Annotated in this window: 43 protein-coding genes (1 of these 43 running past the window's edge); 31 read left to right on the top strand and 12 right to left on the bottom strand. The window is 61.8% G+C overall.

Annotated features, from left to right (window positions below; all coding sequences use genetic code 11):
* Positions 1 to 123: 123 nt before the first annotated feature.
* Entirely contained in the window at positions 124 to 4,077 is a 3,954-nt protein-coding gene (putA, locus tag M2397_RS24565; RefSeq protein WP_259244647.1) for a trifunctional transcriptional regulator/proline dehydrogenase/L-glutamate gamma-semialdehyde dehydrogenase, read from the bottom strand.
* Between the two features lie 460 nt (positions 4,078 to 4,537).
* On the opposite strand from putA, the gene putP reads away from it, so the two are divergent.
* The 3 genes from putP to M2397_RS24580 all read left to right on the top strand — a co-directional run bounded on the left by putP (position 4,538) and on the right by M2397_RS24580 (position 8,982).
* Positions 4,538 to 6,022, top strand: a complete 1,485-nt coding sequence (gene putP / locus M2397_RS24570) for a sodium/proline symporter PutP (RefSeq protein WP_259244648.1) — start codon at positions 4,538 to 4,540, stop codon at positions 6,020 to 6,022.
* 205 nt (positions 6,023 to 6,227) lie between these two features.
* Entirely contained in the window at positions 6,228 to 8,282 is a 2,055-nt protein-coding gene (locus M2397_RS24575; protein WP_259244649.1) for a type VI secretion system tip protein VgrG, read from the top strand.
* Complete coding sequence (locus M2397_RS24580; RefSeq protein ID WP_259244650.1) at positions 8,257 to 8,982, top strand: DUF4123 domain-containing protein; 726 nt, start codon at positions 8,257 to 8,259, stop codon at positions 8,980 to 8,982. The genes M2397_RS24575 and M2397_RS24580 overlap by 26 nt, the downstream gene beginning before the upstream one ends.
* On the opposite strand, the gene M2397_RS24585 is transcribed toward M2397_RS24580, so the two are convergent.
* Positions 8,968 to 10,245 carry an O-acetylhomoserine aminocarboxypropyltransferase/cysteine synthase family protein gene (locus M2397_RS24585; protein ID WP_259244651.1) on the bottom strand — a complete coding sequence of 426 codons (1,278 nt, stop codon included), beginning with the start codon at positions 10,243 to 10,245 and terminating at the stop codon, positions 8,968 to 8,970. The two genes, M2397_RS24580 and M2397_RS24585, sit on opposite strands and share 15 nt — an antisense overlap.
* Positions 10,246 to 10,420: 175 nt before the next feature.
* Between M2397_RS24585 and M2397_RS24590 the strand changes: the two genes are divergently transcribed.
* Positions 10,421 to 11,257, top strand: a complete 837-nt coding sequence (locus M2397_RS24590) for a 23S rRNA (adenine(2030)-N(6))-methyltransferase RlmJ (RefSeq protein ID WP_131696826.1) — start codon at positions 10,421 to 10,423, stop codon at positions 11,255 to 11,257.
* A gap of 68 nt (positions 11,258 to 11,325) precedes the next feature.
* On the opposite strand, the gene msrA is transcribed toward M2397_RS24590, so the two are convergent.
* The 4 genes from msrA to aceE all read right to left on the bottom strand — a co-directional run bounded on the left by msrA (position 11,326) and on the right by aceE (position 19,352).
* Entirely contained in the window at positions 11,326 to 11,973 is a 648-nt protein-coding gene (gene msrA, locus M2397_RS24595) for a peptide-methionine (S)-S-oxide reductase MsrA (RefSeq protein ID WP_131696825.1), read from the bottom strand.
* A 72-nt stretch (positions 11,974 to 12,045) separates the two neighbouring features.
* Positions 12,046 to 14,739 carry a bifunctional diguanylate cyclase/phosphodiesterase gene (locus M2397_RS24600; RefSeq protein WP_131696824.1) on the bottom strand — a complete coding sequence of 898 codons (2,694 nt, stop codon included), beginning with the start codon at positions 14,737 to 14,739 and terminating at the stop codon, positions 12,046 to 12,048.
* Between the two features lie 303 nt (positions 14,740 to 15,042).
* Entirely contained in the window at positions 15,043 to 16,695 is a 1,653-nt protein-coding gene (gene aceF / locus M2397_RS24605) for a dihydrolipoyllysine-residue acetyltransferase (RefSeq protein WP_167655572.1), read from the bottom strand.
* 11 nt (positions 16,696 to 16,706) lie between these two features.
* On the bottom strand, positions 16,707 to 19,352 hold the full coding sequence (gene aceE / locus M2397_RS24610; RefSeq protein ID WP_131696822.1) for a pyruvate dehydrogenase (acetyl-transferring), homodimeric type: 2,646 nt from the start codon (positions 19,350 to 19,352) through the stop codon (positions 16,707 to 16,709).
* Positions 19,353 to 19,735: 383 nt separating this feature from the next.
* Between aceE and glnE the strand changes: the two genes are divergently transcribed.
* From glnE to M2397_RS24670, 12 genes are all read left to right on the top strand, one after another.
* Positions 19,736 to 22,675 carry a bifunctional [glutamate--ammonia ligase]-adenylyl-L-tyrosine phosphorylase/[glutamate--ammonia-ligase] adenylyltransferase gene (glnE, locus tag M2397_RS24615; RefSeq protein ID WP_259244652.1) on the top strand — a complete coding sequence of 980 codons (2,940 nt, stop codon included), beginning with the start codon at positions 19,736 to 19,738 and terminating at the stop codon, positions 22,673 to 22,675.
* A gap of 54 nt (positions 22,676 to 22,729) precedes the next feature.
* Positions 22,730 to 23,764, top strand: coding sequence for a lipopolysaccharide heptosyltransferase II (gene waaF, locus M2397_RS24620; RefSeq protein ID WP_259244653.1), 1,035 nt, complete (start codon positions 22,730 to 22,732; stop codon positions 23,762 to 23,764).
* Between the two features lies 1 nt (position 23,765).
* Positions 23,766 to 24,827 (top strand): lipopolysaccharide heptosyltransferase I, encoded by a 1,062-nt coding sequence (gene waaC, locus M2397_RS24625; protein WP_131696819.1) that lies wholly within the window; start codon positions 23,766 to 23,768, stop codon positions 24,825 to 24,827.
* Positions 24,827 to 25,951 carry a glycosyltransferase family 4 protein gene (locus tag M2397_RS24630; protein WP_259244654.1) on the top strand — a complete coding sequence of 375 codons (1,125 nt, stop codon included), beginning with the start codon at positions 24,827 to 24,829 and terminating at the stop codon, positions 25,949 to 25,951. The genes waaC and M2397_RS24630 overlap by 1 nt, the downstream gene beginning before the upstream one ends.
* On the top strand, positions 25,948 to 26,754 hold the full coding sequence (rfaP, locus tag M2397_RS24635; RefSeq protein WP_259244655.1) for a lipopolysaccharide core heptose(I) kinase RfaP: 807 nt from the start codon (positions 25,948 to 25,950) through the stop codon (positions 26,752 to 26,754). Before M2397_RS24630 ends, rfaP begins: the two co-directional genes overlap by 4 nt.
* On the top strand, positions 26,754 to 27,488 hold the full coding sequence (locus M2397_RS24640) for a lipopolysaccharide kinase InaA family protein (RefSeq protein ID WP_167655567.1): 735 nt from the start codon (positions 26,754 to 26,756) through the stop codon (positions 27,486 to 27,488). Before rfaP ends, M2397_RS24640 begins: the two co-directional genes overlap by 1 nt.
* The gene (locus M2397_RS24645) at positions 27,485 to 28,237 is read left to right on the top strand and encodes a lipopolysaccharide kinase InaA family protein (protein ID WP_131696815.1); all 753 of its coding nucleotides are present in this window, start codon (positions 27,485 to 27,487) and stop codon (positions 28,235 to 28,237) included. Before M2397_RS24640 ends, M2397_RS24645 begins: the two co-directional genes overlap by 4 nt.
* Positions 28,237 to 29,679, top strand: coding sequence for a lipopolysaccharide kinase InaA family protein (locus tag M2397_RS24650; protein ID WP_259244656.1), 1,443 nt, complete (start codon positions 28,237 to 28,239; stop codon positions 29,677 to 29,679). The genes M2397_RS24645 and M2397_RS24650 overlap by 1 nt, the downstream gene beginning before the upstream one ends.
* Positions 29,680 to 29,869: 190 nt before the next feature.
* Positions 29,870 to 30,856: a sugar ABC transporter substrate-binding protein gene (locus M2397_RS24655; RefSeq protein ID WP_131696813.1), complete on the top strand. Its 987-nt coding sequence runs from the start codon at positions 29,870 to 29,872 to the stop codon at positions 30,854 to 30,856.
* Positions 30,856 to 32,379, top strand: coding sequence for a sugar ABC transporter ATP-binding protein (locus M2397_RS24660; RefSeq protein ID WP_259244657.1), 1,524 nt, complete (start codon positions 30,856 to 30,858; stop codon positions 32,377 to 32,379). The genes M2397_RS24655 and M2397_RS24660 overlap by 1 nt, the downstream gene beginning before the upstream one ends.
* A complete protein-coding gene (locus M2397_RS24665) occupies positions 32,372 to 33,358 on the top strand; it encodes an ABC transporter permease (RefSeq protein WP_145335974.1) in 987 nt (328 codons plus the stop codon). The genes M2397_RS24660 and M2397_RS24665 overlap by 8 nt, the downstream gene beginning before the upstream one ends.
* Positions 33,355 to 34,281, top strand: coding sequence for an ABC transporter permease (locus tag M2397_RS24670; RefSeq protein WP_259244658.1), 927 nt, complete (start codon positions 33,355 to 33,357; stop codon positions 34,279 to 34,281). Before M2397_RS24665 ends, M2397_RS24670 begins: the two co-directional genes overlap by 4 nt.
* Before the next feature lie 189 nt (positions 34,282 to 34,470).
* Here the strand turns inward: M2397_RS24670 and M2397_RS24675 are convergent, their stop codons facing one another.
* Positions 34,471 to 36,555 carry a TonB-dependent receptor gene (locus M2397_RS24675; RefSeq protein WP_259244659.1) on the bottom strand — a complete coding sequence of 695 codons (2,085 nt, stop codon included), beginning with the start codon at positions 36,553 to 36,555 and terminating at the stop codon, positions 34,471 to 34,473.
* A gap of 316 nt (positions 36,556 to 36,871) precedes the next feature.
* Here M2397_RS24675 and M2397_RS24680 point away from each other — a divergent pair, with 316 nt between their 5' ends.
* The 7 genes from M2397_RS24680 to M2397_RS24710 are packed head-to-tail and all read left to right on the top strand — an operon-like array spanning position 36,872 to position 44,952.
* The gene (locus M2397_RS24680) at positions 36,872 to 38,629 is read left to right on the top strand and encodes a carbamoyltransferase (protein WP_131696808.1); all 1,758 of its coding nucleotides are present in this window, start codon (positions 36,872 to 36,874) and stop codon (positions 38,627 to 38,629) included.
* Positions 38,613 to 39,743, top strand: coding sequence for a glycosyltransferase (locus tag M2397_RS24685; RefSeq protein WP_259244660.1), 1,131 nt, complete (start codon positions 38,613 to 38,615; stop codon positions 39,741 to 39,743). Before M2397_RS24680 ends, M2397_RS24685 begins: the two co-directional genes overlap by 17 nt.
* Positions 39,743 to 40,639, top strand: a complete 897-nt coding sequence (locus M2397_RS24690) for an antimicrobial resistance protein Mig-14 (protein WP_259244661.1) — start codon at positions 39,743 to 39,745, stop codon at positions 40,637 to 40,639. Before M2397_RS24685 ends, M2397_RS24690 begins: the two co-directional genes overlap by 1 nt.
* Positions 40,636 to 42,033, top strand: coding sequence for a PIG-L deacetylase family protein (locus tag M2397_RS24695; RefSeq protein ID WP_259244662.1), 1,398 nt, complete (start codon positions 40,636 to 40,638; stop codon positions 42,031 to 42,033). Before M2397_RS24690 ends, M2397_RS24695 begins: the two co-directional genes overlap by 4 nt.
* Before the next feature lie 11 nt (positions 42,034 to 42,044).
* Positions 42,045 to 43,001 (top strand): glycosyltransferase, encoded by a 957-nt coding sequence (locus M2397_RS24700; RefSeq protein WP_259244663.1) that lies wholly within the window; start codon positions 42,045 to 42,047, stop codon positions 42,999 to 43,001.
* A gap of 49 nt (positions 43,002 to 43,050) precedes the next feature.
* Positions 43,051 to 43,815, top strand: a complete 765-nt coding sequence (locus M2397_RS24705; protein ID WP_131696803.1) for a glycosyltransferase family 2 protein — start codon at positions 43,051 to 43,053, stop codon at positions 43,813 to 43,815.
* 39 nt (positions 43,816 to 43,854) lie between these two features.
* Positions 43,855 to 44,952: a glycosyltransferase gene (locus M2397_RS24710; RefSeq protein ID WP_131696802.1), complete on the top strand. Its 1,098-nt coding sequence runs from the start codon at positions 43,855 to 43,857 to the stop codon at positions 44,950 to 44,952.
* Here M2397_RS24710 and M2397_RS24715 read toward each other — a convergent pair.
* The gene (locus M2397_RS24715) at positions 44,941 to 45,507 is read right to left on the bottom strand and encodes a toluene tolerance protein (protein ID WP_178116734.1); all 567 of its coding nucleotides are present in this window, start codon (positions 45,505 to 45,507) and stop codon (positions 44,941 to 44,943) included. The two genes, M2397_RS24710 and M2397_RS24715, sit on opposite strands and share 12 nt — an antisense overlap.
* A 148-nt stretch (positions 45,508 to 45,655) precedes the next feature.
* On the opposite strand from M2397_RS24715, the gene M2397_RS24720 reads away from it, so the two are divergent.
* From M2397_RS24720 to M2397_RS24745, 6 genes are all read left to right on the top strand, one after another.
* Positions 45,656 to 46,834 carry an O-antigen ligase gene (locus M2397_RS24720; RefSeq protein WP_131696801.1) on the top strand — a complete coding sequence of 393 codons (1,179 nt, stop codon included), beginning with the start codon at positions 45,656 to 45,658 and terminating at the stop codon, positions 46,832 to 46,834.
* Positions 46,835 to 46,843: 9 nt separating this feature from the next.
* Positions 46,844 to 48,652 carry a lipid A export permease/ATP-binding protein MsbA gene (gene msbA / locus M2397_RS24725; protein WP_131696800.1) on the top strand — a complete coding sequence of 603 codons (1,809 nt, stop codon included), beginning with the start codon at positions 46,844 to 46,846 and terminating at the stop codon, positions 48,650 to 48,652.
* A gap of 153 nt (positions 48,653 to 48,805) precedes the next feature.
* Complete coding sequence (locus M2397_RS24730) at positions 48,806 to 49,510, top strand: sulfotransferase family 2 domain-containing protein (RefSeq protein WP_131696799.1); 705 nt, start codon at positions 48,806 to 48,808, stop codon at positions 49,508 to 49,510.
* Positions 49,503 to 50,111: an adenylyl-sulfate kinase gene (gene cysC, locus M2397_RS24735; protein WP_259244664.1), complete on the top strand. Its 609-nt coding sequence runs from the start codon at positions 49,503 to 49,505 to the stop codon at positions 50,109 to 50,111. The genes M2397_RS24730 and cysC overlap by 8 nt, the downstream gene beginning before the upstream one ends.
* A 103-nt stretch (positions 50,112 to 50,214) precedes the next feature.
* Positions 50,215 to 51,639 carry a bifunctional D-glycero-beta-D-manno-heptose-7-phosphate kinase/D-glycero-beta-D-manno-heptose 1-phosphate adenylyltransferase HldE gene (gene hldE / locus M2397_RS24740; RefSeq protein WP_145335988.1) on the top strand — a complete coding sequence of 475 codons (1,425 nt, stop codon included), beginning with the start codon at positions 50,215 to 50,217 and terminating at the stop codon, positions 51,637 to 51,639.
* Positions 51,632 to 52,567 carry an NAD-dependent epimerase/dehydratase family protein gene (locus M2397_RS24745; RefSeq protein WP_131696796.1) on the top strand — a complete coding sequence of 312 codons (936 nt, stop codon included), beginning with the start codon at positions 51,632 to 51,634 and terminating at the stop codon, positions 52,565 to 52,567. The genes hldE and M2397_RS24745 overlap by 8 nt, the downstream gene beginning before the upstream one ends.
* A gap of 24 nt (positions 52,568 to 52,591) precedes the next feature.
* Here M2397_RS24745 and M2397_RS24750 read toward each other — a convergent pair whose 3' ends face one another.
* The 4 genes from M2397_RS24750 to M2397_RS24765 all read right to left on the bottom strand — a co-directional run bounded on the left by M2397_RS24750 (position 52,592) and on the right by M2397_RS24765 (position 56,042).
* Positions 52,592 to 53,560, bottom strand: coding sequence for a metal ABC transporter ATPase (locus M2397_RS24750; RefSeq protein ID WP_131696795.1), 969 nt, complete (start codon positions 53,558 to 53,560; stop codon positions 52,592 to 52,594).
* A gap of 41 nt (positions 53,561 to 53,601) precedes the next feature.
* Positions 53,602 to 54,414 (bottom strand): aldo/keto reductase, encoded by an 813-nt coding sequence (locus M2397_RS24755; protein ID WP_167655559.1) that lies wholly within the window; start codon positions 54,412 to 54,414, stop codon positions 53,602 to 53,604.
* Positions 54,411 to 55,586 carry an FAD-binding oxidoreductase gene (locus M2397_RS24760; protein ID WP_259244665.1) on the bottom strand — a complete coding sequence of 392 codons (1,176 nt, stop codon included), beginning with the start codon at positions 55,584 to 55,586 and terminating at the stop codon, positions 54,411 to 54,413. The genes M2397_RS24755 and M2397_RS24760 overlap by 4 nt, the downstream gene beginning before the upstream one ends.
* 120 nt (positions 55,587 to 55,706) lie before the next feature.
* Positions 55,707 to 56,042, bottom strand: coding sequence for a multidrug efflux SMR transporter (locus tag M2397_RS24765; protein ID WP_074848568.1), 336 nt, complete (start codon positions 56,040 to 56,042; stop codon positions 55,707 to 55,709).
* A 102-nt stretch (positions 56,043 to 56,144) separates the two neighbouring features.
* Between M2397_RS24765 and M2397_RS24770 the strand changes: the two genes are divergently transcribed.
* Complete coding sequence (locus M2397_RS24770; protein ID WP_131696792.1) at positions 56,145 to 57,035, top strand: LysR family transcriptional regulator; 891 nt, start codon at positions 56,145 to 56,147, stop codon at positions 57,033 to 57,035.
* Positions 57,036 to 57,058: 23 nt separating this feature from the next.
* Positions 57,059 to 57,671, top strand: partial view of a lipid IV(A) 3-deoxy-D-manno-octulosonic acid transferase gene (gene waaA / locus M2397_RS24775; protein ID WP_259244666.1) — the start only. 665 nt of this gene lie beyond the right edge of the window; the window shows 613 of its 1,278 coding nt (coding positions 1-613); it begins with the start codon at positions 57,059 to 57,061; the stop codon falls past the right edge of the window.

Consider the following 57,671-nt stretch of genomic DNA (forward strand, 5'->3'; position numbering starts at 1 on the left):
TAAGATTTACGCATATCCAAACACCTCAGATTTGGGCGCTATCATAGCGCCCGATTGAAGTGTCCAAAATCATTAGGCCAGTTCAGCTTGCCCCCTCCCACAGGGTTTACCGCATTTTCAGGGTTAGCCGATGGTCATCAGGCTGGCATTACCGCCGGCAGCTGCGGTGTTAACGCTCAACGCACGCTCGATCACCAGGCGTTCCAAGGCAATTGTTGTTTCGCCTTGGGACAAACCATGTACCCCGACAATCGCGCCACCACGTTGGGCCACTTGCTGGCACACCGCACGCAGTTGGTCGGAATCCCCGTGATGGAGAACGGCGTCAAACACCACTTCGTCCTTGGTCCAGTCGGCCACGCGCTTGATTTTCGCCTGAATCTCCTTGGGCAAGCGTGGGAACACGGCTTTGGTCAGGTCGGTTTCCGGCCATACCGCCGAACCGCCGACGGCCAATACCGCCGCCAGTTGAGTCAACAGATCGCCTTCCACGTCCGCCAGGCACAGTACGTGCTCGCGAGGCAGGATGGCGTAGCTGTTGCGCTCGCCGGTCGGGCCAGCCAACTGACGGGTGATACCGCTTTGGGATTGCGCGGCGAACTGGCTGCACAGGGCACTCAGCTCGCTGAACTTATTGCTGTCGGCCCAGGTTTTCAGGGCGGTCAGCGGTTGACTCATGGCGTCGCGCAGACGTACATCCGGTGCCGCCAGTTTGTCGCCACGTACGAAGGATTGCTCGATCGCATCGGTAGGACGGGTCGACAGCAAGCGGTACAGGTACAGCGGACCACCGGCTTTCGGACCAGTGCCCGACAGGCCTTCACCGCCGAATGGCTGCACGCCGACCACGGCACCGACGATGTTGCGGTTCACATAGACGTTACCGGCATTGACGTTGTCGATCACCTTGGCGATGGTCTCGTCGATACGGGTATGCACGCCCAGGGTCAGGCCATAGCCGGAGGCGTTGATCTGGCCGATGAGCTGGTCGATCTCCTTGCGCTTGTAGCGCACCACGTGCAGCACCGGGCCGAAGATCTCCCGTTGCAGTTCGTCGAAGCTTTCCAGCTCGATCAGGGTGGGCATCACGAAGGTGCCGCGCTTGATTTCTTCACCGTCGGCAATCGCCACCTGGTACACATTGCGGCCTTTGTCGCGCATGGCCTGGATGTGTTTCTCGATGCCGGCCTTGGCTTCGGCGTCGATCACCGGACCGATGTCCACCGACAGGCGCTCCGGGTTGCCCAGGCGGCATTCAGCCATGGCGCCCTTGAGCATTTCGATCACGCGGTCTGCGGAGTCTTCCTGCAGGCACAACACGCGCAGGGCCGAGCAACGTTGACCGGCGCTGTCGAAGGCCGAGGACACCACGTCGATGACCACTTGTTCGGTGAGTGCCGAGGAGTCGACGATCATTGCGTTCTGGCCGCCGGTTTCGGCGATCAGCGGGATCGGACGGCCCTGGGCATCCAGGCGCCCGGCGACATTGCGTTGCAGCAGGCGCGCGACTTCGGTGGAGCCGGTGAACATCACGCCTTTGACGCGATCATCACCCACCAGGCGGGCACCGACGCTTTCACCCTGGCCCGGCAGCAATTGCAACACGCCTTCCGGAATACCCGCTTCCAGCAGGATGCGCACGGCTTGGGCGGCGACCAACGGGGTTTGCTCGGCAGGCTTGGCCAATACCGGGTTACCGGCGGCCAGTGCGGCAGCCACTTGCCCACTGAAAATCGCCAGTGGGAAGTTCCACGGGCTGATGCACACCACAGGGCCCAATGGGCGGTGCGCGTCATTGGTGAAGTCGTTGCGGGCCTGCACCGCGTAGTAGCGCAGGAAGTCCACGGCTTCACGCACTTCGGCGATGGCGTTGGCGAAGGTCTTGCCGGCTTCGCGAGCCAGCAGGCCCATCAGTGGCTGGATCTCGCCCTCCATCAGGTCGGCGGCACGTTCCAGGATCGCGGCGCGTTCGGCGGGCGGCGTGGCCTGCCAGATCGGGCCAGCGCTGATGGCGCACTGGATCGCGTTGTCGACGTCTTCGACGGTGGCTTCTTGCACGTGGCCGACCACGTCACGCAGGTCGGACGGGTTCAATACCGGTGCCGCCGCTTGATCGCTGGCGGCGCAACCGAGCATCGGCGCGGCCTTCCAGTCGTTGTGCGCGGTGGCCAGCAGGGCGCAGGACAGCGATGCCAGGCGGTGTTCGTTGGCCAGGTCGATACCGGCCGAGTTGGCGCGGTCGCTGCCGTACAGGGCACGCGGCAGCGGGATACGCGGGTGCGGCAGGCCGAAGCCGCCTTCCAGCGTCGCCATCTGCTCGATGCTGGCCACTGGATCGGCCACCAGCTCCTGGATCGATATGGACTGGTCGGCGATGCGGTTGACGAACGAGGTGTTGGCGCCGTTTTCCAGCAGGCGACGCACCAGGTAAGCCAGCAGTGTTTCGTGAGTGCCGACCGGTGCGTATACGCGGCATGGACGGTTGAGCTTGCCTTCCGAAACCTTGCCTACTACCTGCTCGTACAGCGGTTCACCCATGCCGTGCAGGCATTGGAACTCGTACTGGCCGGGGTAATAGTTCTGACCGGCGATATGGTAAATCGCCGACAAGGTATGGGCGTTGTGCGTAGCGAACTGCGGGTAGATGACTTCCGGTACCGACAGCAGTTTGCGTGCACAGGCAATGTAGGAAACGTCGGTGTACACCTTGCGGGTGTATACCGGGTAGCCTTCCAGGCCTTCGACCTGGGCGCGCTTGATCTCGCTGTCCCAGTACGCGCCTTTTACCAGGCGGATCATCAGGCGATGGCGGCTGCGGCGCGCCAGGTCGATTACGTAGTCGATCACATACGGGCAACGCTTCTGGTAGGCCTGGATCACGAAGCCAATACCGTTCCAGCCGGTCAGTTGTGGCTCGAAGCACAGGCGCTCGAGCAGATCCAGCGACAGCTCCAGGCGGTCGGCTTCCTCGGCGTCGATGTTCAGGCCGATGTCGTATTGCTTGGCCAGTAGGGTCAGGGACAGCAGGCGCGGGTACAGCTCATCCATCACCCGTTCGTACTGCGCACGGCTGTAACGCGGGTGCAGTGCCGACAGTTTGATGGAGATGCCCGGGCCTTCATAAATCCCACGGCCGTGGGAGGCTTTGCCGATGGAGTGAATGGCTTGTTCGTACGAGGCCAGGTATTTCTGCGCGTCGTGTTCGGTGAGTGCGGCTTCACCGAGCATGTCGTAGGAGTAGCGGAAACCCTTGGCTTCGAATTTGCTGGCGTTGGCCAGGGCTTCAGCGATGGTTTCGCCGGTCACGAACTGCTCGCCCATCAGGCGCATGGCCATGTCGACGCCCTTGCGGATCATCGGCTCGCCGCTTTTGCCGATGATGCGGCTCAGGGACGAGGTGAGGCCGGCTTCGTTATGGGTGGCGACCAGTTTACCGGTCAGCAGCAGGCCCCAGGTGGCGGCGTTGACGAACAGCGACGGGCTGTTGCCCAAGTGCGGATGCCAGTTGCCGGTGCTGATCTTGTCGCGGATCAGGGCGTCGCGGGTGCCTTTGTCCGGGATCCGTAGCAGCGCTTCGGCCAGGCACATCAGGGCCACGCCTTCCTGGGACGACAGCGAGAATTCTTGCAGCAGGCCCTGAACAATACCGGCACGGCCGCCGGCACTCTTCTGATTGCGCAGTTTTTCGGCAATCGAAGCGGCGAGCTTGTTGGTGGCTTCGGCCATTTGCACCGGCAGGCGGGCCTGCTCGATCAGCATTGGCACCACTTCCGGCTCAGGGCGACGGTAAGCGGCGGTGATCGAAGCGCGCAGGACGGATTGCGGCAGTATGCTCTCGGCGAACTCAAGGAAGCACTGGTGGGCGTGGTCGGCCTGGACTTCGCCGGCGTCCTCAGCATCCTTGTTGCTCAAGCCATTGAGCTCGGTCAGGGTTGCGCCACCCTCCAGTTTCTCCAGGTAATTGAAAATCGCCTGCTTGATCAGCCAGTGCGGCGTGCGATCAATGGAGGTCGCGGCCGCCTTCAGGCGTTCGCGGGTCGGGTCGTCGAGTTTGACCCCAAGGGTGGTCGTAGCCATTTTCTTATCCTCATGGGTGCCACTACCGAGTGGCATCAGCTGGCGGCAAGATTAGCTTTGCGCAGGAAGAGGTGCAACCGGGTGCAACCCATTTTGTTCATGATTTTTTCGACAGTTGATCGGAAAAAAACCGGCCTTCGACGGAATCCGCTTTGCCTTGGTGCGTTTGCTTCTGAGATCGGCTGTTCTTGCTCCGAAAAGGAGCAAAAAAGCGGCGTTTTACGTGTTTTACACTTGGGTGCAACTTATTCCCAAGAAACTGGTTGCACCTTATTTGCTTTGTTGAATAGCATTCGCGCCCAAGGTGCAACCGACTGTGTGGTCTGGTTCATCGGCTGGCGGCTTTCCTGGGGAAACGTCAGTCATAAATGCGCGGCACTCAGTTACGTTTACCTACTTCCAGTAGGTGGCCTTCTGACAGACCGCCGCTACATAAAAACAAAGCCAGGGCGTCACTCATATGAGCGTTAGTAATCCAACCCTGATCACGTTCGTGATCTACATCGCAGCAATGGTGCTGATCGGCTTCTTGGCCTATCGCTCCACCAACAACCTTTCCGATTACATCCTGGGCGGTCGCAGCCTTGGTAGCGTGGTGACTGCCTTGTCAGCCGGTGCTTCCGATATGAGCGGCTGGTTGTTGATGGGCCTGCCGGGCGCGATCTACATGTCCGGCCTGTCGGAAAGCTGGATCGCCATCGGCCTGATCGTCGGTGCCTACCTCAACTGGCTGTTCGTGGCCGGTCGCCTGCGGGTACAGACCGAGCACAACGGCGACGCCCTGACGCTGCCGGATTACTTTTCCAGCCGTTTCGAAGATAAAAGCGGCCTGCTGCGGATCATCTCTGCCGTAGTGATCCTGGTGTTCTTCACCATCTACTGCGCTTCCGGCATCGTGGCCGGTGCCCGCCTGTTCGAAAGCACCTTCGGCATGTCCTACGAGACCGCGCTGTGGGCCGGCGCTGCGGCGACGATTGCCTACACCTTTGTGGGTGGTTTCCTGGCAGTCAGCTGGACCGACACCGTACAAGCCACGCTGATGATCTTCGCGTTGATCCTCACGCCGATCATTGTGCTGCTGGCCACCGGTGGCGTCGACACCACCTTCCTGGCCATCGAAGCCAAGAACCCCGACAACTTCAACATGCTGAAAAACACCACCTTCATCGGCATCATCTCGCTGATGGGCTGGGGCCTGGGTTACTTCGGCCAACCGCACATCCTCGCGCGCTTCATGGCGGCGGATTCGGTGAAGTCGATCGCCAACGCGCGTCGCATCTCCATGACCTGGATGATCCTGTGCCTGGGCGGCACCGTGGCGGTGGGCTTCTTCGGTATTGCTTACTTCTCGGCGCACCCGGAAGTGGCAGGCCCGGTGACTGAAAACCCTGAGCGTGTGTTCATCGAGCTGGCCAAGATCCTGTTCAACCCATGGGTTGCTGGTGTCCTGCTGTCGGCCATCCTCGCGGCCGTCATGAGCACCCTGAGCTGCCAGTTGCTGGTATGTTCCAGCGCCCTGACCGAAGACTTCTACAAGACCTTCCTGCGCAAAAGCGCTTCCCAGGTTGAACTGGTGTGGGTCGGCCGCTTGATGGTACTGCTGGTGGCCTTGATCGCCATCGCCATGGCTGCCAACCCGAACAACCGTGTGCTGGGCCTGGTGAGCTACGCCTGGGCCGGTTTCGGCGCTGCGTTCGGCCCTGTGGTGCTGATCTCGGTGATCTGGAAAAACATGACCCGCAACGGCGCACTGGCCGGCATCCTGGTCGGCGCGATCACCGTGATCGTGTGGAAGCACTTCGAACTGCTGGGCCTGTACGAAATCATCCCAGGCTTCATCTTCGCCAGCCTGGCGATCTACGTCGTGAGCAAGCTGGGCGCGCCGACAGCCGGTATGGTCGAGCGCTTTGATGCGGCGGAAAAAGACTACAACCTCAATAAGTGATTCGCCGGGCGCTGAGCGCTCAATGAATTAAAAGAAGGCCCGCGTCCTACGGATGGCGGGCCTTTTTTTTGCGTGCGATTTGAGCTTGATTGAGTAGGACTCCTACGCTCGCGCGTAGGGTTTTACTGATTTGTTTGGGGCGCGCTCATCAGCGTGGAACGGTGGTGCAGAATCTCCCGCCCACCCCCTCGCAGAGAAACACCGGATGTTCGCTCCTGCCAATCAAAGTGCCTTTACCCTGACCCTTGACGGTGTGCCAAGTGAACTCAAGGTGTTTGAGTTCCAGGGCCGCGAAGCCATCAGCCAACCGTATCGTTTCGATCTTGAACTGGTCAGCGAACAGCCCGACCTGGACTTGGAAAACCTGCTGCATCGCCCGGTGTATCTGGGCTTTGATGCTCACGGCCATGGCGTCCACGGCTTGGTTTATCGGGTGGCGCAGGGCGACTCCGGGCGACGGCTGACGCGTTACCAGATCAGCCTTGTGCCGCAGTTGGCCTATCTCGCGCACAGCAGTCACCAGCGGATCTTCCAGCACAAGACGGTGCCGCAGATCATTGGGCAGGTGCTGGCGGAGCAGCGGCTCCATGCCGACCAATTCGAATTTCACCTCAGTGGTGCCTATCCTGAGCGCGAGTATTGCGTGCAGTTTGGCGAGAGCGACCTGGCCTTTATTCAGCGGCTGTGTGCCGAACAGGGGATTCACTATCACTTCCAGCATTTGCCCGGAGGGCACCTACTGGTGTTTGGCGATGACCAGACAGTTTTCGCCCGGCCCGATCAACCTACGCCCTATAAGCCGGGCTCCGGGATGGTGGCGGATACGCCGGCCATCAAGCGCTTTGCGCTGCGGTTGGAAACCCGCACCACAGCGGTCACTTTGCGTGACTACGACTTTCTCAAGCCGAGCCTGGTGCTGGAGAGTGGCGTGGTCGGTGAACAGCTTCCACGGTTTGAGGAGCAGGCCTACCCCGGTCATTTTTCCGATCGACCCTACGGCAAATACCTCGCGCAACGTGGCTTGGAACGGCACCGTAGCGACTATCGAATAGCCCGTGGTAACGGTGATGACCCCGCAGTGACCAGCGGTCGGTTCCTCAAATTGACCGGGCATCCGCGGGACGAATGGAATGACTTGTGGCTGGTGACGCAAGTTACCCACGAAGGCAGGCAGCCTCAGGTTTTGGAGGAGGCTGTCACCGAGGTTGGCGGTGGAGATTTTCTTCAGGGGTATCGCAATGAATGTGTGGTGACTCCGTGGGACGTGATCTTCCGCCCGCCCTTGCCTGAGCAGTCGCGGCCGGCGTTGTCGGGTTATCAAAACGCGGTGGTTACCGGCCCCGTCGACAGTGAAATCCACTGCGACGAATACGGTCGGGTCAAGGTGCGGTTGGCCTGGGATAGCGCTGGGGAGCATGACGATCATTCCAGCTGCTGGCTGCGGGTGGCCAGCGGTTGGGCCCATGACCGCTATGGCTCGGTGCTTATCCCGCGAGTGGGTATGGAAGTACTGGTGGGATTCGTCAACGGGGATATGGACATGCCGCTGGTGATGGGCTGCCTGCCGAACGCGGCGACGCGGGTTCCCCTCGATCTGCCGGCAGACAAGACCCGCAGCATCTTCCGTAGCCAGAGCAGCCCCGGTGGTGGTGGCTACAACGAACTGCGCATCGAAGACCGCAAGGGCGCCGAGGAGATCTACCTGCGCGCCCAGCGGGATTGGACCCAGCATGTGCTGCATGACCAGCAGGTGCAGATCGACAATCAGCGCCGCATCAGGGTGGGCGGTGAGTCGCACCATGAATTGCAAGGCGAAGAGCAGCGCATCACCCATGGCAACCGTTTGACGGAACTCAAGCAGGACGACCATCTGGTGGTTGGCGGATCGCAGCAGATGCGCGCGGGGCGGACCATCCAGATTGGCGCCGGGCAGAGCGTCGTTATAGACGCGGGTGCGACCGTGACAATCCAGGCCGGTGGGCAGTCGATCACGCTGTCGGCAGAGGGGATTTTCAGCAGCACGCCCATTCAACTGGGAGGCGCGCCTGCTCCGGCGGCGTCACCCTTGATGCCGGGGGTGAAAGCGGCGTTGCTGGCGGTTATGCCCGCACCGCTGAGCCGGATACAGGTCGCCAGCCTGAAACGGAACGCGCCATTTTGTGAAGAGTGCCAACGCTGCAGTGATGGGCAGTGCGGTCTCCCGTTCCATTCAACCTTAAAAGGAATTTACCCTGATGTCCCAGCCCTTGACCCCCAATGACTGGCTAGCACAATGCCCTCTACTCCCCAATGAGCGGCTTTACGTGGTCCTTGGCCGTGCCAGTGACGCGAAGCCGCTGGCTGCGTGGCAAGTCTCGGCCATCGGGATGTCGCCTCAAGCGCTCTGGGCAGGCACGGCCTATGCCGGGTGGGATGAGGTGATGCCCTACGCAGGGGTTGTCGAACCCGACAGTGCCTTCCTCGATTGGATCGCAACCACTGACGCCTCGGATTGGGGTTGGCTGGCGGTATCGTCCAGCCCGTTGGAAGTCGTAGTTGCTCACCTGCAAAGCCTGACCAAAATACTGCTTCCCGATGAGCGGAGCGTGTTCCTGCGCTTCTGGGATGGCGCTCAGTTTCTGCCGATTGTGCAGAAGCTGGGTGATGAAATCGGCGCGGTGTTGCCGGTGTTCCAACGGTATCTGATCAACGGCCAGCCGCTGAGCGTTGCGACGCCGCCAGTCACGGCGGCCAAAGCCAGTCCTTGGTGGCGAGTGCCCGAATCGCTATTGGAGCACTTGGCCGCGCAATCACCACAGACCCTGATCGACAACCTGCTGCAGTGGCTTGAAGAGCAGCGCCCCGACCTGTATGCCGCCTTTACGCCGGCGACCTTGCAGCACAAGGTCGCCTACTTCGTACGCGGCGCGGATATCAGCCCTGAAGCGCTGGCTGGCTACCTGGACTCAGAGTTGAGTTGAGGCCAGCGCCTGTTGCAGGTCGTCGATCAGGTCTTCAATCGCTTCGATACCCACCGACAGGCGAATCATCTCCGGCTTTACACCTGCCTTGGCCTGTTCCTGCTCGTTCATCTGCCGGTGAGTGGTGGAGGCCGGGTGGCAGGCCAGGGACTTGGCGTCGCCGATGTTGACCAGGCGCTTGAAGATTTGCAGCGCGTCGTAGAAGCGCACACCGGCATCAAAGCCGCCCTTCAAGCCGAAGGACAGGATCGCCGACGGTTTGCCCTGCATGTATTTCTGCGCCAATGCGTGGTGCGGGTGGTCCGGCAGGCCGGCGTAGCTGACCCACTCCACCTCGGCATGGCCTTGCAGGAACTGTGCGATTTTCAGGGCGTTTTCGGTGTGGCGCTCCATGCGCAAGGCCAGGGTTTCCAGGCCTTGCAGCAACAGGAAGGCATTCATCGGTGCCAATGCGGCGCCGGTGTTGCGCAGTGGCACGGTACGGGCACGGGCGATGAAGGCGGCGGGGCCGAATTTTTCGGTATAGACCACGCCGTGATAGGCCGGCTCGGGCTGGTTGAGGCCGGGGAATTTATCCGCGTATTTCGTCCACGGGAACGTCCCGCTGTCGACAATTACACCGCCCAGGGAATTGCCATGGCCGCCGACGTATTTGGTCACCGAGTGCACCACGATGTCGGCGCCGAAGTGGATCGGTTTGCACAGGATCGGCGTGGCCACGGTGTTGTCCACCACCAGCGGCACGCCACGGGCATGGGCAACGTCGGCCAGGGTCTCGATGTCGATGATATTGCCCGCCGGGTTGCCGATGCTTTCGCAGTACACCAGCTTGGTGTCGTCGTCGATCAGTTCGGCGATGGCTGCGGCGGAGTCATCGCGGGCGAAACGCACATCCACGCCAAAGCTCGGCAGCAGGTGGGCGAACAGCGTGTAGGTGCCGCCGTAGAGTTGCGGTGTGGTGACGATATTGTCGCCCGCCCGGGTCAACGTCTGGATGGCATAGTGGATCGCCGCGCTGCCGGCCGAGACGGCCAGGGCCGCGATACCGCCTTCAAGGGCGGCGATGCGCTGCTCCAGCACATCGTTGGTGGGGTTCATGATGCGCGTGTAGATATTGCCGGGCACGTCCAGGTTGAACAGGTCGGCGCCGTGTTGGGCGTTATCGAATTCGAAGGCGACGTTCTGGTAGATCGGTACGGCGACGGCCTTGGTAGTCGGGTCCGACTTGAAGCCGTGGTGCCGCGCGATGGTGGCGTCTTTCATGATTGTTATTGACCTCCCTGGAGTGGTGGAAGGCCACAATAAATCCACCCTGGCGGCGGCATTTAGATTTTTTTCAACTGGCCGCCTGCGTTTGCGACATAAGCACCGCCCGGCATGCGGCCCTGCACCTTTGCGCCCGTAGAAGGTAAACTTCGCCCCCTGCGCAGGAGCAACCATGAATTATCGTCACGCCTTTCACGCCGGCAACCACGCCGATGTCTTCAAACACCTGACCTTGACCCGCCTCATCGCCCTGATGTCGCGCAAGGAGCAGCCGTTCGCCTACCTCGACACCCACGCCGGGATTGGTCTGTACGACCTGCAAGGTGACCAGGCCAACCGCACGGGTGAGTACCTGGAAGGTATCGCGCGCTTGTGGGGCGCCGACGATCTGCCGCCGCTGACTGACGACTACATGCGCGTGCTGCATGAGATGAACCCCGATGGCCAGTTGCGCTACTACCCAGGCTCGCCGGAGCTTGCGCGCCGCCTCACGCGTCCCCAGGACCGCGTATTGCTCAATGAAAAACACCCGGAAGACGGCGTGCTGCTCAAGGACAACATGAAGGGTGATCGTCGGGTCAAGGTGCACTTGGGCGAAGGCTGGCATGTGCCGCGCGCGCTGTTACCGGTGCCGGAAAAACGTGCGTTGATGCTGATCGACCCACCGTTTGAAAAGCTCGACGAAATGCAGCGCTGCGCCGCGTCCCTGAAGGAAGCTGTCAGTCGTATGCGCCAGACCGTCGCAGCGATCTGGTACCCGGTGAAGGACCAGCGCATGCTGCGTCGCTTCTACCAGGACCTGGCCGGCACTGGCGCGCCGAAGTTGCTGCGCGTGGAATTGCTGGTGCATCCGCTGGACACGCCCAACACCCTGACCGGCTCGGGCCTGGCGATTGCCAACCCGCCGTGGGGCCTGGAAGAGGAATTGCGTGAGTTGTTGCCGTGGCTGTCCAGGAAGCTTGGCCAGACCCAGGGTGGGTGGCAGATGGATTGGCTTATTGCCGAGTAACCAAGTCTGGCGCCAACCCAATGTGGGAGGGGCGGTGCGCCCCTCCCACATTTTGATTTGCGTCGGTTTTAGATCGGGCAGGTCACACCGGTACCGCCGATCCCACAGTAGCCCTGCGGGTTCTTCGCCAGGTACTGCTGGTGATAAGCCTCGGCGAAGTACACCGTTGGCGCTTCTTCGATTTCGGTGGTGATGGTGCCCAGGCCGGCTTTGGACAATTCGGCTTGATAGGCATCGGCACTGGCCTGCGCCGCCGACAATTGCTCAGGCGTGGTCGCATAGATCACCGAGCGGTACTGGGTGCCGATGTCGTTACCCTGACGCATGCCTTGGGTCGGGTTGTGCAGCTCCCAGAACATCTTCAGCAGGTCTTCGTATTTCACCTTGGCCTGGTCATAGACCACCAGCACCACTTCGCTGTGGCCGGTCAGGCCCGAGCAGACTTCTTCATAAGTCGGGTTCGGCGTGAAACCGCCGGCGTAGCCGACCACGGTGCTGACCACGCCATCGCGCTGCCAGAACTTGCGTTCGGCGCCCCAGAAACAACCCAGGCCGAAGATCGCGAAGCCGACGTCGTCGACGAACGGGCCCAGCAGCGGGTTGCCGTTGACGAAGTGCGTCTCCGGCAGGTTCATTGGGGTTTCACGACCAGGCAACGCTTGTTCTTGAGTAGGCAGCACGTTTTTGTTCACCAGAATTTCCGAGCGCAAGACCATGAGCAGTCCTCTCGTCAGGTTGAGTTAGCGGTAAATTTCAGACAGCCAGTGTGCCCGAGTGTTACAGCGCTGTCAGGCGATTGGCCCGCGCGGGTAGCGTCTAAGCTTCTCGAGCAGCTCTGCACCGGGGATCGGCCGGTCGAACAGGTAGCCCTGGCCAACGTCGCAACGGTGCCGACGCAGGAACGCCAGTTGTTCGGCGGTCTCGATGCCTTCGGCCACCACCTTGAGCTTGAGGTTGTGGGCCATGGCGATCACGGCTGAGGTGATTTCCATGTCGTCCTGGTTGTCCGGGATTTCGTGGATAAAGCTGCGGTCGATCTTGATGATGTCGATGGGGAATTTTTTCAGATAACTCAGCGACGAGTAACCGGTGCCGAAGTCGTCCATGGCCAGGGTCAGGCCGAAGCTCTTCAGCTGGTCCAGTTGCAGGCGCGTGTCTTCGGTCGCTTCCAGCAGCAGGCCTTCGGTCAGCTCCAGCTCCAGCAGGTTGGCCGGCAGCTGTTCTTCCTTGAGGATCGTGGCAATCGAGGCGACCAGGTCCGGGTCGGAAAACTGTTTGGGCGACAGGTTGATTGCTACCTGCAAATTGCCCATGCCAGCGGCGCTCAGTTGCCTGCTCATGCGGCAGGCCTGGCGCGCGATCCATTTGCCGATCGGGATGATCAAGCCGGTTTCTTCGGCGACGCTGATGAACTGATCGGGGCGGATCATGCCTTTTTCCGGATGGTTCCAGCGCAGCAGCGCTTCCATGCCCAGTAAACGGCCGCTGCGCAGGCACAGCTTGGGCTGGTAGAACACGTCCAGTTCGTTCTGGGTCAGGGCACGACGCAGGTTGTTCTCTACGAACAGCTTGTAGCTGGCCTCGGCGTTCAAGGCTTCGGTGAACACCTGTACCTGGTGTTTGCCGTTGGCCTTGGCTTTGTGCAGGGCCAGGCCGGCGTTGCGCATCAGGGTCTGCGGGTCGCGGCCGTGCAGCGGTGCACAGGCCAGGCCTACGGAGCCGGTGACGCTGATCAATTGGTTGTCGACGAACATCGGTTTGTCGAGCGTCGCCAGCAGCTGGCTGGCGACCTGCTGGCCGCTTTCCAGGTCAGTGTCGTCCAGCAGCACCGCGAATTCGTTACTTGCAAAGCGCGCCAGGCTGCCGCCGGTACTCAGGCTGTTGCGCAGGCGACGGGCCAGGCTGATCAGCAGCTTGTCGCCGGTCTGGTGGCCAAGGCTGTCGTTGATGCGCTTGAAGTTGTCGATGTCCACCAGCAACAGGCTGATCGGGCTGTCGCTGTCGCGGGCAAAGCGCTCGTCGAGGTTACGGATAAACGCCGGACGGTTGCCCAGGTTGGTCAGGTTGTCGGTATAGGCCAGGCGCTCGATGCGCTGCTGGGCCAGTTTGGTCTGGGTGATGTCTTCGTAGATGCCGATGTAGTGGGTCAGTTCACGGTTATCGCCGTAGACCTTGGAGATCGACAGTTGGCCCCAGTAGGGTTCGAGGTTTTTGCGTCGGCTCTTGAACTCGCCCTGCCAGCTGTTGCTCTGGGCCAGGCTCGATGGTGCGTCGAACAGCAATTCGCTGAGGTTTTCCAGTGCTGGCAAATGTGCCAGGCGGTGGCCGTGGACTTCTTCGGCGCTGTATTGGGTGATCGCGGTAAAGCTTGGGTTGACGTACTCCACCACGCCGTCGCAGTTGACCAGCAGAAAGGCATTGGCGCTTTGCTCCACCGCGCGCTGGAACAGGTGCAGGGCGCTGGTGGCGGTACGGCGGTTGTGGTTGTTGATCACTTGCGCGAATTGGTCGGCCAGCTCGCCGGCAAAGGCAATTTCATCGGCCTGCCAGGCACGCGGGCTGCCGCCCTGTTCCAGGCACAGCACGCCGACCACCTGGCCATCGACACGGATACTCGCATCGAGCATCGCGTGGACGTCCCTGGCGCGCAGGTTTTCGACCATTTCACGGGTGCGGGGGTCGCGCATCGCGTTGGTGGCGTCGATGGCGCGGCTGGTGTGCAGGGCTTCCAGATAGTCCGGGAAGCAGCTTGCGTCGATCGGCTCAGGCAGGTGGTGCCGTTGGTCGTCGCGGTGGTAGGCCGAGATCGGCACCAGGCGCTGGCCTTCGAGGTTCCAGATGCTGGCGCAGTCGATCTGGTAGATGTCACAGGCGCTGCGGGTGATCAGCTCTGCGGCTTCCTGCAGCGAATTGTTGACGGTGTAGCGCTGGCGGGCCAGCAACAGGATCAGCTCCTGCTGGGCACGCACCCGCTCCAGGTGCTGCAGTTGTTCCTGCTGGGCGCGCTGATTGAGCTCCAGGGCGATCTGCAGGCGGCTGTTCTGGCTCTCCAGGTCCGCTGTGGGGGCGGGTGGGGGGATTTCACTGAACAGCCCGTCTACAACCATAAGGTAGCCGCGCAGCAGGTGGCGATTGTGCTGTTTGTAGGCTTCGCCCATTTCCAGCAGGCTCAGGGGGCCATCGTTGGTGTGCAGGGTATAGCGCACCAGGTAGTGAGGGCTCTCGCTCAGTTGCTGTTGGATGGTGTCGTGCAGTTGATAGCGTGCCTGAGGCTCCATCAGGCTGGCGAAGGGGGTGCCGAGCAGTGCACACAGCTCGACCGCCGACAGGCCGAATTGGCGCTCGCAGTTAGGGTCGAGGTACAGAAGGGCCCAGCTTGCCTCATTAAGCCGCTCGAAACGCAGCATACCGAGGCGCGAAGGCACCGGTAACTGCGTCACTACCTCGGCCGCCATACGGGCGACATCGGGTTGGCTTTTCATGGGGGGGAACTCACTTCAAATAACGCGTACGGCGCCGGGCTCACGCCCTCTTTACTGTTGCCTGCGGCAAGGTTGCATCATGCGGCGCGGGCTGACAAGAGAGGATGAAGGCTAAGTGCTATAAGGGGGTTATCGGCCGGGCGGGGGAATTCTTCAGTCAGGATGACAGAAGGTGTACAACCCTGTTCTGTCTGTAAAGAAAAGCAAAAAAAGCCCCGCCAAATTGACGGGGTTGAGGTACGAGCGTGGCGCTCGGAAATCGGTGCAACCAGGCCTCCCCGATGAAAGGGAGGCCGCTGTGGCTTACAGCAGGATGGTGCGGATGTCGTTCAGCAACTGGCTCAGGCGCTGGGTAAAGCGTGCAGCGGCCGCGCCGTTGATCACACGGTGATCGTAGGACAACGACAGTGGCAGCATCAGCTTCGGCTGGAACGCTTTACCGTCCCAGACTGGCTGGATGGTGGCCTTGGACACACCCAGGATCGCCACTTCCGGCGCGTTGACGATTGGCGTGAAGCCAGTGCCGCCAATGTGGCCGAGGCTGGAGATGGTGAAGCATGCGCCCTGCATGTCGTCCGGGGTGAGCTTCTTGTCGCGGGCCTTGGCAGCCAGTGCAGCGGCTTCGGCAGCGAGTTGCAGCAGGCTCTTCTGGTCAACGTTCTTGATGACCGGCACCAGCAGGCCATCCGGGGTGTCGACCGCAAAACCGATGTGCACGTACTTCTTGCGGATGATCGCCTTGCCGCTTGGTGCCAGCGAGGCGTTGAAGTCCGGCAGTTCCTTGAGCAGGTGCGCGCACGCCTTGAGCAGCAGTGGCAGCACAGTCAGTTTCACGCCGGCCTTTTCGGCCACGGCTTTCTGCGCAACGCGGAAAGCTTCCAGGTCGGTGATGTCGGCCTGGTCGAACTGGGTCACGTGCGGGATGTTCAGCCAGCTCGCGTGCAGGCCGGCCGCGCCGATTTGCATCAGGCGGGTCATCGGCACTTCTTCGATTTCGCCGAAGCGGCTGAAGTCCACGGTACGGATCGGCGGAATGCCCGAACCACCGGTAGCGCCACCGGCAGCCGGCGCTTCCTTGGCTTTCTGCATCATGGTCTTGACGTAGACCTGCACGTCTTCCTTCAGCACGCGACCGTGAGGGCCGGTGGCTGACACAGCATTGAGCTCAACGCCGAACTCACGGGCCAGTTGACGCACGGCAGGGCCGGCATGAACCTTGGCACCGCTTGGCGCAGGTGCGGCAGCAGCAGGGGCCGGTGCGGCCTCGGCTTTTGCAGCGGGCGCAGGGGCAGCAGCCGGAGCCGGAGCCGCTTCAGCCTTGGCGGCCGGAGCAGCAGCCGGTGCTGGAGCAGCGGCAGGCGCAGCGCCTTGTACTTTCAGCTTGAGGATGAAGTCGCCAGTGCCGACTTCGTCTTCCAGCTTGACCGCGATGCTTTCCACAACGCCGGCAGCCGGCGATGGGATTTCCATGGAGGCCTTGTCGGACTCCAGGGTGATCAGCGACTGGTCGGCTTCGACAGTGTCGCCGACCTTGACCAGCAGCTCGATGATCTTGGCCTTGCCCGACGAACCGATGTCCGGAACATGAATGTCCTGGACAGTCGCTGCGGCTGGAGCAGCAGCCGGGGCTGCAGGAGCCTCGGCAGCAGCGGCAGGTTTTTCCGCGGCAGGCGCCGGTGCAGCAGCGGCAGCAGGAGCCGCCGCAGGGGCCGCATCAGCGGCACCTTCGATTTCCAGTTCCAGCAGTTCGTCGCCTTCTTTCAGGCGGTCGCCCAGCTTCACTTTCAGGCTCTTGACCACGCCGGCCTTGGGAGCAGGGATTTCCATGCTCGCCTTGTCCGATTCCAGGGTCAGAATGCTCTGGTCGGCTTCGACGGTGTCGCCGACCTTCACAAACAGCTCGATTACTTCACCTTCACCGCTGCCGATGTCAGGTACGCGAATGAGTTCGCTCACAAAAAATCTCCTCAGCAGTCCAGTGGGTTGCGTTTTTCCGGGTTGATCCCGAACTTGACGATAGCGTCAGCTACCACCTTGGGTTCGATCTCACCACGGTCAGCCAAGGCTTCCAGGGCTGCCAACACCACGAAGTGACGGTCGACTTCGAAGAAGTGACGCAGCTTCTTGCGGCTGTCACTGCGGCCGAAACCGTCGGTGCCCAGGACTTTGAATTCCTTGGACGGGACCCACTGGCGAATTTGTTCAGCAAACAGTTTCATGTAGTCGGTAGAGGCAATGACCGGACCTTTACGGCCGGCCAGGCACTCTTCGACATAGCTCTGCGCAGGCTTCTGACCCGGGTGCAGGCGGTTGTTGCGCTCTACGGCCAGGCCATCGCGACGCAGTTCGTTGAAGCTGGTAACGCTCCACACATCGGCGCCGACGTTGAACTCGTCACGCAGGATCTTCGCCGCTTCACGGACTTCGCGCAGGATGGTGCCGGAGCCCATCAGCTGCACGTGGTGCGCCGCTTCCTTGGTGTCTTCTTCGAGCAGGTACATGCCCTTGATGATGCCTTCCTCAACACCGGCCGGCATGGCGGGCTGCTGGTAGGACTCGTTCATCACGGTGATGTAGTAGAAAACGTCCTGCTGCTCTTCGGTCATCTTCTTCATGCCGTCCTGGATGATCACCGCCAGCTCATAGCCGTAGGTTGGATCAAAGGTGCGGCAGTTCGGGATGGTGGCAGCCAGGATGTGGCTGTGACCGTCTTCGTGTTGCAGGCCTTCGCCGTTCAGTGTGGTACGGCCGGCGGTACCGCCGATCAGGAAACCACGGGTACGGCTGTCGCCTGCTGCCCAAGCCAGGTCGCCGATACGCTGGAAACCAAACATCGAGTAGAAGATGTAGAACGGCAGCATCGGCTGGTTGTGGCTGGAGTACGAAGTACCGGCAGCGATGAAGGAGCTCATGGCGCCCGCTTCGTTGATGCCTTCTTCGAGGATCTGGCCCTTCTTGTCTTCCTTGTAGAACATCACCTGGTCTTTATCGACTGGCTCGTAGAGCTGGCCGACGGAGGAGTAGATGCCCAACTGACGGAACATGCCTTCCATACCGAAGGTACGGGCTTCGTCCGGGATGATCGGCACGATACGCGAACCGATTTCCTTGTCCTTGACCAGCTGCGCGAGGATCCGCACGAAGGCCATGGTGGTGGAGATTTCACGGTCGCCCGAGCCGTCCAGGATCGCCTTGAGGGTATCCAGCGGTGGCGTCGGGACGTTGAAGCTCTTGGCGCGGCGCTGTGGCACGAAACCGCCCAGTGCGGTACGACGTTCGCTCAGGTAGCGGGCTTCGGCGCTGTTCGGCTCCGGCTTGAAGAACGGCAGGTTCTCCAGCTCTTCGTCCTTGACCGGGATATCGAAGCGGTCGCGGAACAGCTTCAGGCTGTCGACATCGACTTTCTTGGTGTTGTGCGCGGTGTTCTTCGCTTCGCCGGCACCGGTGCCATAACCCTTGATGGTCTTGGCCAGGATGACAGTCGGTTGTTCTTTGTGGTTGACCGCTTCGTGGTACGCCGCATAGACCTTGTACGGGTCGTGGCCGCCACGGTTGAGCTTCCAGATCTCGTCGTCGGACAGGTCGGCAACCATGGCCTTGAGTTCAGGCGTGTTGAAGAAGTGTTCACGCACGAACGCGCCGTCTTTGGCCTTGTAGTTCTGGTACTCGCCGTCGATGACTTCGTCCATGCGACGTTGCAGGATGCCGTCGACGTCCTTGGCCAGCAGTGGGTCCCAGAAACGGCCCCAGATGACCTTGGTCACGTTCCACTGGGCACCGCGGAACACGCCTTCGAGTTCCTGGATGATCTTGCCGTTGCCGCGAACCGGGCCGTCGAGGCGCTGCAGGTTGCAGTTGATGACGAAGATCAGGTTGTCCAGCTTCTCGCGGCCGGCCAGGGAGATGGCACCCAGGGATTCCGGCTCGTCGCACTCGCCGTCGCCCAGGAAGCACCAGACTTTCTGCTTGCCTTCCGGGATGAAGCCACGGGCTTCCAGGTACTTCATGAAACGTGCCTGGTAGATCGCCTGAATCGGGCCCAGGCCCATGGATACAGTCGGGAACTGCCAGAAATCAGGCATCAGCCAAGGGTGCGGGTAGGACGACAGGCCCTGACCGTCGACTTCCTGGCGGAAGTTGTTCATTTGCTCTTCGCTGATGCGACCTTCCATGAACGCACGGGCGTAGACGCCTGGCGAGGTGTGGCCCTGGAAGTAGATCAGGTCGCCGCCGTGTTCTTCGGTCGGGGCCTGGAAGAAGTAGTTGAAGCCGATGTCATACAGGGTTGCACTGGAAGCGAAGCTGGAGATGTGACCGCCCAGGTCAGAATCTTTCAAGTTCGTGCGCATTACCATCGCCATGGCGTTCCAACGTACCAGCGAGCGAATGCGGCGTTCCATGAACAGGTCGCCAGGCATGCGTGCTTCGTGGGTAACGGGGATGGTGTTGCGGTATGGCGTGGTGATGGCGTAGGGCAGTTGCGAGCCGCTGCGGGTCGCGAGTTCGCCCATACGGGTCATCAGGTAGTGAGCACGGTCTTCGCCTTCTTTGTCGAGAACCGATTCCAGGGCGTCCAGCCATTCCTGGGTTTCGACGGGATCGAGGTCTTGCATGGCTTGCTCCAGGGCGGAAAGGCTACCAGAATCGGTTGCCTGAAGTTTGCGACTGGCCTTGTGGGCAGACGACATAAATTCTTGGATGGCCGAAGGTTGCTTCGGCGTCCTGTAGTTTTACTACAAATCGTCGGCCATTTCAGCCTTTCGAATGTATATACGAGTAGTAAAACTACACAAGACTGAGCGGATTGCTCGGTCTAGCTGGTGAGCATAATCGTTATTGTTGATCTTTTGCGAACAAGAAAAGGTAGAAGTTTAATGTTACCTGCCAAAAATTACATATTTTCAGCTATTTATCACCTTTGTTCGACAGTCCTTCATCGAGCGCGGTACTCGCCTTCACAGCAGCAAGCCAATTACGCGCCGACCAAGGATAGACCATGAGCCTTCCAACGCTGGCCGAACTGCCGGCCATTCTGTTGCCAAAAGCCCAGCGGGCCGAGCAGTCATTTCGTGACGCCGTGGCCGCGCTGGACGCCGATCATGGCCTTTCTGCGTGGACGCCGCAACGGTGGGACGACTTCGCCCGGGTGTGCGCCGCCAGTGATTTCGTCATTGAACAGAGTGTTCGTGACCCTTTGATGTTGCTCGAGTTGGCTGCCTGGGGCGAGCTGGATCGCGGCTTTGCGCCGGGTGAGCTGTGCGGGCAGATTGCCGGGGCCGTGCAACAGGTCGAAACAGAAGATGAGCTGGGCCGTGTACTGCGTCGCCAGCGTACGCGCCAGCAAGTGCGCATCATCTGGCGCGACCTGACCCGCCAGGCCGACCTGGTGCACACCTGTCGCGACCTCTCCGACATGGCCGACGCCAGTATCGACCAGGCCTATCAATGGCTGTACCAGCGCCACTGCGTACAGTTCGGCACGCCGACCGGGCGGCGCAGCGGCGAGCCGCAGCACATGGTCATCCTCGGCATGGGCAAGCTCGGTGCGGTAGAGCTGAACCTGTCGTCGGATATCGACCTGATCTTCGCCTACCCCGAGGGCGGCGAAACAGTGGGCGTGAAGCGCTCCCTGGATAACCAGGAATTCTTTATTCGCCTTGGTCAAAAATTGATCAAGGCCCTCGACCCGATGACCGTCGACGGCTTTGTGTTCCGTGTCGACATGCGCCTGCGCCCCTACGGTTCGGCCGGTGCCCTGGTGCTCAGCTTCAATGCGCTGGAACAGTACTACCAGGACCAGGGCCGCGACTGGGAACGCTACGCCATGATCAAGGCGCGCGTGGTCGCCGGTGACCAGGTTGCCGGTGCGCAGTTGCTCGATATGCTGCGACCGTTCGTGTACCGCCGCTACCTGGACTTTTCCGCCATCGAAGCGCTGCGCACCATGAAGCAGCTGATCCAGCAGGAAGTCCGGCGCAAAGGCATGGCCGACAATATCAAGCTGGGCTCGGGCGGCATCCGCGAAGTGGAATTTATCGCCCAGGCATTCCAGCTGATCCACGGCGGCCGCGACCTTAGCCTGCAGCAACGGCCGCTGCTCAAGGTGCTCGGCACCCTGGAAGGCCAGGGTTACCTGCCGCCGGCGGTGATCGCCGAGTTGCGCAATGGCTATGAATTCCTGCGTTACACCGAACATGCGATCCAGGCGATTGCCGACCGCCAGACCCAAATGCTGCCGGACAGCCCTGAAGACCAGGCGCGCATTGCCTTTATGCTCGGCTTTGCCGACTGGACGGCGTTCCATGAGCGCCTGATGTACTGGCGTGGCCGCGTGGACTGGCACTTCCGCCAGGTGATTGCGGATCCCGATGAGGAAGAAGGTGCGGAAAGCGAGTTGGTCGTAGGTGGGGAATGGTTGCCGCTGTGGGAAGAGTCCCAGGACGAAGAGGCCGCCTGCCGCCAATTGGCTGAAGGCGGCTTCACTGACGCCACCAAAGCCCTTAAAGCCCTGGCCAGTCTGCGCAACAGCCCGCAACTGCGCGCCATGCAACGCTTGGGGCGCGAACGCCTGGATGCGTTTATCCCACGCCTGCTGGCCCAGGCCGTCGAGCACGCCAACCCGGACCTGGTGCTGGAGCGCGTACTGCCGTTGGTGGAAGCTGTCGCCCGCCGTTCGGCCTATCTGGTGCTGCTGACGGAGAATCCCGACGCCCTGCGCCGCCTGCTGACCCTGTGTGCCGCCAGCCCGTGGATCGCCGAGCAGATCACGCGCTTCCCGCTGCTGCTGGATGAATTGCTCAACGAAGGCCGCCTGTTCAAGCCACCGCTGGCGCCGGAACTCGCCGCCGAGTTGCGCGAACGCCTCACGCGCATCCCCGAGGATGACCTGGAGCAGCAGATGGAAGCCCTGCGGCACTTCAAACTGGCCCACCGCCTGCGCGTGGCCGCTTCGGAAATCGCCGGCAGCCTGCCGTTGATGAAAGTCAGCGACTACCTGACCTGGCTCGCCGAAGCCATCCTCGAACAAGTGCTGGCCCTGGCCTGGCGCCAGACGGTCGCCCGGCACGGTTCGCCGCAGCGGTTGGACGGTACCCTGTGCGATCCTGGGTTCATCATTGTCGGTTATGGGAAAGTCGGCGGCATCGAATTGGGGCATGGTTCTGATCTGGATCTGGTGTTTATCCACGATGGCGATCCGCAGGCCGAGACCGACGGTGCCAAGCCGATCGACGGCGCGCAGTTCTTCACGCGCCTGGGCCAGCGGATCATTCACCTGCTGACCACCCAGACCAACTCCGGCCAGTTGTATGAAGTGGACATGCGTCTGCGACCTTCCGGCGCATCCGGGTTATTGGTCAGTTCCCTCGGGGCGTTTGACCGCTATCAACAAAATGAAGCATGGACCTGGGAACATCAGGCCCTGATCCGCGCGCGGGTGCTGGTGGGCAGCCAGGATGTGGGCCAGGCATTCGAGCAGGTAAGGGCTAAAGTCCTCGGGCGTGAGCGCGACTTGGCGAAGTTGCGGCAGGAGGTCAGCGAGATGCGCGCCAAGATGCGCGACAACCTGGGTACCAAGGCCACGGCGGCCGGCACCGGCGCCAATGCCTTCGACGCCACGGCGCTGTTCGACCTCAAGCAGGACGCCGGAGGTATCGTCGATATTGAATTTATGGTGCAATACGCGGCTTTGGCGTGGTCTGCGCAACATCCATCGTTGCTGCGCTATACCGACAATATCCGCATTCTGGAAGGCCTGGAGCAGGTGGGGTTGATGCCCGCCGCCGATGCCCATCTGCTGCGCGAGGTGTATAAGGCCTACCGTTCCGCCGCGCATCGCCAGGCCTTGCAAAACGAGGCCGGTACGGTGCCCGGTGATCAGTTCGCTGACGAACGGCGCCAGGTGATGCGAATCTGGCAGGCGCTGGGGTTGAGTTGAAACACTATTAGGGCGGGGAGGCATAAGCCTCCCCGCATCGTTTGTGGAAACTACATGAATATTCTGATCGTTGGGCCCAGTTGGGTCGGTGACATGGTGATGGCGCAGACACTGTTCCAGAGCCTGCGCGTGCGCTACCCAGACTGCCAGATCGACGTGCTCGCTCCTGAGTGGAGCCGACCGATCCTCGAGCGCATGCCCGAAGTGCGCAAGGCCTTGAGCTTTCCGCTCGGCCACGGTGCCCTGGAACTGGCGACCCGCCGTCGCATCGGTAAATCCCTGGCGGGCCAGTACGACCAGGCGATCCTGTTGCCCAACTCGCTGAAGTCGGCGCTGGTGCCGTATTTTGCCGGCATTCCCAAGCGCACCGGCTGGCGCGGCGAGTTTCGCTACGTCTTGCTCAACGACGTGCGCACGCTGGACAAGGCGCGCTACCCGCTGATGATCGAGCGTTTCATGGCCCTGGCCTATGCGCCGGATGCCGAGTTGCCCAAGCCATACCCGCGCCCCAGCCTGCAGATCGACCCGGTGACCCGCGATGCGGCACTCGCCAAGTTCGGCCTGGTCCTTGATCGCCCGGTGTTGGCCCTGTGCCCCGGCGCCGAGTTTGGCGAGTCCAAGCGTTGGCCGTCGGAGCACTACGCCAAGGTTGCCGAGACCAAGATCCGTGAAGGCTGGCAGGTGTGGTTGTTTGGTTCGAAGAAGGATCACCCGGTAGGTGAGGACATTCGCCAGCGCCTGATCCCCGGCCTGCGCGAAGAAGCGGTGAACCTCAGTGGCGACACGTCCCTGGCCGAGGCCATCGACCTGCTGTCCTGCGCCGATTCGGTGGTGTCCAACGACTCCGGCCTGATGCACGTCGCCGCTGCGCTGAATCGCCCGTTGGTGGCGGTGTACGGTTCCACCTCGCCGGGCTTCACCCCGCCGTTGGCCGACCAGGTCGAAGTGGTGCGCCTGGGGCTGGATTGCAGCCCGTGTTTTGATCGCACCTGCCGTTTCGGCCATTACAACTGCATGCGCCAATTGCTGCCGCAGCCGGTAACCGATGCCTTGCAGCGGTTGCAGGGCGACGTGGTCGAGGTTCACTGAGTTGCGGGTACTGGTAATCAAGACCTCATCCCTGGGCGACGTGATCCATGCCTTGCCGGCACTGACCGATGCGGCGCGGGCGATCCCTGGCATTCGCTTCGACTGGGTGGTGGAAGAAGGCTTCGCCGAAATCCCCACCTGGCACCCGGCCGTCGACAAGGTGATCCCGGTGGCGATCCGCCGCTGGCGCAAGAACCTCTGGCAAACCTTCAAGAGCGGCGAGTGGCGGCGCTTCAAGCAGCAAGTCCAGTCGACCAAATACGACCTGGTGATCGATGCCCAGGGCCTGTTCAAAAGTGCCTGGCTGACCCGCTACGTGCGTGCTCCGGTGGCCGGATTCGACCAGCACTCGGCCCGTGAGCCGATTGCGGCGCGCTTCTATTCGCGGCGCCTAGCCGTGGCCCGTGGGCAGCATGCGGTGGAGCGTTTGCGTCAACTGTTCGCCGTGGCCCTCGGCTATGACTTGCCCAAAGGCTTGGGTGACTACGGCCTCAGCACCGAAAAACTCCTCGGCCTGCCGCCGAAAAAGCCCTTCGTCCTGCTGCTGCACGGCACCACCTGGGACACCAAGCATTGGCCCGAAGCCTATTGGCGCGAGTTGGCTGAACGCATGGGCCGCCTGGGCGTGGACGTGAAGTTGCCCTGGGGCAACGCCGCCGAAAAGGCCCGGGCTGAGCGCTTGGCCCAAGGCCTGAACAACGCCGAAGTGCTGCCCAAGCTGAACCTGGCCGGTGTGGCCCGTGTATTGGCTGGCGCCCGCGCCTGTGTGGCGGTGGACACCGGATTGGGGCATCTGGCGGCGGCACTGGATGTGCCGACCATTTCCCTGTTCGGCCCCACCAACCCCGGCCTGACCGGCGCCTACGGCAAGGGCCAGATTCACCTGGCCAGCGACTTTCCGTGTGCGCCGTGCCTGCAAAAACAATGTACCTATCAACCGACAGCCGACGACCTGCGTCGGTTCGACATCAAGCGCGAGTCGCCCCTGTGTTTCACGCGCCTGAACCCTGAGCGTGTGGCAACCCGGCTGAGCACGTTGTTACTGGCTGAGGAGCTGCACTGATGCAACTGGCTTTTGTTCTGTACAAATATTTCCCCTTCGGCGGCCTGCAGCGCGACTTCATGCGCATCGCCCTGGAGTGCCAGCAGCGCGGCCATCAGATTCGTGTCTACACGCTGATCTGGGAAGGTGACATTCCGCCGGGTTTCGAAGTGCTGGTGGCGCCGGTCAAGGCGTTCTTCAACCATCGGCGCAACGAGAAGCTCAGCGCCTGGATGGCGGCCGACCTGGCCAAGCGCCCGGTGGACCGTCTGATCGGCTTCAACAAGATGCCCGGCCTCGACGTGTACTACGCCGCCGACGGCTGCTTTGAAGACAAGGCGCAAAACCTGCGCCATTCGCTGTACCGCAGTTTTGGCCGCTATCGCCACTTTGCCGAGTACGAGCGCGCGGTGTTTGCCAAGGACGCCAAGACCGAAGTCTTGATGATTTCCGAAGTGCAGCAGCCGCTGTTCATCAAGCATTATGACACGCCGCTGGAGCGCTTCCACCTGCTGCCACCGGGCATCGCCCAGGACCGCCGCGCGCCGCCGAATGCGGCCGAGATTCGTGAAGGCTTCCGCAAGGAATTCAACCTGGGCGCTGACGACCTGCTGCTGGTGCAAATCGGTTCCGGCTTCAAGACCAAGGGCGTCGACCGTAGCCTCAAGGCCGTCGCCGCGTTGCCGGCTGAGCTGAAAAAACGCACGCGCCTGTTTGTAATCGGCCAGGACGACCCCAAAGTATTCCAACTGCAAAGCGCCACCCTTGGGCTGGGCGATAACGTGCAGTTCCTCAAGGGTCGCAGCGATATTCCGCGTTTCCTGCTGGGCGCCGACCTGTTGATCCACCCGGCGTACAACGAAAACACCGGCACCGTATTGCTCGAAGCCCTGGTGGCCGGGTTGCCGGTGCTGGTCTCGGCCGTGTGTGGTTATGCCCATTACATCGCCGAAGCCGACAGCGGCATGGTGCTGGACGAGCCGTTTGAACAGGCTCAGTTGAACCAGTACCTGGCGCAGATGTTGACCGATTCTGCACAGCGCGCGGCCTGGGGCCGCAATGGGTTGGCCTTCGCCGAGACGGCCGACCTCTACAGCATGCCGCAGCACGCTGCGGATGTGATTCTGGCGGAGCCAAAACGATGAAGTTGATTCTTGCCGAACCGTTCAAGACGTTATGGGCCGGTCGTGACGCCTTTGCCGAAGTCGAGAAACTGCAAGGCCAGGTATTCCGTGAACTGGCGGCGCGTCGCACGCTGCGCACCGAGGTGGATGGCCGCCCGTATTTCGTGAAAATCCACCGTGGCATCGGGTGGGCGGAAATCTTCAAGAACCTGATCACCGCCAAGCTGCCGGTGCTCGGCGCCGGCCTGGAATGGGATGCCATTCACCGCTTGCAGGAGATCGGCGTACCGACCATGAACGGCGTGGCCTTCGGCGAAAAAGGCAGCAACCCGGCGGACCAGCACTCGTTCATCATCACTGAAGAATTGGCGCCGACCGTCAGCCTTGAAGACCTCACCGTCAACTGGGTCGCCGAACCGCCCACACCTGCACTGCGCCATGCGCTCACGGCCGAACTGGCGCGCATGGTCGGCGACATGCACCGGGGCGGCGTGAATCACCGCGATTGCTACCTGTGCCACTTCCTGCTGGACACGTCCAAGCCGATCGACGCACGCAACATCAAGCTCTCGGTGATCGACCTGCACCGGGCGCAGATGCGCGCCCATCTGCCAATGCGTTGGCGCGACAAGGACCTCGCCGCGCTGTACTACTCGGCGCTGGAAATCGGCCTGACCCGGCGCGATAAACTGCGCTTCCTCAAGGGCTATTTCCGCCAACCGCTGCGTCAGATCCTGGCCGAGCAATCGGCGTCCCTGAGCCTGATGCAACGCAAGGCCGACAAGTTGTACGCCCGCAAGCAACGTTACGGGGATGCGATCTGATGGCGGGTTGGAACCTGGAACCTGCCTACGCCGCCTTGGCGGATGATTTTGGAAGTCTCGAAGCGGTGTTTGCCCTGCAAGGCGAGCGGCTGACCCGCGACCCACTGTCGGAAGTAATCCGGGTGGAGCGTGACGGGGTCAATTACTACGTCAAGCGCTACACCGGCGCCGGCAAGGGCCTGCGGCGTTACCTGGGCAAGCCGCGGGTCAAGTCCGAATGGCAGAACCTCAAGCGCTTCGCCAAGTGGGGCATTCCCACTGCCGACGTGGTCGCCTGGGGCCTGGAACGCAGCGGCCTGGCCTATGATCGTGGCGCGATGATCACGCGCGAGTTGCCGAGGACAGAAGACCTCTCGGTCCTGGCCGAACGTAAGGATGCGCGCCTGCGCGATCCCAGGTGGGTCAGCGCGGTCAGCCGCCAGCTCGCCGAATACACGCGCACCATGCACGATCATCGCTTTACCCATAACGACTTGAAGTGGCGCAACCTGCTGATCGACGACCAGGCCACCCTGTACCTGATCGATTGCCCCAACGGCGATTTCTGGCGCGGTTTCTGGCTCAAGTACCGCATTACCAAGGACCTGGCCTGCCTGGACAAGGTGGCCAAGTATCACTTGTCGGCCACCCAGCGCCTGCGCTTCTACATGCAGTACCGTCAGTGTCGGCACCTGAGTGAGTCGGACAAACGGCGGATTCGCCACGTAGTGAAGTTTTTCGAGGGACGTGAATGAGTGATTTCCTGGCGGCTGAAGATCGCGCCCTGCTGGAGCGCCACGGCCTTGCGACCTTCGACGCCCTGTGGGCCAAGCAACTGGACGCGGTGGACGAGCCGAACACCAGCCGTGGCGGCTGGAGCAGCGTGTTTCGCCTGGAGCTCGACGGCCACGGTTATTACCTCAAGCGCCAGAGCAACTACCTCACGCGCAGCTTGCACCGGCCCTTGGGCGAGCCGAGTTTTTCCCGCGAGTTCCGCAACATCAGCCGTTACCGCAAGCTCGGGATCCCGGCGCTGCAGGCGGCGTTCTACGGCGAGCGCAAAGTCGCCGGTGAACACCGCGCGATGCTGCTGACCCGTGCCCTGGACGGCTGGAATGACCTGGATTCGTTGCTGGAACAATGGGCGCAACTGAGCGACGCTCAGCACCGCGCAATCCTGCTGGCCTGCGGCCTGTTGGCGCGCCGGTTGCACAGCGTCGGCCAGGTGCATGGCTGTTTTTACCCCAAGCATATTTTCCTGCAGGCCACTGGTGACGGCTACGCCGCGCAGTTGATCGACCTGGAGAAAACCCGCCCGCTGCTGTTCGGCTGGCGGGACCGGGTCAAGGACCTGGAACCGTTGTTGCGCCGTGCGCCGCAGTGGTCGGACGCCCAGGTGCGTCAGCTGCTGGCGGCTTACCTCGATCAGCCCGAGGGCAGCGCACTCGTCACCGCCTGGCTGCAACGCCTGACGAAGCGGCGTAGCCACAAGGAGAACCGCTGATGCGTCTGTCCGAGTTGAAACACGCCGGCCGCACGCCGAGCCTGCCCCTCACTATCGACCTGGCGGATGCCGCCGGCCCTGGCCAACTGCAGCTGCTGAGCCTGTTGCGGGTGTTGCCGGGCGAGCGCTACGTGGGCGCGGCGGTATGGCGCGGGCGTCCGGTGCTGGCCAAATTATTGGTGGGCAGCAAGGCCGCGCGGCATTTCCAGCGTGAACTCAGCGGCGTTCGCCTGCTGGCCGAGCAAGGCCTGACCACCCCGCTATTGCTCGCCGATGGCTTGCAGGAAGGCGAGGGCGGCTGGCTGCTGTTCGAATTTATCGAAGGCGCCGAGAGCCTGGCCGATGCCTGGCAGGCAGTCGAAGCGCTGCCGCCCCTGGCCGACGAGCAAACCGCCGTGCTGGCCGAGGCGCTGGGTGCGATCGGGCAGATGCATGCCAAGGGCCTGTGGCAGGAAGACCTGCACCTGGACAACCTGCTGCGCCAGGACGGCAAGCTGTACCTGATCGATGGCGCCGGTATTCGCGTCGAAGAGGCCGGCAAGCCACTGTCGCGTAACCGCGTGCTGGAAAACCTCGGGGTATTTTTCGCCCAATTGCCGAAAAACCTCGAGCCGTTTACCGAAGAATTACTGGTGTACTACCTGCTGGGCAACGGCGAGCACGCCTTGCCCCTCGAAGCCCTGGAAAAACAGGTGCGCAAGGTCAGCGCCTGGCGCCTGAAGGACTTCTTGAACAAGGTGGGCCGCGACTGCACGCTGTTCAGCGTGGTGCGTGGCGCCTTTGCCTTGCGCGCGATTCGTCGCGAAGAAGAGTCCGCGATGCTGCCGGTGCTGGCGCAGGCGGATGCGCTGCTGGATCAGGGCCACCTGTACAAGACCGGTGGTGCGGCCAGTGTGGCCAAGGTCGAAGTGGCCGGCCGGCCGCTGGTGATCAAGCGCTACAACATCAAGGGCTTCGCCCATTGGCTCAAGCGCTTCTGGCGCCCGAGCCGCGCCTGGCATTCCTGGCGCGAAGGCAATCGCCTGGCCTTCCTCGGCATCGCCACGCCCAAGCCGCTGGCCGTGTTGGAAAAGCGTTTTTTCTGGCTGCGCAGCCGCGCTTACCTGGTCACCGAATACCTGCCGGGCCCGGACATCATCGAGCGTTTCGCGCCCTATATCGAACACGGTGACGCGCCGGAAGATGAACTGCTGGCGCTGGACCATTTGTTCGCCGAGCTGATTCGCGAGCGCATCAGCCATGGCGACTTCAAGGGCCATAACCTGTTCTGGGATAAGGATCGCTGGTCGCTGATCGACCTCGACGCGATGTGCCAACACAGCTCTGCCGCCAGCTTCGCCCCGGCGTATGCCAGGGACCGTGCGCGGTTTATGCGAAATTGGCCTGAGAGTAGTGCGTTGTATCAGATGATTGATCAGCGTTTGCCGAAGCAACCGACCTGATCGTTCCCACGCAGGGTGAACGATCAAGAACTGTTGCCTGAGCAACAGTTATCGGACAGTTGTTGGCTCATAACGACAGCCCGCCTTAACCCGCAAACGTTATGCCCTTGATTTGATGCAATAAAAATCCTGGCACGGGCTCTGCAATGCCTCCTGGTGAACCCTTTCACCGGTCGCAGCGGAGCCCTGTATGCCTTCCAGCCTTTCCTCGTTTTCCCGTTTGATCTGCCTTGGCGCCGTGCTGTTGCTGGGCCATGTCGTCAGTGTCCAGGCCGCCGAGGGCGATGATGCGGTGCCGTCCCTGGCCGGCAAGCGCATTGCAGTGAGCATGACCGGCACCAGTCACTATTTCGATATCAAGGCGTTCCAGGCCCAGGTCGATGAGATCAAGCGCCTGGGCGGCACGCCGATCACCCTCGATGCCGGGCGTAATGACAAGAACCTGGTGACCCAACTGCAAACGGTGGTCACCCAGAAACCCGACGCCGTGATCCAGACCCTCGGCACCCTCAGCGTGATCGACCCCTGGCTCAAGCGCATCAGCAAGGCCGGCATCCCGTTGTTCACCATCGATGCACCGTCCCAATACAGCCTCAACAACACCACCTCCGACAACGTCGCCACCGGCAAGGCCTTGGCCGATCAATTGATCAAGGACGCTGGCGGCAAAGGCAAGATCCTGGTGTTCAACGGCTTCTACGGCGTGCCGGTGTGTGCGATCCGTTATGACCAGTTGAAGCTGGCGCTCAAGGATTACCCCCAGCTGGAAATCATCCAGCCGGAGCTTCGCGACGTGATCCCCAACACCGTGCAGGACGCCTATTCCCAAGTGTCGGCGCTGCTCAACAAATACCCGGCGGGCAGCGTCTCGGCGATCTGGTCGGCGTGGGATATTCCGCAACTGGGCGCGAGCAAGGCGCTGATCGATGCCAAGCGCACCGAGATCAAGACTTACGGCGTCGACGGTACGCCGGAAGTGCTGGCGCTGCTCGGCCAGGCGAATTCGCCGGTGGGGGCGGTGGTGGCGCAGCAACCGGCGTTGATCGGCAAGACCGCTGTGCAGAACGTGGCGCGTTACCTGGCCGGGCAACGTGACCTGCCCAAGGAAACCCATGTCGCCACGCTGCTGACCACCGCCGCCAACCTGGCGCAGGTTCAGCAACTGCGGGGTGACTGATGCCGGCATTGCACCTGCAACACCTGCATAAACGCTTTGGCGCCACCCTGGCGCTGGATGATGCGAGCCTTAAAGTCGAACGCGGCAGCATCCACGGTCTGGTCGGGGAGAACGGTGCGGGCAAGTCGACCTTGATCAAGATCCTGGCCGGCATCCACAAGGCGGACGCGGGGCAGGTGAGTATCGGTGGCCAGTCGTACGCCGCGCTTTCACCGCGTCAGGTGGATGCGCTGGGCGTGCAGTTCATCCATCAGGAGCGCCTGTTGCCGGCGAGTTTTACCGTGGGCGAAGCGCTGTTTTTCGGGCATGAGTTGCGGCGCGGGCCGTTTGTGGATCGACGCCGGCAGCAGCGTGAAGCCGAGCGCTTGCTGGCGGAATATTTTGATCTGCAATTGCCCGCCGGCGCGCTGGTGAGTGAGCTGAGCAGTGCCGAGCGCCAGGTGCTGCAAATCACCCGTGCGTTGATTCGCCAGCCCAAGATTCTGGTGTTCGACGAACCCAGCGTGGCGCTGGTCAAGCGCGAAGTCGACCAGTTGCTGCGCATCGTCAAGCGCCTGCGCGACCAGGGTTTATCCATCCTGTACATCTCCCACTACCTGCAGGAAATCGACAGCCTGTGCGATGAAGTCACGGTGCTGCGCAATGGCCGGGACGTAGCGGTGGTGCAACCACGGCATACGTCCAGCGCCGAGATTGCGCGGCTGATGGTCAATCGCGAAGTGCAGGAGATGTACCCCAAGGCCAAGGTCGCACTGGGGGCGCCGTTGTTGCAGGTACGCGGGTTGAGCCTGGCGCGGCGCTATCGGCAGATCGATCTGGAAGTGCGGCGCGGAGAAATCGTCGGCCTGACCGGGCTGGTTGGCTCCGGAGCCAAGGAGTTGTTCAAGACACTCTTCGGTGTCGAGCGCGCCGACAGCGGCAGTGTGCATCTGGACGGGCGTTTACTGCGCCTGCGTTCGCCGGGCCAGGCGATTGCCGCGGGTATTGCGCTGGTGCCCGAAGAGCGGCGCAGCCAGGGAATTTCGCCAGTGCTTTCGGTGCTGGAAAACCTCACGCTGGCGGGGCTCGGGCGGTTCAGCCGCTGGGGGTTGTTAAGCCGTCGCAAGGAGCAGGCGGAATGCCTGCGGCTGATCGACGAATTGGCAATCAAGGCGCCGGGGCCCCAAGCGGCCGTCAGCCAGCTCAGTGGCGGCAACCAGCAGAAAGTCGCCCTGGGAAAATGGCTGAGCCGCCGCTCGGCGGTGTACCTGCTGGATGAGCCCTGCGTGGGGGTGGATGTGGGCGCCAAGGTGGAGATCTATCGCTTGATCGGGCGCTTGGTGGAAGAGGGCGCGGCGGTGCTGGTGTTGTCTTCGGATTTGCCGGAGTTGTTGGGGGTCAGTGATCGCATCCTGGTGTTGCATCGGGGGGAGATCGCCGCTGAATTCCGTGCGGGGGAAGCGGACAGCGATCAGTTGCTGGCCTGTGCGACGGGAGCCGTGGCTGCTGCGGCTTCAAACGTTCGCGAGGTGGAACATGCTTGACGCGGCGGCTCCTGGGTTATCGCAGCGGTTGTGGGTGCTGGTGCTGCGCCGTGGTTCGGTGGGCGTGTTTGTGGCGATCCTGCTGGGGTTTGCCGTGGCTGCGCCGAACTTTCTGTCGGTGGGTAATCTGGCCAATGTGTTCAGCCAGTCGGCGATCCTCGGTGTGCTGGCCTTCGGGCTCACCTGTGTGATTATCGGCGGCGGTTCTAACGTGGTGTCCGGAGGACTGGACCTGTCGCTGGCGGCCAACCTGGGGTTGTGCGCGGCGGTGTTCAGCCGCCTCAATAATGCCGGCCTGGATCTCGGGTTGACGTTGCTGCTGACCCTGGGCTGCGGCCTGGCGGTCGGCTTGCTCAATGGAATGGCCGTGGTGGTGCTGCGTTTGCCGCCGTTGCTGGCGACCCTGGCCAGCATGAATGTGTTGGCCGGGCTGGAGTTGGTGTTGACGGAGAACACGGTGGTCTCCACGGATTCGCCGTTACTGGACCTGCTCAGTGGCGGCGCCTGGTTGGGCGTACCGGCCCTGGCCTGGGTGTTGTTGCTGACAGCGGGGGCGCTGACATTGCTGATCCAGCATTCGGCCTACGGGCTGCGCCTGCATGCGGTGGGCGAATATCCCCAGGCGGCCGAAGCGGCGGGTATTGGCGTGTCCGCCTACGTGCTGTCGAGCTATTTACTGTCCGGCCTGTGCGCCGCCGTGGCTGCGCTGTGTTCGGCGGCGTTTTTCAGCGGCAGCACTACCGGTTCTGGCGACATGCTGCTGTCGGTGGTGGCGATCGCCTTTCTCGGCGTGGTGTTTTCCCGCCGGCTGGTGGCGAGTATTCCGGGGACTTTACTGGCGGCGTTGTTGATCGGTTTTCTGATCAATGGCTTTCAATTGCTTAACGTCTCCAGCTTTTGGGTCAATGGTGTGCAGGGCGTGTTGATCTTGCTGGTCGTCGCGGCGTCCAGTGCATTGAACCGAGGGGCGACGGCATGAACGCACGGGCCTTATTGCCGCTGACATTGCCACTGGTATTCACGCTGATTGTCGTGGTGTTTGCGCTGCAAGCGCCGGGCTTCCTCAGTGCAGGCAACCTGCAAAGCCTGGTGCTGAACAACTTCGTGCTGCTGGCGATTGTTGCCATCGGCATGACCTACGCGGTGGCGGCCGGTGGCATCGACCTGTCGGTGGGCACGGCGCTGGACTTTGCCAGTTTCAGTTTTGTCGTGCTGCTCAACGCCGGGCATGGCTGGGCGGTGGCCGTAACGGGCGCGCTGGCGGCGGCGCTGCTGGTGGGGCTGGTCAATGCGGGCTTGATTGCCGGGCTGCGGATCAGTCCGTTTCTGGCCACGCTTGGGACTCTGTTTATCGGCACCAGCGCCCAGCAATTGCTCTCGGACGGCGGCCAGCCGATCTATATCGTCCAAGGCTTGAAGCCTGAGCTGACGGGGCTGACACCGCTGCTGATCGTAGTGGGGCTGGCGCTGTTCTATGGCCTGGCACTGGCGCGCGGACGCCTGGGTCGCGAATTGCTGGCCCAGGGCACCCAGCCGCTGCTGGCGTATTACTCGGGGTTGTCGGTGCGGCGCATCGTCACCGTCGTGGCCCTGGCTACCGCCCTGGCCTGTGGGGTGGCGGGCGTGTTGCTCGGTTCGACAGTCAGCGCCTATGTGCCGCTGTCCGGTAACGCGTTTTTGCTCAATGCGATTGGTGCGGTGTTTATCGGTACCACCTTGAGCAGACAGGGCCGGGCGAATATCCCCGGGACCCTGCTGGGCGTGTTGTTTATCAACGTGATCGCCAACGGGCTGCTGCTGGTTGGCTGGAACTTCTACTGGCAGCAGGTGGCGACTGGAGTGCTGATCTTTATCGTGCTGAGCTTCAGTTTTGCCAGCCGGCGGATGCTGGAGCGCGTCTAGTGTTGCACCCCGAAAGCTGGACTCCATCCGACGCTTGGGGACATGAGCAAGCTCCCCTGATTGCACAAACAATTTCAGGCGACCGAATTCCTGTGGCAAGCCCGCTCGCCACAGGGGTTCCGGTTTGCTGCGCGACAGCGCTATGTCGAAGAGGTAGCGGGGGCCTTCCACATTTAATGTGTGGGGCGTTCAGAATTGATACTCGGCACCCGCCCCGGCATACCACGAGCGCCCGGGTGCCGCCTCGTAGTAGCGGCCGTTGCCGTCGCCGACGATCACCGAGCCGACGTACTGGCGGTCCAGCAGGTTATCCAGGCGCAGGGTCTGGTGGAAGGTCCAGTGTTCGACCTTCTGCTCGAACCGTGCGCGCCAGTTGAACACGCTGTAGCCCGGCGCGGCGTGTTGGCTGTTGGTGTCTTCGACGTAGACCTTACTGCGGTACATGCCCTCGACAGCGGTGCTGACCCAGTCCAGGGGTTTCCAGTTCAGCTCGGCGAACAGCGTGGTTTGGGGTACGCCGGGAAGGTAGTTGCCTTTGTCCACGGGAGTTGTGCCACTGGTGAAGTCGCTGTCGTAGGTAGCTTGCAGGCGGGTGTAGGCGAGGTTGGTGCTCCAGTGTTCGGCGAGTTGGCTTTCGATACCCAGTTCGAAACCCCGGCGCAGGGTGCGGCCGGCGTTTTGGTAGCTGGTGCGGCCGCCGAGGGACTGGTCGACCACCAGTTCATCCTCGGTGGTGATCTGGAATACGGCAGCGTTGATTCGTGTGTCGTTCACCTGGGCCTTCAAGCCCACTTCATATTGGGTGCTTTCGGACGGTTTCAGGCCGAAATTGAAACCCTCGACAGTGCCTGGCGCGTAGGCCATTTCGGCCTGGGTCGGCGTTTCGAAGCCTTTGCCTGCGCTGACGTAGCCGTGCAACTCGGGCGTGAACGCATACATCACGCTCATGGATGGGGTGTTTTTCTGATAGGTCTTGCTGCCGCTGGCGTCGCCATTGCTCAGGAATTGATCATCGACATCCATCTGCATGGTGCTGTGACGGATGCCCGCTTGCAGGGTCCAGCGGTCGAGGGTCCAGTTGGCCTGGAGGTACGGATCCAGGCTGCGCGCGGTGTCGACTTCATCACGGCGCAGTTGGCCTTTTACGCCAAGGGTGTTGCCGCGGTAGTTCTGATAGCCATGGCGGCTGTCTTCGCTCTGGTCGAAATCCAGCCCGGTAATGATCATCAAGTCCCCCGGTGCACTTTCGACGGGCTGCAACCAGCGCACGCTGCCGCCGTAGAACTTGCGGTCGAATTGCACCACGCCACCGCCACGTTCGTTGGCCGGCGTGCCTTTGGGGATCGACAGATACTGAATCACACTCCGCCGCCCGGTATACCCGTTCACCTGCAGCGTCGCATCACCGAAGTACCGCTCATAATTCATGCCCAATTGCTGATGATCGATACTTTTGCGCGTGTTGTACGTCAGCGCATTGGTGCTCACCGAGCGCGGGTCGGCCTTGTAGGCGTCCCAGGTCTGTCCCAATGGATCCTGGGTGCCATTCTGCTCCAGGCTGCTGTAGATCAGCGCGAGCTTGCTGTCGTCATCCGGTTGGACATTGAGCTTGGCGAAGGTCTGGTCGCGACGGGCGCTGCTGTGGTCGCGGTAGCCGTTGGTGTCCATGCGCGAGGCGTCGAGTACAAAGCCTGCGCCATTCGCCGCGCCTTCGGCGTTCAGGTGGTTTTTGTTCAGGCCGTCGCTGCCCACCAGGGTTTCGGCGCCGATGCGCGGCGGGCCTTCGCCATCGCGGGAAAACATCTGGATCACGCCGCCGGCATTGCTGCCATACAGGGTGGCGGCCGGGCCGCGCAGCACTTCGATGCGCTCGGCGGTGTCGAGGTTGAACGTGGCGGCCTGGCCCTGGCCGTCCGGGGTGCTGGCGGGAATGCCGTCGGCGATCAGCTTGATGCCGCGCACACCGAAGGCCGAACGGGCGCCGAAGCCGCGGGAGGAAATCTGCAGGTCCTGGGCATAGTTCTGGCGGTTCTGCACCACCAGGCCTGGCACGCGGGACAGGGCTTCGGAGGCGTTGATGCCCAATTGGCCGTCGCTGATCTGCTCGCGGCTGATGCCGTCCACCGAGTACGGCAGGTCGAAGGTCGGGCTGGCGCTGCGCGAGCCGGTAACGACGCTGGGGTCGAGAATCAGGGCGGTATCATCAGCCTGGACGATGCCGCACAGGGCGAGCAGGCCGGGCAGCAGCAGGTTGCAGCGGGCGAGGGGGGTCATGAGTCAGCCGGAATCCGTAGCGCTTAGGGTGTAAACGCGCAAAAGGGCGCGAGTTTAGTGGCTTGGAGGATTTTTATCATTCAGGAATCCGGCAGTGCGACCGATCAGCACGGTCGCACTGGGCGCAGGCGGGGCGCGTCAGCGTGATCGGCCTTTGCGAACGGCGATGGCAGGCGACTCTTGCCGCTCGCCGCTAACAGCTTTCCACTGCTTTTGAGCTATAATCCCGCCCTTTAGCTGTTTCCTGCCCAGGCGGGAAGCACACTTTTTTCAGGCGCAACCCGCCTGCATGCAGACTAAAAGAGGCTAGACCCCTGTGGCATTGACGATTCTTGGCCTGTCCGGCGCCCTTAGCCATGATCCTTCCGCAGCCTTGTATATCGACGGCAAGCTGATCGCGGCCGCCGAAGAAGAGCGCTTCGTACGCGACAAACATGCAAAGAACCGCATGCCCTACGAGTCGGCGAAGTTCTGCCTGGAACAGGCCGGCATCAAGCCTTCCGACGTTGATGTGGTGGCGATCCCGTTCGCCCCGATCAGCCTGTTCGGCGAGGCGCGCTGGCACTACGCCAAGCGTTACTGGTACGCCCCGGACCGCGCACTCGACGCGATCCTGATGGGCAACCGTCGTTACAAGCGCTATCGCAACAAGATCGTCTGGTGCCTGGAGCAACTGGGCTTCGATCCGAAGAAAATCAAGATTGAACCGGTTGAACACCACCTGGCCCACGCGTCCAGCGCCTACCACTGCTCCGGCTTCCAGGAGAAGACCGCGATCCTCGGGATCGACGGCAAGGGTGAGTACGCCACCACGTTCTTCGGCTACGGCGAGAACGGCAAGATCCACAAGATCAAGGAATTCTACGATCCGGACTCCCTCGGCGGCCTGTACGGCGCGATCACTGAGTTCCTCGGTTTCGAGATGCTCGACGGCGAGTTCAAGGTCATGGGTATGGCGCCTTACGGCGATGCCAGCAAATACGATTTCTCGCGCCTGGCTTCGTTTGAAAACGGTGAGTTGGTGATCAACACCGACTACGCCAACGTCATCGGCCTGCGCCGTTATAAAGAGAAGGGCAAGGGCTTCTACTTCTCGCCGAAACTGATCGAATGGCTGGGCCCCAAGCGCGAAGGCGACATCGCCGACGAGCCGTACATCCACTACGCCGCCAGCATGCAGGCGTTGTTTGAAAAGCTGGCCTTGCAGATGATCGACCATTACCTGGGCGACATCCTCAAGGACACCGGCAAGCTGGCCTTCGCCGGCGGCTGCGCGCTGAACGTCAAGCTGAACCAGAAGATCATTGCCCGTGACGACGTGAAGGAGCTGTTCGTGCAGCCGGCGTCCGGCGATGCCGGCACCGCCGTCGGTGCCGCCGCCTACGTGTCCCACGCCCGTGGTGTACCGGTGGAGAAGATGGAACACGTCTACCTCGGCCCGTCCTACAGCAACGAAGACGTAATCGCCGCGTGCGCCAGGCACGAGAGCAAGCCGAACTGGCGCAAGATCGAGAACATGCCTGCGCGCATCGCCAAGATCATGGTCGACGGCAACCCGGTGGCCTGGTTCCAGGGGCGCATGGAGTTTGGCCCGCGCGCCCTGGGCGGTCGTTCGATCATCGGTTGCCCAAGTGCAACCGGCGTGGCAGACCGCATTAACCACCAGATCAAGTTCCGCGAGCGCTGGAGGCCTTTCTGCCCGTCGATGCTCGACACCGTGGCGCCGCAGATGATCAAGGTCGACCACCCTGCGCCGTTCATGACCTTCACCTTTGAAGTGTCGGAAGAGTGGAAGACCCGCGTGCCGGAAGTGGTCCATGAAGATGGCACCTCCCGCGCCCAGGTGCTCAAGCGCGAATACAACCCGCGCTACTACGACATGATGAAAGAGCTGGAAGTACTGACCGGCAATGGCGTGTCCCTGAACACCTCGCTCAACCGTCGTGGCGAAGCGATGATCTGCTCGCCGACCGACGCGCTGAACATGTTCTTCGGCTCCGACCTGCAATACCTGATCATGGAAGACATCCTGGTCGTCAAAGACGGCGTGGACCCTTATGACGCGCTCGGCTGAACGCCACGTCCTGCAGTTCTGCCATGGCTATGACGGGCCGTTCCTGGACTGCGCGCGGCAGTACGCCAGCTTGTTCGCAGACTCCGGCTACAAGGTGACCACGGTGTTTCTCACCGGGGTCGCCGACCCGCAAGTGGCCGCCGGTTGTGCGTCCGATGAGGTGTTGTTCATGGAATTCAGCTCCAAGGCCATTCGTGGCCTGAAGCTGGGTGCCATCCGTGAACTGCGCAAGATCGCCGCGTCGCGCAACTTCAGTTTTTGTATCGCGCACCGTTTCAAGCCGATCTACATTGCCTTGCTCGGCACGCGGCTGCCGGTGATTGGCGTACATCACGCCTTTGGTGATTACCAGCGCCGCAGCCGCAAGCTGTTTGCCGGGATTTTCCGCAAACGCTTGAGCCTGCTGGGTGTTTCCGACGCGGTGCGTGATGACATGCGCCACTGCTTGCCGACCTGGCCTGCGGCACGTATCCAGACCTTGTATAACCGCATCGACGTTGACGCTTTGCAGGCCACCCAGGTGCCTGCGCATGAGGCGCGCGATGCGCTGGGGTTGTCGCCGGACGAGTGGGTGGTCGGCAATGTCGGCCGCCTGCACCCGGACAAGGACCAGGCCACGCTGCTCAAGGGCTTTGCCCAGGCGCTGCCGCACCTGCCGGCTGAAAGCCGCCTGGCGATCCTCGGCAGCGGGCGCCTGGAGCAGAACCTCAAGGCCCTCGCACACGAGCTGGGCATTGCCGACAAGGTGTTGTTCCTCGGCCAGGTTCCGGAGGCGCGCCGGTATTTCCGTGCATTCGATGTGTTTGCCCTGAGCTCCGACCACGAACCCTTTGGCATGGTGCTGCTGGAAGCCATGGCGGCCGGCGTACCGCTGCTGGCCACGGCCTGTGGCGGCGCGAAGGAAGTGGTCGAAGGCGTGGGTATCCTGTTTCCCTTCGGCGATGCCGAACACCTCGCCCAGGGGCTGCGGCACCTGGCAGCGATGGATCAACACCAGCAACGGCAGTGCGCCGAGATGATGCTGGAGCGCCTGCGCGAGCGTTTCTCGGACCAGGCGGTACGCGATACCTTCTGGCAATTGCCGCACGTTATTGAACTGACTGCGGGGGCTTGATGCTCAATCGATTCCAAGGCTGGCGTGAGCGTGGCTGGTCCGTCGTCGACGCGCCGGTCTACAGCGATGCCTGGCAGCGTTTTGGCGGCAGTGTCGCGACCCATCCGCAAGTGATCGAACGTTTGGCCGGGCTGGCCGACATCCCGGTGCGTTACCTGGCCTGGGAGCAGGGTGGCGAGCTTCAGGCGTGCATCGCGACCTGGGGGCGCGACCTGGCCTTGTCCAAGGATGTGCTCAAGCAGCGCGGCAAAAAAGGCTTGTTCGACCTGGGTAACGCCGAGTTGATCCTGCCGGCCGCGCCTGCAGCCCAGGCGCCCTTGCGGCACCGCGCACGCTACTTGTCGGCGCTGAACGAAGGCCGTTTCAGCGGTCTCAAGCCCCAGGCCGAACAATTGGCCATGGCCCGCACCCCGGAAGAACTGTCGAAGAAGTTTCGCTACAACCAGCGTCGCGAGCTGCGCTTGCTCGAAGAGGCCGGGGGTGTGGTGCGGCCGGTGAGCGAGTTTTCCAGTGGGGAACTGGCTGCGATCTACTGCGACCTGTTCCTGCGTCGCTGGGGCTTTGTCGCCACGGGCGCCGAACGTATGGCCGAGGTGATCGAGCTGTTGCGCGACTGGCTGATCGGCTCGGTGATTTTCCTCAATGACGCGCCCATCGCTATCCAGTTGGTGTACCGGGTCGAGTCGCCGGAGTGGATCAGCGTGGAGTACGTCAACGGTGGTGTCGACCCTGAAACCCGTGCATTCAGTCCGGGCAGTGTCTTGAGTTTCCTCAATACCCAGAGCGCCTGGGAACAGGCGCGTGAAGTTGGCAAGCCGCTGCGGTTCTCCTTCGGGCGTGCCGACCGCGAGTACAAGGACCGTTGGTGCAACCCTGTGCCGGTGCTGACCGTATGAGCCGCAAACAGCAGTTACTCAAGCGCCATCGGCGCAATAAACGGGTCGGTCTGCTGATTGGCCTGCTGTTGCTGGTGGTGATTGGCATCTGGATTGCCTGGTGGTTGCCAGTGGTGCTCGGTGTGCTGGCCTGGGTCGCCCATGAGGCATGGTTTGCCGACCATCTGTTTTATGCGCCCAACGAAGATTACCAATACCGGTTTTCGGCGGACGCCGAGGTGGCTGGGGTTCGCTTCGAAGGTAGCCGGCTGGTGGTGGATTCGCCGCTGCCCGCCGAGGCGACGCTGGTGTTGGCTATCAAGGTCAAGGGCAGCTGGCTGGGACGTTTTCTCGACCCTGTGGTTGAAATTTCGGCGGGTGACAACACGGACCGGCAAGCTTTCGAGCGTGGGGTAAACGGTGTCCGTTATCTGAACCTCAGTGGCTGGGCACCGGCCCTGATGTCCGGTGAGCTGCGTTTACGCGGGCGCTTTTGCAGCCTGCAGGGCGCTCCTCGGCTGTGGGCCTGGGGTACGCCGGATTATTCGGCGCAACGGGTCATGGTTATCGCGCCTCACGCCGACGATGCCGAACTGGCTGCCTTTGGCCTTTACAGCCAGGCCGACAAGCCGTGGATCGTGACCCTCACCGCCGGTGAAATCGAAGCCGAGCACTATCAGCACATGGGCCTGGATCCGGTCGAGGCCGCGCGAATCAAAGGGCGCCTGCGTGCCTGGGACAGCATTGCCGTGCCGCTTTGGGCCGGGGTGCCACAGGCGCACTGCGTACAGCTGGGTTACTTCTGCCTGCAACTGCCGGCGATGCGCGCTGCGCCTGATCAGCCGATCGCTTCGCGCGAGGCCGACCTGTCGGATACCCGACTGTTCCGGCAATTCAATCCTTTCCCGTTGCCGGCGGATGCCGATGGCCTGCCGACCTGGCAGAACCTGCTCGCTGATCTGCGTCAGTTACTGCTGACCGCGCGCCCTGAAGTAATCGTCTTGCCCCATCCGATCCTGGATCCCCATCCTGATCACATCTGCGCGCAGCAAGCGGTGATCGAAGCCTTGCAAGGTTTGGAGTGGCAGCCGACCACCGTGCTCGGTTACGCCAACCACCTGCATGACAACGACCGCTGGCCCATGGGGGACGCGGGTGCCGGTATTGCCTTGCCGCCGCTGTTCGATGACGCGCAGGAACTGTGGCCGTGCAGCCTGTCGCTGTCGCCGGCACAGCAGCGCGACAAGGCCATGGCGCTGGGCATGATGCATGACCTGCAACCCGCCCCGCCGTTCAAGCGCCGTGTGCGGCGCTGGCTGCAGCGGGTCTTGGCGGGGCGGGCGCGGTCGCCTTATGGTGAGAACGAGTTTTTCCGCAAGGCCGTACGACGGCATGAGTTGTTCTGGCGTTTGTGAAAGGAAAGGTCATGAAAGTTTTGTTTCTGGTACAGAAAGAACAGCGCGCGATTCTGGATCGCCTGTACGAAGGCATCGCCGAGCACTGCGAGTGTGATACGCGTTGGCTGAGCAGCGCTGATCAGCGCAACCTGCGCGCTTACTTCAGGCGCGAAGTCGACGTGACCCGTTATGACCGCATCGTGTTTTTCCTGCGGTTCAAGCAGGAAATTCGCCAGGCCGGCTTTATCCGTACGATCCCGAACCTGGTGATCCTCGAACACGACGCCTACCAGAACTACATTCCCTGCAAGTACACGGGCAAGTTCAGTGCCCATTACCGTCGCTTGCCGTGGGCCCGGGTCATCAGCTCGGGGTATATGGTGACCGAGCGCCTGCGCGCCGAGGGCTTTGATGCGGTGTTCGTGCCCAAGGGCTACGATCAGGCGCTGTTGCAGGCCCAGGGGTTGGAGCGTGACATTGAGCTGGCATTTGTCGGCAGCACCAACAGCGTGGCCTATAGCGGTCGCAAGGCGTTGCTCGATGAGTTGGCCCGCGTTGAACCTTTGGTGGTCACGCGCACCAAATCGGGTGAGGAATATTGCACGACCCTCAACCGGATTCGTTTTTTCGTCAGTGCCGACGTGGGCATGGGCGAGTATATGATCAAGAACTTCGAGGCCATGGCCTGTGGTTGTGTGCTGTTGGCGTTTGACCAGGGGGCCGGGGAAAACCAAGCCCTTGGCTTCAAGGACATGGTCAATGTGGTGTTCTACAAAGACATTCCCCAGTTGCAGGAAAAACTCGCCGCATTGCGATCAAATCCTCAACTGGCGGCTGAGATTGCGCGCAGCGGGCAAGACCTCGCGGTCAGCCAGTTCAGCTTTGCGCGCATCGGCCAGCGCATTGTCGAGGCCCTGGAGCCGCCGCTGCGTCCCCGAGCACCGTTGAGTTTGCTGGAAACATTGCGCTTGAAACTAGGCGTTTGATATCTGCCAGTGGCCGCGTCTGGTGGCCTTATGATATTTCGAGGCTTGAATGCAGTTCTCCCCTCAAAGCGATATAACGCTCGTCGTGACCAGTTGTGGTCGCTTCGATTTGCTGAAGCGCACGCTCGCGAGCTTCGATCTGTTCAACACAGCGACCATCCGCGAAGTCTTCATTACCGAAGACTCTGGCGATGACGCGGTACGCCTGGCGATTCCTGAGCATTGGCTCGGCCATTGTACGTTCTTGATCAACCGTCCGAAGCTGGGGCAATTGGCATCCATCGACTTGGCCTATGGGTTGGTCAAGACCCCGTACATATTCCATTGCGAAGATGATTGGGCGTTTTATCGACCCGGTTTTGTCGAGGATTCCAAGACGGTCCTGGAGCAACGCCCCGATATTCTGCAGGTCTGGTTGCGTAATTACGTTTACGATTTACAGGTGCACAGTCCCTATATCCATCTGGGGGCGCGTGAGGTGATTGGTGGGGTGCCTTGTTATCCCTTGCTGTCCGATAAGCCTGACTGGCAGGGGTTTTCGCTGAACCCGGGCCTGCGGCGTATCAAGGAATATTGGTTATGTGCGCCCTATGCCGGTTTTGAAGGTGAGAAGGGGCTTTCCAGGCGTTACGCGCAGTTGAACCTGCCCGCGGTTACCCTGGAAGGTGATGCCGTTTTGCACACCGGTTTTGGTTTGCATGTGGCGACGGCAGCAGAGCGCTTGACCAAGGCGCGGCGTAAGCGGCGAGAGCGGATCAAGCTGGTGCTCATGCTGATCCTGGGGGTTGGTATCGGCTGGTTGATCCACCAGTAAATACGACGAGCTCTACCAACGCCGCATAAGGTTTTTTCGATGAGTATTCTCAACATCATGTGGGCTGGTGGCTCTGCATTTGCTTCGGTGCAGAAGGTTCATCAGCAAATATTGTCCCATGCCGACGGCGACGTGCCGATTCACACCTGGTTGCTTCAGGGCAGTGCGGTTGGTAGCGATGGCCTGGTCGAACAGGCCGTCGAGTGGAACCTCTCGTCTGCCAGGCTCAAAGGGCGGCACCTGTGGAAGTGGCTGATGCCCTGGATGCGCGCGCGCTTCCAGAAGGCCCTGCCTGAAGATGTGCAGGTTGTGCTGCTTGATGGCATCGGTGTCGCGCGGGTGCTTCTACCGGTGCTCAAGCACCTGCCGCAGGTGCGGGCAGTGGTGATTTTTCATGGTGTCACGCGCTTGCGCAAAGCTGATCACAAGCTCTTCGAGCAGTTCCCAGCGTCGCAACTGACGCTGGCGGCCGTGTCGCAAACCCTCGCCAGCTCCCTTGAACGTTACCTGCAACGGCCCGTGGCGGTGTTGCGCAGTGCCTTCGATCCTGCTGTGTTTCGTGCCGCAGCGCTTTCCCGTGAGCAGGCTCGCTCCTGTCTGGACTTGCCGTTGGAGAGCTCACCGGTGGTGGGTGCGGTAGGTCGGTTGGTAGACGGCAAGGGGTTTGGCTGTTTGCTGGAAGCCTTTGCCAGTGCAACGGCCGATCAGCCGGGGGCGCGCCTGGTGATCGTCGGCGAGGGGCCGGCAAGACCCAGGCTTGAGGCGCGTATCGAGGCGCTTGGCTTGCGCGACAAGGTGTCCTTGCCGGGGCATCTTCCTGAGGCGGCGACCCTTTATCGGGCGTTTGACTGGGTCGCCATTCCGTCGACGGAAGAGGGCCTGGGGTTGATCCTGCAAGAGGCGGTGATGGCTGGCGTGCCGGTACTGACCAGTGAGCTGGCGGTGTTCCGTGAACAACTGGGTGATGCCGGCTGGTACGCGCCCGTAGACAGCACCGCGTCCTGGGCTGACCTCCTGACCCGTGCGTTCGTGAGTTCCGGCGAGCAGGTAGTCGAAGCTCAGTCGCGGGCGTTGGCGCCGGAGCAGGCCTGGAATGATTTCACTGAAACCACCCGGCGGCTGTTCTCATGCTGCTAGCAGCGCTTGCTCCAGTGCTTGCATTGGAAAGCGCTCGTTCAGCTTCTCGCGCGCAATATAGCGAGCGAAGTGTTGCAGGTTGCGCCTTGCCAATTCCGGGTTCAAGGGCGCGCGCAGGAAACGCATGTCGGCCACGTCGATCAGGCCCATTTCATTGTCCGGTGTCACGACAATATTGCCCAGGTGCAACGAGCGGAAGTAGATGCCCGCGCCATGCAGACGGCGAATAAGGGCCACGAGCGGGTCGAGGTTCGTGTGCCAGTCAAAGCCTTCACGATTGGAAATCTGGCGCAGCGTTTCGCCCGGCAAAGGACGGTAGAGTACGGCGGTCATGCCGGGCCTCGTCAGTTGAAAGAACGCGAGCACGGTCATGGTCGGGATGCCGCGCTGTTGCAACTGCGCCACATTGTCGATGAAACGCTTGGAGTACGGGCGAAACAGCGCGGACGAAAGCAGGCGCTTGCGACGAAACAGTTTGAGGATATTCCCGTCGGTCAGCAGGTAGACTTTGGGGCCATAGCTGTCCTGTTCCAGGATTTTGGCACCTTCAATCATCGCGGTTAAATCGGCTTGGGAAAGCCTTGAACATTGCATCGTCGGAAAGCCTTGTGGGAGTCGCGGGCACAGTGGTCGGTAATAATGCCGAAAGTTTTGGGTTTTAACCATGCCGGGTTGGCGGGTTGAACGTATTCAGGAGCGGGTGATGCAAGCAAGTCGTTGGGCGCAGGTATGGATGATTTTCGGGTTACTTTGGTTTTTGTTGGCGATTGCTTTTGCCCCGACCAATAAGATTTATCAACAGGGTTTGACACTGTTTCTGTGGTTGCCGGCGATGGTGTTTGCCTGGTCGGCCCGTGAGCGTCTCAAGGAAGTCTGGCGCGAACAGCGCTGGCTGTGCCTGATGGTCGCCGCGCTTGCCGTCTGGGGGGCGATCAGTCTGTTGTGGACCAACGCCCAAGACCCGTCGCGCGAGGCCAAGCGTCTGCTGTACATCGGCGTGTTCCTGCTGTTCTTCCCGGTGTTTGCGTGTGGTCGAACTGAAGGCGTCATTCGTGTGATGCAGTGGGGCGGCTTCGGGCTTGCCGTGTCGTCGCTGGTGGCGATCATCAAGTTCTATGGCTTTGAGCAGAATGCCTGGAATGCCCGCCTCGAAGGTTTAGGGCAGTTGTCCCACCCGATACTGGGCGCCTACGTGATTGGCCTGGCTGCAGTTTGGCTGTTGCACTGGTTGCCCCGTGGTCGTTGGATGCAAGTGGCGTGGGTGCTGTCTATCGGTTTTCTCGGGCTTTTCGTGGTGTTGAGCCAAAGCCGTGGTGCCGCACTGGCCTTGTTGCTGACTGTGGTGGCAATGCCCGCCTGGTGCCGTGACCGCCGTAGCACGGTGATTGCCATTGGCGCGGTCATCGCGGCGCTAGCGGTGTTCTTCGCCATGCAGTCCCTGATGCTGGCCCGTGGTGTGTCTTACCGCCCGCAGATCTTCATGGCCGCCGTGCAGATGATCAGCGAGCGCCCGTGGACCGGCCTGGGGCTGGGCGGGGACTACAAGGTATTTGCCGATAACCTCTTTTTTGATCACTCCCACAACCTGTTCACTCACGTGAGCATCGAGTTGGGCCTGCCGGGCCTGCTGCTGTGGAGCTGCCTGTGGTTCGGTGTGCTGTGGCAGGCCTGGAAGGCCCGCGACACGCTCTATGGCAAGGGCGTCATCGGCATGTGGGTGTTTTCGTTCCTGGCCATGCAGTTCGATGCCGCCAGCCTGACCGGCACGCCGCGGGCCGAGTGGTTTATCTCCTGGCTGCCGATTGCCATGTCCAGTGTTTTGGTCTGGGCTCGGGCCAAACCCGACGCGTGTGATAAAGTTCGCGTCCTACCCAACCAGTGAGCTCGACACATGAGTGACGCACCGCCCAAAGCGGACCAGGAATCCAGCCTGAAAATCTATTTCCGGTTGCTGGGCTATGTGAAACCGTACCTCGGCATGTTCCTGCTGAGTATCGTGGGCTTCGTGATCTTCGCTTCGACCCAGCCAATGCTTGCCGGGATTCTCAAGTACTTCGTCGATGGCTTGAGCAACCCCGATGTGGTGTTCCTGCCCAACATCCCGTTGTTCAAGGACCTGAAGTTGCTGATGGCCGTGCCGCTGCTGATCATCCTGATCGCCGCGTGGCAGGGGCTGGGGTCTTTCCTGGGCAACTACTACCTGGCCAAGGTTTCCCTGGGGCTGGTGCATGACCTGCGGGTCCAGCTGTTCAACAAGCTGCTGGTATTGCCTAACCGCTATTTCGATACCCACAACTCCGGGCACCTGATTTCCCGTATCACCTTCAACGTGACCATGGTCACCGGTGCGGCCACCGATGCAATCAAGGTGGTGATCCGCGAAGGCCTGACGGTGGTGTTCCTGTTCGGCTACCTGCTGTGGATGAACTGGAAGCTGACCTTGGTAATGCTGGCAATCCTGCCGCTGATCGCGATCATGGTCGGCAGCACCAGCAAGAAATTCCGCAAGCAGAGCAAGAAAATCCAGGTGGCAATGGGCGACGTTACCCATGTCGCCTCCGAGACCATCCAGGGCTACCGCGTGGTACGCAGCTTCGGTGGCGAAGGCTACGAGGAGCGTCGATTTGCCGCTGCCAGCCAGGGCAATACCGACAAGCAACTGCGCATGAACAAGACCGGTGCGGTCTATACGCCGATGCTGCAACTGGTGATCTACACGGCCATGGCCGCGTTGATGTTCCTAGTGCTGCTGTTGCGCGGTGAAGCCACCGCCGGTGACCTGGTGGCCTACATTACGGCTGCGGGCCTGCTGCCCAAGCCGATTCGCCAGCTGTCGGAAGTCAGCTCGACCATCCAGAAGGGCGTGGCCGGTGCCGAGAGTATCTTCGAACAGCTGGATGAAGAGCCCGAAGTCGACAGCGGCACTGTGGAGCGCGATCGCGTCAGCGGTCGCCTGGACGTGCGCAACCTGAGCTTCACCTACCCGGGTACGGAGCGTGAGGTGCTCAAGAACATCAGTTTCAGCGCAGCCCCCGGGCAGATGATCGCCCTGGTCGGGCGTTCGGGCAGCGGCAAGTCGACCCTGGCCAGCCTGATCCCGCGTTTCTACCATCACGAAACCGGGGAAATCCTGTTGGACGAGGTCGAGATCGAAGACTACCGCCTGCGTAACCTGCGTCGTCACGTGGCCCAGGTGACCCAGCATGTGACCTTGTTCAACGACACCGTGGCCAACAACATCGCTTACGGCGACCTCGCGGATGCACCGCGTGCCGACATCGAGAAAGCCGCCGCCGACGCCTACGCCATGGACTTCATCTCCGAGCTGCCAAAAGGCCTGGACACCGAAGTCGGTGAAAACGGCGTGCTGCTTTCCGGTGGTCAACGTCAGCGCCTGGCGATCGCCCGGGCCCTGCTGAAAAATGCCCCGCTGCTGATCCTCGATGAGGCGACTTCGGCCCTGGATACCGAGTCCGAGCGGCATATCCAGGCCGCGCTGGACAAGGTCATGAAAGGTCGCACCACCCTGGTGATTGCGCACCGCTTGTCCACCATCGAGAAAGCCGACCTGATTCTGGTGATGGACCACGGTGAAATTGTCGAACGCGGGACACATCTCGAACTGCTGGCCATGGGCGGCTACTACTCGCGCCTGCACGCCATGGGGCTGGACGAGCCGGTCACGGCGAACATCACCTGACCAGCCGGGGCGCGCAATGCGCTCCGGTGTTTGTATCGGGCCCGTTACAGGGCTTGACCAAAGCCAAATAATCCAGCGCCCATCGTTTGTTATGTTGGCCTTCTCGATTCGAATGACGAACGAGAGGGCTAACCTTCTTACGTGAGTATTGGAATGTTGCAACGTCTACTGTGGAAACTGCTTCCCAAACACCAGAGGGTGTTTCTGCTGGGGCGTTTGTCGGTGGTGGATCGCCAGGCGGTGAACAAATCCCTGTCTGGGGTGGCAACGCTTAACCCGGCTTTCGAACGACACCAGTGCGTGTTTATCCATGTGCCCAAATGCGCCGGCAGCAGCGTGTGTTCGGCACTTCTCGATGGGCGCTGGCCGGGGCATTTGCCGTATTACTGGTATGAGCAGCAATTTCCCCAGCACTGCGAGCGCAGCTTCAAATTTGCTTTCGTACGTGACCCGCTGGAGCGTGCCTACTCGGCCTATACCTATTTGCGCGGCAACGCCATGGGCCCTCGCGACCTGCAAGCCCAGGCGCTGGTTTCCAGCTACCGTGACTTCGACCATTTCGTTGCCGGCTGGCTGCACCCGGACAACCTGCGACGCCAATTGCACTTCGCTCCCCAGACGGACTTCCTGGTCGATCACATGGGCCAGATGGCCATGGAATTTCTCGGGCGCCAGGAGTCTTTGCAGCAAGACTTCCAGCACCTGTGCGAACGCCTCGGCGTGGACTCATCCCTGCCACATCTGAATGTTTCACTGGGGCGTCGCCACGAACCGGTCAGGGACTTTTGCTCCTCGCGCACGCGCCGTCTGGTCAGGCGTGCCTATCAACGTGACTACGAGGTGTTAGGTTATGAATAGCCAGTTGCTGGCTGGCGATTGCGCTGCCATCCGTCCCTTTGCCCTATCGTTGTCGGTGGCGGCGAGGGCGGCGCTCAAGTACCAGCAGCCCTGCTGCGTATGGCTGACGGGGCTGTCCGGGTCCGGCAAGTCGACCCTGGCCAATGCCCTGGAAGTGCAACTCAACGAGCAGGGGCGGCACACCTTCGTGCTTGATGGCGATAACTTGCGCGCGGGGCTGTGCAATGACCTGGGCATGAGCGATGCGGCGCGCAAGGAAAATATCCGGCGTATCGGCGAAGTGGCGCGGCTGATGGTGGACGCAGGTTTGATTGTCATTGTTTCGGCGATCTCGCCATTCAGTGTCGATCGGGCGACCGCCAGGGCTCTGTTCGGGCCGGAGCAATTCTTTGAGATTTACATCAGCACACCCTTTGACGTGTGTGCCCAGCGCGATCCCAAGGGCTTGTACCGCGCGGCACTGGACGGGCGCATCAAGGCGTTCACCGGCTTGGACAGCCCCTATGAGGCGCCGCTTGCGGCCGACTGCGAAATCAATACCGATAAGGTCGAGCTGGCCGAAGCCGTGGCGCAGATCCTGACGGTTTTGTTTAAAAAATGATCAGTTTTAGTGCCTGACGCATCGCGGATAAAGCTCTCGAACTAGGCGGCGCTCACCCTGTGCTAATATCGCGCCCCTGTTCATTTTGTATGTGGGTTGCTCCATGAAGTTGTCCATGCCGCGATTCGATCAAGCCCCTGTCTTGGTGGTCGGCGATGTCATGCTCGACCGTTACTGGCATGGCGGTACCTCACGGATTTCCCCTGAGGCGCCGGTACCGGTAGTCAAGGTCGAGCAAATCGAAGACCGTCCAGGTGGCGCTGCCAACGTTGCCCTCAATATTGCCGCACTCGGCGCCCCGGCCTCCCTGGTCGGTGTGACCGGCGACGACGAAGCCGCCGACAGCCTGGCCAACAGCCTGCGCGGTGCCGGTGTGCGCGCGGTGTTCCAGCGCATTGCCCACCAGCCGACCATCGTCAAGCTGCGGGTCATGAGCCGTCACCAGCAATTGCTGCGTATCGATTTTGAAGAACCCTTCGCCACCGACGCCCTGGCCCTCAGCGGCCAGGTCGACGAACTGCTCGAAGGTATCAAGGTGCTGGTGTTGTCCGACTACGGCAAAGGCGCCCTGAAGAACCACCAGGAACTGATCCAGGCCGCCAAGGCGCGGAACATTCCGGTACTGGCCGATCCCAAGGGCAAGGACTTCTCGATTTATCGTGGAGCCAGCCTGATCACGCCCAATCTCAGCGAGTTCGAAGCCATCGTCGGCGGCTGCGCCGATGAGCACGAACTGGTGACCAAAGGCGCGGCGCTCATGGCCGATCTCGACCTGGGCGCCTTGCTGGTGACCCGTGGGGAGCACGGCATGACCCTGCTGCGCCCGGGCCACCCGGCGATGCACCTGCCGGCGCGTGCCCGTGAAGTGTTCGACGTCACCGGCGCCGGTGACACCGTGATTTCCACTCTGGCCGCCTCCATTGCGGCCGGCGAGGAGCTGCCCCACGCCGTGGCCCTGGCCAACCTGGCGGCGGGCATTGTGGTCGGCAAGCTGGGTACGGCCGCGATCAGCGCGCCTGAACTGCGCCGTGCCATCCAGCGCTCCGAAGGGTCGGAACGTGGTGTTCTGAGCATCGAGCAATTGCTGCTGGCAATTGACGATGCTCGTGCCCATAACGAAAGCATTGTGTTCACCAACGGCTGCTTTGACATCCTGCACGCCGGCCATGTGACCTACCTGGAACAGGCTCGCGCCCAAGGTGATCGCCTGATCGTCGCGGTCAACGATGACGCGTCGGTCAGTCGCCTGAAAGGCCCTGGCCGTCCGATCAACAGCGTCGACCGACGCATGGCGGTACTGGCGGGGTTAGGTGCGGTGGACTGGGTGATCAGCTTCCCTGAAGCAACCCCGGAAAACCTGCTGGCCCAGGTCAAGCCGGACGTGCTGGTCAAGGGTGGCGACTACTCCGTCGACCAAGTGGTCGGCGCCGACATCGTCAGCGCCTACGGCGGTAAGGTCAAAGTGCTGGGCCTGGTCGAGAACAGCTCGACCACCGCCATTGTCGAGAAGATCCGCAACAATGAGTAAGGCTGATCCGTTGGTCCTGATCACCGGTGGCGCGGGCTTTATTGGCTCGCACCTGGTCGATGCGCTGCTTGCCAAGGGCTACGCGGTGCGTGTGCTGGATAACCTGTCCACAGGCAAGCGCAGCAACCTGCCGCTGGACAACCCGCGCGTCGAGCTGCTTGAGGGAGATGTCGCCGATGCCGGGCTGGTGGCGCGTGCCGCTGTCGGTGCCACAGCGGTGGTGCATCTGGCGGCGGTGGCCTCCGTGCAGGCTTCGGTGGATGATCCGGTCAGCACGCACCAGAGCAATTTCGTCGGCACCTTGAATGTCTGTGAAGCGATGCGCCAGGCGGGCGTGAAGCGTGTGGTGTTCGCTTCCAGCGCCGCGGTATATGGCAACAACGGTGAAGGCGCTTCGATTGACGAAGAGACCACCAAGGCGCCGTTGACGCCCTATGCGTCCGACAAGTTGGCCGGCGAGCATTACTTCGACTTCTACCGCCGCCAGCACGGCCTGGAGCCGGTGATCTTCCGCTTCTTCAATATCTTCGGGCCACGCCAGGACCCGTCATCGCCGTATTCCGGCGTGATCAGTATCTTCTGCGAGCGTGCACAACAGGGTAGGCCGATCGCCGTATTCGGCGATGGCGAGCAGACCCGCGACTTCATGTATGTGGAAGACCTGGTGGACGTGCTGGTGCAGGCCATCGAAGCCCCGGAGCCGCCTTTGGGTGCGATTAACGTCGGCTGGAACCGCACTACTACCCTCAAGCAGGTGCTGCAGGCACTGGAAGAGGCAATTGGTACGTTGCCCGCCGTGACTTACGGGCCGGCACGCTCGGGAGACATTCGGCATTCGCGGGCGAATAACCAGCGTTTGCTGACCAGCTTCAAGTTGCCTGAGCCAACCCCGTTGGCGGTTGGCCTGGCGCGGTTGCTCAAGGGCTGACTGTTCACCTGTAGGAGCCAGCCCTTAGCGGCTGGCTTTTTTCTTCGGCACGATCTTGCGCAGCATCTGGCGCGCCTTGCCGGTCAGGCGCTTCAATTTCGAGTCTTTCTCAGGCTCCGCCAGGCCTTGCTGCCGGACCCAATCCTTCCAGCGAATGCGCTCATCGCGGACCAGCCAGCCTTCCTGCTGGGCAAAGCTTTCCGCCAGGTACAAGCCCCGTGTACTGGCCGGGTAAAGTTGGTCCTTCTTGACGGTGTACAACTCGGCGAGCGGCTGGCCATCTTTCAGTGGCATCAGGTACAGGTCCGGACGCTGGCGGTCCAGGCGTGCCACCAGTTGGTCGCCTTCCAGGCGCTCATCCACATGGAACAGGCTCAGGGATTTGGCTTCCTTCGGCACTTCCAGGCGCAAGTCATAAATCAGTTGCAGCGACGCTGTCGGCACATGCACATAGGCCCGTGGGCGCTCGATCAGTTGGGTGGTCGCGCAACGTACCGGGCGTGCGGCGCCAGACAAAGGGCTCAAGCGAAACGGCAAGGCTTCACGGTAATGCAGCGCGGCGGAGTAGGGGGCCGGCAGCCAAGTGTCGTTGAAGCGCCCGCTGAGCCAGCCTTCCGGCGTTTCCAGCAGGCATTCCTCGGCAATCTCCTGGATGGCGGTGTGCAGCGGCAGGTTCAGTTCGTGGGCGGGGACATAGCCGGAGATCAGCTTGAGCACCACATCGCCACGGTCCTGGCGACGTTGGCGCACCAGCACCCAGTAATCCTTGTTTTGCCAGTGCAGGGTCAGTCGCACCGACACTCCCAGGTTTGCCAGCTCCAGCGCGAAACGTTCGGCATCCGGCACGTCTACCGGCTTGCGCCGCTGCAGGGTCTGGGCGAAGTTGAGCGGCATGCCCACGCTCTGGTAGCTCAGGCCTTCGGGGGTGGCTTCGACGTGCAGCGGCAGTGTTTTGAAGTTGTTGGGGTTTTTTCTTATGAGCGTTCGCGGCATGTCGGCTCCTTCTTGCGACGGGGTCGGCCGCGTCGGCGGCATCAGAGTTGACGAATGACCTTGGCAGCGGTCGCCACGTTATGGGCCAGGTGCAGCGGATTAATGGTCCCGACAATAGCACTGGCGACGCCCGTTTGCGCAAACAACAGCATGAAACTGGCATGTATTGGATCCACTCCCGGCTCCAGGCACACGTGGCCGCTGGCCAGGGCCTTTTTGACCAGAATGCCCTTGCCATGGGTCGCCGCATAATCAATGACGGCTTTTTCCGCCTGTTCGTTCAGATTGTAGGTGACCATCGCGCAATCACCTTGTTCCAGAGCCTTCACGCCGCCTTCGACGGTTTTGCCGGAGAAGCCGAAACCGCGAATCTTACCCTCTTGCTTCAACTGCGCCAGGGTCTGGTAAACCTCACAGTCGTTGAGGATGTGCAGGTCGTTGCCGTCGGAGTGCACCAGCACCAGATCGATAAAATCCGTTTCAAGTCGTTTCAAGCTGCGCTCAATGGACAGACGGGTATGGGTTGCGCTGAAATCGTGGCGTGACAGGCCCTCTTCGAACTCTTCACCGACCTTGCTGACAATCACCCAGTCCTTGCGCTGGCCGCGCAACAGCGGCCCCAGGCGTTCTTCACTGCGGCCATAGGCCGGTGCGGTATCGATCAGGTTGATACCCAGCTGGCGCGCCTGGCGCAGCAACATCCGAGCTTCGTCATCATCGGGGATGGTGAAACCGCTGGGGTATTTCACACCCTGGTCGCGGCCCAGCTTGACGGTGCCCAGGCCGAGTGGCGATACCACCAGGCCGGTGCTGCCCAGCGGGCGGTGCAGGTCGTGCAAGGTCGGCAGGCTCATGGCAACAGTTGCTCCCAGGCTGGTACGCCGATGGCGGGTTTTGGCAGGGCGGGCAAAGGCTCCATTGCGCTTGGGGGGATACCGTCGCGTTCGAGGCTGTTGATCACTCGATCGGCGAAATCCGGCGCCAGCGCCAGCTTGGTCGGCCAGCCCACCAGCAGGCGGCCCTCTTCGGCGACAAAGGCATTGTCGGGACGGCTCAGGCCCGATTGCAGAGGCTCGGCACGGTCGACGCGCAGCGTAGCCCACCGGGTCTGGCTCATATCGATCCAGGGCAGCAGTTGCGCCAGCTCTTTCCGGGCGGTGGCGATCTGTTCTTCGGACGTGCGTGCCACGCCGTCGGCCTCGGCAATGTCGCCGCCCATGTACCACACCCAGTTGCCATCGGCAGCAGGGTGCGTGGTGACGGTGATGCGCGGCTTGGTACCGCCGCCCAGGCAGTGTGCGTACAGCGGCTTCAAACCCGGGCCCTTGGCGATGACCATATGCAGCGGGCGCTTTTGCATGGCGGGCTGGCTCAGGCCCAGGGCGGCGAGCAGCTCGGCGGTACCGCCGCCTGCGCTCAAGACGATGCGCTGGGCGCGGATCTCGCGGCCATCGACCTTCAAGCCCACCAGGGTGTCGCCTTCGCGCAGGGGTTCGATGCGCTGCCCGGCGAGCAAGCCGTCACCGGCCAGTTGCGCCAGGCGCTCGATCACGCTGGGTACGTCCACCACCAGTTCGGCCAGTCGATAGACCTTGCCCTTGAAGCCACGGTCTTGCAGCGCCGGGGGCAGATCGTCGCCCTTGACCTGATCAACACGGCCGCGCACGGCCTTGCTGGCAAAAAAACTGGTGAGGTTGCCGGCGATCGTGCCAGGGGACCACAGGTAATGGGCCTGCGAGAGTACACGCACGCCGGACAGGTCCAGTTCACCGTCACCGGCCAGGGCTTCACGCCAGCGGCGCGGCATATCGGCAATCGCTTCGGAGGCGCCGGTGAGGGCGCCGTGCAGGGCGTATTTGGCACCGCCGTGGATAATCCCCTGGGATTTCACGCTTTGCCCGCCACCCAGGGTGGCGCTTTCCACCACTACCGTGGAAAAGCCCTGGCGGCGCAGGCGCGCATTCAGCCAGAGGCCGGCAACCCCGGCGCCGACAATCAACACGTCGGTGGAAATAACGGATGGCATGGGCGACCTCATTTTTAAACAAGGCCGCAAGTATACATTCTCACGCCATGCACACCGTAGGCGCTGTCGAGCTTTGGCGCGACTGCGAATGTTGGGTTCACTTGAGTCTCAAGTGAACACTCAATGCCCGGCGGTTTTCGAGAACAGCTGGATGACCACCACGCCCAGCACAATCAGACCCATGCCCAGCATTGCCGGGAGGTCCAGCTTCTGCCCGTAGATGAACAGCGCGGCAATGCTCACCATCACGATGCCCATCCCCGCCCATACCGCATAGGCCACGCCGACCGGCACGGTACGCACCACCAGGGTCAGCATCCAGAACGCCACGCCATAGCCGACGATCACCAGCAACAGAGGGATAGGAGTGCTCCAGCCCTTGATGGCTTTCATGGAAACGGTGGCGATCACTTCCGAGCAGATGGCGATGGCCAGGTAGCAGTAAGCGGCGTTCATGGGTGAGTCCTCGGTGTAAAGCAATCTGATAAGGCCAGCATTCTAGAGTTTTATCAGATGGGGTAAAGTCATTACCTATCCGAAATTAAGATGGGTTGTGGGATGAGCATGCAATGGAACCTGGAGCAGATGCGTTTGTTTGTCAGCGTCGCCGAGCAGCGTTCGTTTTCAGCGGTAGCGCGCGGGCAGCGCAAGGCGCAATCGGCAGTCAGCAACGCGATTGCGATGCTGGAGACGGACCTCGGCGTGAGCCTGTTCGACCGTAGCAGCGGCCGCCAGCCCAGCCTGACCGAAGCCGGCAGCGTGTTGCTGGAGGAGGCGCGCGAAGTGCTGCGCCAGTGTGAGCGGCTCAATGGCCGGGCACTGTCACTGACCCGCGGTGAAGAAGCCTGCCTGCGCCTGGCCCAGGATGAAGCCATGCTGTTCCAGCCGGTGCTCGACAGTCTTGAGGCATTGGCGGGGCAGTACCCGCTGCTGGAAGTACAGCTGTCCAGCGCCGCCCAGGGCGATGTGGCGCGCAAGTTGGTGGAGCGCCAGGCCGACCTGGGTCTGCTGTTCTATCACGACCAGATCCCCGAGGCTCTGGAGCGGCGGGTGGTGGGCAGCGTGGAGATGGTCACCGTGTGCGGCGTGAACCACCCGTTGGCCAAGGAGAAGTACGTGACGTGCCAGCACCTGGCCCAGTTTCGCCAGTTGTTGATGTCGACTCAGACCAGCGTCTACCCCGGCAGCGAAGCGGCCAGCCCACTGGTGTGGCGCGCCGACAGTTTCTACGTGCTGGCCGAATGGCTGATGAGTGGCCTGGGCTGGGCGTGGTTGCCACGGCATATCGTGCAGTACCCGACCTATCAACAACAAATGGTGGAATTGGACAGCGAATGGACGCCGCCGGCCCTGGTGGTGGAGCTGGTATGGCGGCGCGACGAGCACCTCGGCCCCGCCGCGCGCTTTCTCGCCAAACGTTTTGCTGAGTGCTTGCAGGCGATCGACTGAAAAAGCCGATAAACTCCGCCGCCATGAATAGAACTCTCTACAGCTGTCTGTTTTACCTGGCGCTGCCGTTGGTGGCCTTACGTCTATGGTTGCGCGCACGCAAGGCGCCGGCCTATGCCCGGCGCGTCGGCGAGCGGTTTTCCTATGGCTTGCCGGTGATGCAACCGGGCGGGATCTGGGTGCACGCGGTGTCGGTGGGCGAAAGCATTGCCGCGGCGCCGATGATCCGCGGCTTGTTGGCGCGTTATCCAGACCTGCCGATCACGGTCACCTGTATGACGCCCACCGGTTCCGAGCGCATCCAGGCGTTGTTCGCCAACGAGCCGCGCATCCAGCATTGCTACCTGCCGTACGATTTGCCCTGTGCGGCCAAGCGTTTCCTTGATCGTGTACAGCCCAGGCTGGCGGTGATCATGGAGACCGAGTTGTGGCCCAACCATATCCACGCCTGCGCCCAGCGCGGTATTCCGGTGGCCTTGGCCAATGCGCGGCTTTCAGCGCGTTCGGCCAAGGGCTACGCACGTTTTGCCAAACTCACGGCGCCGATGCTGGCGCAAATGAGCCTGTTCGCGGTACAGACCGAGACCGAGGCCCAGCGTTTCCTGAGCCTGGGTGCGCGCCCGGAAACCGTCGAGG

It is taken from the genome of Pseudomonas sp. BIGb0381, from assembly GCF_024809815.1.
Classification (GTDB): domain Bacteria; phylum Pseudomonadota; class Gammaproteobacteria; order Pseudomonadales; family Pseudomonadaceae; genus Aquipseudomonas.

What these genes read in the sequence shown, in the direction of transcription:
- putA (WP_259244647.1), bottom strand. Translation starts at nt 4,077, where the DNA reads ATGGCTACGACCACCCTTGGGGTCAAACTCGACGACCCGACCCGCGAA.
- putP (WP_259244648.1), top strand. Translation starts at nt 4,538, where the DNA reads ATGAGCGTTAGTAATCCAACCCTGATCACGTTCGTGATCTACATCGCA.
- M2397_RS24575 (WP_259244649.1), top strand. Translation starts at nt 6,228, where the DNA reads ATGTTCGCTCCTGCCAATCAAAGTGCCTTTACCCTGACCCTTGACGGT.
- M2397_RS24580 (WP_259244650.1), top strand. Translation starts at nt 8,257, where the DNA reads ATGTCCCAGCCCTTGACCCCCAATGACTGGCTAGCACAATGCCCTCTA.
- M2397_RS24585 (WP_259244651.1), bottom strand. Translation starts at nt 10,245, where the DNA reads ATGAAAGACGCCACCATCGCGCGGCACCACGGCTTCAAGTCGGACCCG.
- M2397_RS24590 (WP_131696826.1), top strand. Translation starts at nt 10,421, where the DNA reads ATGAATTATCGTCACGCCTTTCACGCCGGCAACCACGCCGATGTCTTC.
- msrA (WP_131696825.1), bottom strand. Translation starts at nt 11,973, where the DNA reads ATGGTCTTGCGCTCGGAAATTCTGGTGAACAAAAACGTGCTGCCTACT.
- M2397_RS24600 (WP_131696824.1), bottom strand. Translation starts at nt 14,739, where the DNA reads ATGAAAAGCCAACCCGATGTCGCCCGTATGGCGGCCGAGGTAGTGACG.
- aceE (WP_131696822.1), bottom strand. Translation starts at nt 19,352, where the DNA reads ATGCAAGACCTCGATCCCGTCGAAACCCAGGAATGGCTGGACGCCCTG.
- glnE (WP_259244652.1), top strand. Translation starts at nt 19,736, where the DNA reads ATGAGCCTTCCAACGCTGGCCGAACTGCCGGCCATTCTGTTGCCAAAA.
- waaF (WP_259244653.1), top strand. Translation starts at nt 22,730, where the DNA reads ATGAATATTCTGATCGTTGGGCCCAGTTGGGTCGGTGACATGGTGATG.
- M2397_RS24630 (WP_259244654.1), top strand. Translation starts at nt 24,827, where the DNA reads ATGCAACTGGCTTTTGTTCTGTACAAATATTTCCCCTTCGGCGGCCTG.
- rfaP (WP_259244655.1), top strand. Translation starts at nt 25,948, where the DNA reads ATGAAGTTGATTCTTGCCGAACCGTTCAAGACGTTATGGGCCGGTCGT.
- M2397_RS24640 (WP_167655567.1), top strand. Translation starts at nt 26,754, where the DNA reads ATGGCGGGTTGGAACCTGGAACCTGCCTACGCCGCCTTGGCGGATGAT.
- M2397_RS24645 (WP_131696815.1), top strand. Translation starts at nt 27,485, where the DNA reads ATGAGTGATTTCCTGGCGGCTGAAGATCGCGCCCTGCTGGAGCGCCAC.
- M2397_RS24650 (WP_259244656.1), top strand. Translation starts at nt 28,237, where the DNA reads ATGCGTCTGTCCGAGTTGAAACACGCCGGCCGCACGCCGAGCCTGCCC.
- M2397_RS24655 (WP_131696813.1), top strand. Translation starts at nt 29,870, where the DNA reads ATGCCTTCCAGCCTTTCCTCGTTTTCCCGTTTGATCTGCCTTGGCGCC.
- M2397_RS24660 (WP_259244657.1), top strand. Translation starts at nt 30,856, where the DNA reads ATGCCGGCATTGCACCTGCAACACCTGCATAAACGCTTTGGCGCCACC.
- M2397_RS24665 (WP_145335974.1), top strand. Translation starts at nt 32,372, where the DNA reads ATGCTTGACGCGGCGGCTCCTGGGTTATCGCAGCGGTTGTGGGTGCTG.
- M2397_RS24670 (WP_259244658.1), top strand. Translation starts at nt 33,355, where the DNA reads ATGAACGCACGGGCCTTATTGCCGCTGACATTGCCACTGGTATTCACG.
- M2397_RS24675 (WP_259244659.1), bottom strand. Translation starts at nt 36,555, where the DNA reads ATGACCCCCCTCGCCCGCTGCAACCTGCTGCTGCCCGGCCTGCTCGCC.
- M2397_RS24685 (WP_259244660.1), top strand. Translation starts at nt 38,613, where the DNA reads ATGACGCGCTCGGCTGAACGCCACGTCCTGCAGTTCTGCCATGGCTAT.
- M2397_RS24690 (WP_259244661.1), top strand. Translation starts at nt 39,743, where the DNA reads ATGCTCAATCGATTCCAAGGCTGGCGTGAGCGTGGCTGGTCCGTCGTC.
- M2397_RS24695 (WP_259244662.1), top strand. Translation starts at nt 40,636, where the DNA reads ATGAGCCGCAAACAGCAGTTACTCAAGCGCCATCGGCGCAATAAACGG.
- M2397_RS24700 (WP_259244663.1), top strand. Translation starts at nt 42,045, where the DNA reads ATGAAAGTTTTGTTTCTGGTACAGAAAGAACAGCGCGCGATTCTGGAT.
- M2397_RS24705 (WP_131696803.1), top strand. Translation starts at nt 43,051, where the DNA reads ATGCAGTTCTCCCCTCAAAGCGATATAACGCTCGTCGTGACCAGTTGT.
- M2397_RS24710 (WP_131696802.1), top strand. Translation starts at nt 43,855, where the DNA reads ATGAGTATTCTCAACATCATGTGGGCTGGTGGCTCTGCATTTGCTTCG.
- M2397_RS24715 (WP_178116734.1), bottom strand. Translation starts at nt 45,507, where the DNA reads ATGATTGAAGGTGCCAAAATCCTGGAACAGGACAGCTATGGCCCCAAA.
- M2397_RS24720 (WP_131696801.1), top strand. Translation starts at nt 45,656, where the DNA reads ATGCAAGCAAGTCGTTGGGCGCAGGTATGGATGATTTTCGGGTTACTT.
- msbA (WP_131696800.1), top strand. Translation starts at nt 46,844, where the DNA reads ATGAGTGACGCACCGCCCAAAGCGGACCAGGAATCCAGCCTGAAAATC.
- M2397_RS24730 (WP_131696799.1), top strand. Translation starts at nt 48,806, where the DNA reads ATGTTGCAACGTCTACTGTGGAAACTGCTTCCCAAACACCAGAGGGTG.
- cysC (WP_259244664.1), top strand. Translation starts at nt 49,503, where the DNA reads ATGAATAGCCAGTTGCTGGCTGGCGATTGCGCTGCCATCCGTCCCTTT.
- hldE (WP_145335988.1), top strand. Translation starts at nt 50,215, where the DNA reads ATGAAGTTGTCCATGCCGCGATTCGATCAAGCCCCTGTCTTGGTGGTC.
- M2397_RS24745 (WP_131696796.1), top strand. Translation starts at nt 51,632, where the DNA reads ATGAGTAAGGCTGATCCGTTGGTCCTGATCACCGGTGGCGCGGGCTTT.
- M2397_RS24750 (WP_131696795.1), bottom strand. Translation starts at nt 53,560, where the DNA reads ATGCCGCGAACGCTCATAAGAAAAAACCCCAACAACTTCAAAACACTG.
- M2397_RS24755 (WP_167655559.1), bottom strand. Translation starts at nt 54,414, where the DNA reads ATGAGCCTGCCGACCTTGCACGACCTGCACCGCCCGCTGGGCAGCACC.
- M2397_RS24760 (WP_259244665.1), bottom strand. Translation starts at nt 55,586, where the DNA reads ATGCCATCCGTTATTTCCACCGACGTGTTGATTGTCGGCGCCGGGGTT.
- M2397_RS24765 (WP_074848568.1), bottom strand. Translation starts at nt 56,042, where the DNA reads ATGAACGCCGCTTACTGCTACCTGGCCATCGCCATCTGCTCGGAAGTG.
- M2397_RS24770 (WP_131696792.1), top strand. Translation starts at nt 56,145, where the DNA reads ATGAGCATGCAATGGAACCTGGAGCAGATGCGTTTGTTTGTCAGCGTC.